Annotated in this window: 55 protein-coding genes and 1 riboswitch (1 of these 56 only partly in view); of the genes, 30 read left to right on the top strand and 25 right to left on the bottom strand. The window is 35.3% G+C overall.

The window, feature by feature from the left end:
- Positions 1-367 precede the first annotated feature (367 nt).
- Positions 368-1,060 carry a LexA family transcriptional regulator gene (locus J3U14_RS03305; protein WP_267349713.1) on the top strand — a complete coding sequence of 231 codons (693 nt, stop codon included), beginning with the start codon at positions 368-370 and terminating at the stop codon, positions 1,058-1,060.
- A gap of 239 nt (positions 1,061-1,299) precedes the next feature.
- The gene (locus J3U14_RS03300) at positions 1,300-3,135 is read left to right on the top strand and encodes an ABC transporter ATP-binding protein (protein ID WP_267349714.1); all 1,836 of its coding nucleotides are present in this window, start codon (positions 1,300-1,302) and stop codon (positions 3,133-3,135) included.
- A 47-nt stretch (positions 3,136-3,182) separates the two neighbouring features.
- Here the strand turns inward: J3U14_RS03300 and dacB are convergent, their stop codons facing one another.
- Entirely contained in the window at positions 3,183-4,625 is a 1,443-nt protein-coding gene (gene dacB, locus J3U14_RS03295) for a serine-type D-Ala-D-Ala carboxypeptidase (RefSeq protein WP_267349715.1), read from the bottom strand.
- 174 nt (positions 4,626-4,799) lie between these two features.
- Here dacB and J3U14_RS03290 point away from each other — a divergent pair, with 174 nt between their 5' ends.
- Entirely contained in the window at positions 4,800-5,831 is a 1,032-nt protein-coding gene (locus tag J3U14_RS03290; RefSeq protein WP_267349716.1) for a TerC/Alx family metal homeostasis membrane protein, read from the top strand.
- A 46-nt stretch (positions 5,832-5,877) separates the two neighbouring features.
- On the opposite strand, the gene cycA is transcribed toward J3U14_RS03290, so the two are convergent.
- Entirely contained in the window at positions 5,878-7,251 is a 1,374-nt protein-coding gene (gene cycA, locus J3U14_RS03285; protein ID WP_267349717.1) for a D-serine/D-alanine/glycine transporter, read from the bottom strand.
- Between the two features lie 191 nt (positions 7,252-7,442).
- Between cycA and mltA the strand changes: the two genes are divergently transcribed.
- From mltA to asmA, 3 genes are all read left to right on the top strand, one after another.
- The gene (mltA, locus tag J3U14_RS03280; protein WP_267349718.1) at positions 7,443-8,522 is read left to right on the top strand and encodes a murein transglycosylase A; all 1,080 of its coding nucleotides are present in this window, start codon (positions 7,443-7,445) and stop codon (positions 8,520-8,522) included.
- Between the two features lie 70 nt (positions 8,523-8,592).
- Positions 8,593-9,174 (top strand): dCTP deaminase, encoded by a 582-nt coding sequence (gene dcd / locus J3U14_RS03275; RefSeq protein WP_065558762.1) that lies wholly within the window; start codon positions 8,593-8,595, stop codon positions 9,172-9,174.
- A gap of 33 nt (positions 9,175-9,207) precedes the next feature.
- Positions 9,208-11,100: an outer membrane assembly protein AsmA gene (asmA, locus tag J3U14_RS03270; protein ID WP_267349719.1), complete on the top strand. Its 1,893-nt coding sequence runs from the start codon at positions 9,208-9,210 to the stop codon at positions 11,098-11,100.
- A gap of 100 nt (positions 11,101-11,200) precedes the next feature.
- Here the strand turns inward: asmA and hslU are convergent, their stop codons facing one another.
- The 11 genes from hslU to sucC form a co-directional block, all read right to left on the bottom strand.
- Positions 11,201-12,529 carry an HslU--HslV peptidase ATPase subunit gene (gene hslU, locus J3U14_RS03265; protein WP_267349720.1) on the bottom strand — a complete coding sequence of 443 codons (1,329 nt, stop codon included), beginning with the start codon at positions 12,527-12,529 and terminating at the stop codon, positions 11,201-11,203.
- Between the two features lie 26 nt (positions 12,530-12,555).
- The gene (gene hslV / locus J3U14_RS03260) at positions 12,556-13,083 is read right to left on the bottom strand and encodes an ATP-dependent protease subunit HslV (protein ID WP_025316169.1); all 528 of its coding nucleotides are present in this window, start codon (positions 13,081-13,083) and stop codon (positions 12,556-12,558) included.
- A 170-nt stretch (positions 13,084-13,253) separates the two neighbouring features.
- Positions 13,254-14,267: a cell envelope integrity protein TolA gene (tolA, locus tag J3U14_RS03255; protein ID WP_267349721.1), complete on the bottom strand. Its 1,014-nt coding sequence runs from the start codon at positions 14,265-14,267 to the stop codon at positions 13,254-13,256.
- A 30-nt stretch (positions 14,268-14,297) separates the two neighbouring features.
- Positions 14,298-14,717: a colicin uptake protein TolR gene (gene tolR, locus J3U14_RS03250; protein WP_267349722.1), complete on the bottom strand. Its 420-nt coding sequence runs from the start codon at positions 14,715-14,717 to the stop codon at positions 14,298-14,300.
- Between the two features lie 3 nt (positions 14,718-14,720).
- Positions 14,721-15,392, bottom strand: a complete 672-nt coding sequence (tolQ, locus tag J3U14_RS03245; protein WP_218837365.1) for a protein TolQ — start codon at positions 15,390-15,392, stop codon at positions 14,721-14,723.
- A 9-nt stretch (positions 15,393-15,401) separates the two neighbouring features.
- Positions 15,402-15,797 carry a tol-pal system-associated acyl-CoA thioesterase gene (ybgC, locus tag J3U14_RS03240; RefSeq protein ID WP_267349723.1) on the bottom strand — a complete coding sequence of 132 codons (396 nt, stop codon included), beginning with the start codon at positions 15,795-15,797 and terminating at the stop codon, positions 15,402-15,404.
- A gap of 180 nt (positions 15,798-15,977) precedes the next feature.
- Complete coding sequence (gene cydX, locus J3U14_RS03235; RefSeq protein WP_065558768.1) at positions 15,978-16,091, bottom strand: cytochrome bd-I oxidase subunit CydX; 114 nt, start codon at positions 16,089-16,091, stop codon at positions 15,978-15,980.
- A 9-nt stretch (positions 16,092-16,100) separates the two neighbouring features.
- Complete coding sequence (gene cydB, locus J3U14_RS03230) at positions 16,101-17,237, bottom strand: cytochrome d ubiquinol oxidase subunit II (RefSeq protein ID WP_267349724.1); 1,137 nt, start codon at positions 17,235-17,237, stop codon at positions 16,101-16,103.
- Positions 17,238-17,256: 19 nt separating this feature from the next.
- Complete coding sequence (locus tag J3U14_RS03225; protein ID WP_267349725.1) at positions 17,257-18,828, bottom strand: cytochrome ubiquinol oxidase subunit I; 1,572 nt, start codon at positions 18,826-18,828, stop codon at positions 17,257-17,259.
- 110 nt (positions 18,829-18,938) lie between these two features.
- The gene (gene sucD / locus J3U14_RS03220; RefSeq protein ID WP_267349726.1) at positions 18,939-19,805 is read right to left on the bottom strand and encodes a succinate--CoA ligase subunit alpha; all 867 of its coding nucleotides are present in this window, start codon (positions 19,803-19,805) and stop codon (positions 18,939-18,941) included.
- 27 nt (positions 19,806-19,832) lie between these two features.
- Positions 19,833-21,002 (bottom strand): ADP-forming succinate--CoA ligase subunit beta, encoded by a 1,170-nt coding sequence (sucC, locus tag J3U14_RS03215; protein WP_267349727.1) that lies wholly within the window; start codon positions 21,000-21,002, stop codon positions 19,833-19,835.
- Positions 21,003-21,181: 179 nt separating this feature from the next.
- On the opposite strand from sucC, the gene fldA reads away from it, so the two are divergent.
- The 5 genes from fldA (at position 21,182) to cls (ending at position 24,796) form a co-directional block, all read left to right on the top strand.
- The gene (gene fldA, locus J3U14_RS03210; protein WP_267349728.1) at positions 21,182-21,694 is read left to right on the top strand and encodes a flavodoxin FldA; all 513 of its coding nucleotides are present in this window, start codon (positions 21,182-21,184) and stop codon (positions 21,692-21,694) included.
- 80 nt (positions 21,695-21,774) lie between these two features.
- Positions 21,775-22,233 (top strand): ferric iron uptake transcriptional regulator, encoded by a 459-nt coding sequence (gene fur, locus J3U14_RS03205; RefSeq protein WP_065558774.1) that lies wholly within the window; start codon positions 21,775-21,777, stop codon positions 22,231-22,233.
- Positions 22,234-22,299: 66 nt separating this feature from the next.
- The gene (locus tag J3U14_RS03200; protein ID WP_267349729.1) at positions 22,300-22,845 is read left to right on the top strand and encodes a septation protein A; all 546 of its coding nucleotides are present in this window, start codon (positions 22,300-22,302) and stop codon (positions 22,843-22,845) included.
- A gap of 23 nt (positions 22,846-22,868) precedes the next feature.
- A complete protein-coding gene (yciA, locus tag J3U14_RS03195) occupies positions 22,869-23,327 on the top strand; it encodes an acyl-CoA thioester hydrolase YciA (RefSeq protein ID WP_267349730.1) in 459 nt (152 codons plus the stop codon).
- A gap of 5 nt (positions 23,328-23,332) precedes the next feature.
- A complete protein-coding gene (gene cls / locus J3U14_RS03190) occupies positions 23,333-24,796 on the top strand; it encodes a cardiolipin synthase (RefSeq protein WP_065558777.1) in 1,464 nt (487 codons plus the stop codon).
- 41 nt (positions 24,797-24,837) lie between these two features.
- Here cls and cpdA read toward each other — a convergent pair whose 3' ends face one another.
- On the bottom strand, positions 24,838-25,665 hold the full coding sequence (cpdA, locus tag J3U14_RS03185; protein ID WP_267349731.1) for a 3',5'-cyclic-AMP phosphodiesterase: 828 nt from the start codon (positions 25,663-25,665) through the stop codon (positions 24,838-24,840).
- Positions 25,666-25,841: 176 nt separating this feature from the next.
- Complete coding sequence (nudF, locus tag J3U14_RS03180) at positions 25,842-26,471, bottom strand: ADP-ribose diphosphatase (protein WP_267349732.1); 630 nt, start codon at positions 26,469-26,471, stop codon at positions 25,842-25,844.
- 138 nt (positions 26,472-26,609) lie between these two features.
- On the opposite strand from nudF, the gene tolC reads away from it, so the two are divergent.
- Complete coding sequence (tolC, locus tag J3U14_RS03175; protein WP_267349733.1) at positions 26,610-27,959, top strand: outer membrane channel protein TolC; 1,350 nt, start codon at positions 26,610-26,612, stop codon at positions 27,957-27,959.
- Between the two features lie 105 nt (positions 27,960-28,064).
- Here the strand turns inward: tolC and J3U14_RS03170 are convergent, their stop codons facing one another.
- Positions 28,065-28,937: a LysR family transcriptional regulator gene (locus J3U14_RS03170; protein WP_267349735.1), complete on the bottom strand. Its 873-nt coding sequence runs from the start codon at positions 28,935-28,937 to the stop codon at positions 28,065-28,067.
- A 471-nt stretch (positions 28,938-29,408) separates the two neighbouring features.
- On the opposite strand from J3U14_RS03170, the gene J3U14_RS03165 reads away from it, so the two are divergent.
- Positions 29,409-30,197, top strand: a complete 789-nt coding sequence (locus J3U14_RS03165; RefSeq protein WP_267349737.1) for an SDR family NAD(P)-dependent oxidoreductase — start codon at positions 29,409-29,411, stop codon at positions 30,195-30,197.
- Positions 30,198-30,282: 85 nt separating this feature from the next.
- Here J3U14_RS03165 and metG read toward each other — a convergent pair whose 3' ends face one another.
- Positions 30,283-32,310, bottom strand: coding sequence for a methionine--tRNA ligase (gene metG, locus J3U14_RS03160; protein ID WP_267349739.1), 2,028 nt, complete (start codon positions 32,308-32,310; stop codon positions 30,283-30,285).
- Positions 32,311-32,563: 253 nt separating this feature from the next.
- Here metG and apbC point away from each other — a divergent pair, with 253 nt between their 5' ends.
- Positions 32,564-33,631 (top strand): iron-sulfur cluster carrier protein ApbC, encoded by a 1,068-nt coding sequence (gene apbC / locus J3U14_RS03155; protein ID WP_267349741.1) that lies wholly within the window; start codon positions 32,564-32,566, stop codon positions 33,629-33,631.
- 101 nt (positions 33,632-33,732) lie between these two features.
- On the opposite strand, the gene J3U14_RS03150 is transcribed toward apbC, so the two are convergent.
- Both J3U14_RS03150 and J3U14_RS03145 read right to left on the bottom strand, forming a co-directional pair.
- On the bottom strand, positions 33,733-34,494 hold the full coding sequence (locus tag J3U14_RS03150) for an acid phosphatase (protein ID WP_267349743.1): 762 nt from the start codon (positions 34,492-34,494) through the stop codon (positions 33,733-33,735).
- A 297-nt stretch (positions 34,495-34,791) separates the two neighbouring features.
- Complete coding sequence (locus tag J3U14_RS03145; RefSeq protein WP_267349744.1) at positions 34,792-35,148, bottom strand: DMT family protein; 357 nt, start codon at positions 35,146-35,148, stop codon at positions 34,792-34,794.
- Between the two features lie 190 nt (positions 35,149-35,338).
- On the opposite strand from J3U14_RS03145, the gene J3U14_RS03140 reads away from it, so the two are divergent.
- Complete coding sequence (locus J3U14_RS03140) at positions 35,339-36,505, top strand: sugar transporter (protein ID WP_267349746.1); 1,167 nt, start codon at positions 35,339-35,341, stop codon at positions 36,503-36,505.
- Between the two features lie 39 nt (positions 36,506-36,544).
- Here the strand turns inward: J3U14_RS03140 and J3U14_RS03135 are convergent, their stop codons facing one another.
- Positions 36,545-38,464, bottom strand: coding sequence for an ABC transporter ATP-binding protein (locus tag J3U14_RS03135; RefSeq protein ID WP_267349747.1), 1,920 nt, complete (start codon positions 38,462-38,464; stop codon positions 36,545-36,547).
- A 195-nt stretch (positions 38,465-38,659) separates the two neighbouring features.
- On the opposite strand from J3U14_RS03135, the gene J3U14_RS03130 reads away from it, so the two are divergent.
- Complete coding sequence (locus J3U14_RS03130) at positions 38,660-40,828, top strand: hypothetical protein (protein WP_267349749.1); 2,169 nt, start codon at positions 38,660-38,662, stop codon at positions 40,826-40,828.
- Between the two features lie 49 nt (positions 40,829-40,877).
- Here the strand turns inward: J3U14_RS03130 and glyA are convergent, their stop codons facing one another.
- Positions 40,878-42,134, bottom strand: coding sequence for a serine hydroxymethyltransferase (gene glyA, locus J3U14_RS03125; RefSeq protein WP_267349750.1), 1,257 nt, complete (start codon positions 42,132-42,134; stop codon positions 40,878-40,880).
- Between the two features lie 382 nt (positions 42,135-42,516).
- Between glyA and J3U14_RS03120 the strand changes: the two genes are divergently transcribed.
- The 13 genes from J3U14_RS03120 to thiD all read left to right on the top strand — a co-directional run bounded on the left by J3U14_RS03120 (position 42,517) and on the right by thiD (position 54,588).
- The gene (locus J3U14_RS03120) at positions 42,517-43,959 is read left to right on the top strand and encodes an LTA synthase family protein (RefSeq protein ID WP_267349752.1); all 1,443 of its coding nucleotides are present in this window, start codon (positions 42,517-42,519) and stop codon (positions 43,957-43,959) included.
- 7 nt (positions 43,960-43,966) lie between these two features.
- Positions 43,967-44,590 (top strand): LysE family translocator, encoded by a 624-nt coding sequence (locus J3U14_RS03115; protein ID WP_267349754.1) that lies wholly within the window; start codon positions 43,967-43,969, stop codon positions 44,588-44,590.
- A 211-nt stretch (positions 44,591-44,801) separates the two neighbouring features.
- Entirely contained in the window at positions 44,802-45,764 is a 963-nt protein-coding gene (gutQ, locus tag J3U14_RS03110; RefSeq protein WP_267349756.1) for an arabinose-5-phosphate isomerase GutQ, read from the top strand.
- 184 nt (positions 45,765-45,948) lie between these two features.
- Complete coding sequence (gene aroK, locus J3U14_RS03105; RefSeq protein ID WP_065558794.1) at positions 45,949-46,470, top strand: shikimate kinase AroK; 522 nt, start codon at positions 45,949-45,951, stop codon at positions 46,468-46,470.
- 70 nt (positions 46,471-46,540) lie between these two features.
- The gene (locus J3U14_RS03100; RefSeq protein ID WP_267349759.1) at positions 46,541-47,350 is read left to right on the top strand and encodes an SPOR domain-containing protein; all 810 of its coding nucleotides are present in this window, start codon (positions 46,541-46,543) and stop codon (positions 47,348-47,350) included.
- A gap of 46 nt (positions 47,351-47,396) precedes the next feature.
- The gene (locus J3U14_RS03095; RefSeq protein WP_267349761.1) at positions 47,397-48,212 is read left to right on the top strand and encodes a Dam family site-specific DNA-(adenine-N6)-methyltransferase; all 816 of its coding nucleotides are present in this window, start codon (positions 47,397-47,399) and stop codon (positions 48,210-48,212) included.
- Between the two features lie 45 nt (positions 48,213-48,257).
- Positions 48,258-48,935: a ribulose-phosphate 3-epimerase gene (rpe, locus tag J3U14_RS03090; RefSeq protein ID WP_267349762.1), complete on the top strand. Its 678-nt coding sequence runs from the start codon at positions 48,258-48,260 to the stop codon at positions 48,933-48,935.
- The gene (locus J3U14_RS03085; RefSeq protein ID WP_267349763.1) at positions 48,928-49,623 is read left to right on the top strand and encodes a phosphoglycolate phosphatase; all 696 of its coding nucleotides are present in this window, start codon (positions 48,928-48,930) and stop codon (positions 49,621-49,623) included. Before rpe ends, J3U14_RS03085 begins: the two co-directional genes overlap by 8 nt.
- Positions 49,624-49,647: 24 nt before the next feature.
- Positions 49,648-50,643: a tryptophan--tRNA ligase gene (trpS, locus tag J3U14_RS03080; protein ID WP_267349765.1), complete on the top strand. Its 996-nt coding sequence runs from the start codon at positions 49,648-49,650 to the stop codon at positions 50,641-50,643.
- Positions 50,644-50,766: 123 nt separating this feature from the next.
- Positions 50,767-52,128, top strand: a complete 1,362-nt coding sequence (gene trkA, locus J3U14_RS03075) for a Trk system potassium transporter TrkA (RefSeq protein WP_220215588.1) — start codon at positions 50,767-50,769, stop codon at positions 52,126-52,128.
- A gap of 68 nt (positions 52,129-52,196) precedes the next feature.
- Positions 52,197-52,297, top strand: a riboswitch (TPP riboswitch).
- 45 nt (positions 52,298-52,342) lie between these two features.
- On the top strand, positions 52,343-53,128 hold the full coding sequence (thiM, locus tag J3U14_RS03070) for a hydroxyethylthiazole kinase (protein ID WP_267349767.1): 786 nt from the start codon (positions 52,343-52,345) through the stop codon (positions 53,126-53,128).
- 12 nt (positions 53,129-53,140) lie between these two features.
- Positions 53,141-53,782: a thiamine phosphate synthase gene (gene thiE / locus J3U14_RS03065; protein WP_267349768.1), complete on the top strand. Its 642-nt coding sequence runs from the start codon at positions 53,141-53,143 to the stop codon at positions 53,780-53,782.
- Positions 53,783-53,790: 8 nt separating this feature from the next.
- Positions 53,791-54,588 carry a bifunctional hydroxymethylpyrimidine kinase/phosphomethylpyrimidine kinase gene (thiD, locus tag J3U14_RS03060; protein WP_267349871.1) on the top strand — a complete coding sequence of 266 codons (798 nt, stop codon included), beginning with the start codon at positions 53,791-53,793 and terminating at the stop codon, positions 54,586-54,588.
- A 167-nt stretch (positions 54,589-54,755) separates the two neighbouring features.
- Here thiD and J3U14_RS03055 read toward each other — a convergent pair whose 3' ends face one another.
- Together J3U14_RS03055 and J3U14_RS03050 are read right to left on the bottom strand one after the other, a co-directional pair.
- On the bottom strand, positions 54,756-54,959 hold the full coding sequence (locus tag J3U14_RS03055; RefSeq protein ID WP_267349770.1) for a heavy-metal-associated domain-containing protein: 204 nt from the start codon (positions 54,957-54,959) through the stop codon (positions 54,756-54,758).
- A gap of 19 nt (positions 54,960-54,978) precedes the next feature.
- Positions 54,979-55,182 carry a hypothetical protein gene (locus J3U14_RS03050; protein WP_267369568.1) on the bottom strand — a complete coding sequence of 68 codons (204 nt, stop codon included), beginning with the start codon at positions 55,180-55,182 and terminating at the stop codon, positions 54,979-54,981.
- 622 nt (positions 55,183-55,804) lie between these two features.
- Here J3U14_RS03050 and J3U14_RS03045 point away from each other — a divergent pair.
- A complete protein-coding gene (locus J3U14_RS03045; RefSeq protein ID WP_267349771.1) occupies positions 55,805-56,248 on the top strand; it encodes a DUF3597 domain-containing protein in 444 nt (147 codons plus the stop codon).
- Positions 56,249-56,339: 91 nt separating this feature from the next.
- Here the strand turns inward: J3U14_RS03045 and pth are convergent, their stop codons facing one another.
- Together pth and J3U14_RS03035 are read right to left on the bottom strand one after the other, a co-directional pair.
- Positions 56,340-56,924, bottom strand: a complete 585-nt coding sequence (gene pth / locus J3U14_RS03040) for an aminoacyl-tRNA hydrolase (RefSeq protein WP_324100926.1) — start codon at positions 56,922-56,924, stop codon at positions 56,340-56,342.
- Between the two features lie 86 nt (positions 56,925-57,010).
- Positions 57,011-57,671: the 3' portion of a ribose-phosphate pyrophosphokinase gene (locus J3U14_RS03035; RefSeq protein WP_065558808.1), read on the bottom strand. The gene runs 287 nt beyond the window's last position; only the last 661 of its 948 coding nucleotides appear in the window; its start codon lies beyond the right edge, outside the window — the gene reads right to left on this strand; its stop codon occupies positions 57,011-57,013.

Below are 57,671 nucleotides of genomic sequence, written 5' to 3'. Positions count from 1 at the left end.
GAATTAAATCTTTTAAAATCAATAAATAAATAAATTTAACGTAAGTAACTCATGAAAATAAATTAATTTGACATATATCAAATATAAAATAAAAAACATTTAAAAAGCAGACAAAAATCTTTTTTTCTCGTGGAAATAAACAAAATTCCAACAGAAAAACAAAAATAAAATATTTTTTTAAAAACACTATATTTTGATTTTTTAATACGCAAATTGATATAATTAACTTGCTATAAAACGAACAATTCAGACAAAATTACAAAAAATTACTTTTTTATATTAGCTTTTCATTTAATGTTGTATGTAAAACTTATAAAATATCTACTATAATTTGAAAAACGGATGTAATAGGAGAAACAAATCAGAAATGAATATGATTAAAAATAAAAATGTAAAAACATTTAAAGAAAGATTACATAGCTCAATGCAAGGTTTATCTGTCTCCGCCTTCGCTAAAAAATGTGATATGTCTGAAACAGTGATCAGAGATTATTTATCAGGAAAAACTTATCCATCTTTGACACGTCTGGAAGTGATTGCTGAAAAATGCAATGTTTCATATAACTGGCTGGCAACAGGCTATAAATTAGAAGTTTTAGATCCTAAAGAAGATGAAGCAGATGTCTACAACGAGAATATATACCGTATTCCCGTCTATAAAAAACAGTTACCAACCAAAGAAGAAGCGCAATCACAACGATATATTCGAGAAACACCTCCTGTCATGAACTATCCCGTTGTTGAAGGTTGGGCTTCTCATCGAGGATTAGATATCAAAAAATTAATCATTTATTGGGCTAAAGGGGATCTCATGTCGCCTGAAATCAACAATAATAATGGTTTAATTATTAATACTGAAATCGTTGAAATTATTGATGGAGCAATCTATTTAGTTGAATATGAAGATATTACCTTTTTACGTAAAGTTCGATTAACGCAAAATGGATGGGTTTTAATTTGTAACAATAACCAATTCCCTACCATTGAAGTCTCTAAAGAAAATTTTGATAAGTACCATTTTGTGGGTCGAGTTGTACAAATTATTAAAGATATTTTTTAGTCAAAAAATAGGCAAATATCGTTATTCAAGATATAATTGAAAAGCAAGAAAGAATAAAAAATGAACTCTTTCTTGCTTTAGTTTTTAATATTTTTAGAATCTGCAATAATAGTTAGTAAAATGTTGTTAAATTTCATAACTATCCATCAGTTTTAGGATATCTAACTCTATTCATTCTACTCGCAATGTTAATATCAACGATTCAATTTAATGAAAAATAGCAAATAATTAGGTCAATTATGTATCGATTTTTTGAAAAATTGGTGTCACCTTATCCTAAAAGTGAACCGCAACCAGCAGCTAAAAATTTTCTAGGTTTTATATGGCAATCAACCCAAGGCACTCGAATATTCATGCTGCTTTTAATTATATTTAGTGCACTCAGTGGCGCATTTGAAGCTTTTCTATTCGCTGCCCTTGGCAAAGTGGTGGATTGGCTTGCGATTGTCGAACCTAATGAGCTTTGGCAAAAAGAAAAAACATCGCTATTAATCTTAACCTTAATCATTTTATCCAGCACTTTGATTATTGGATTACAAACAATCATCAAGCATCAATGTTTAGCGGGAAATTTTCCAATGCGAATGCGTTGGAATTTACATCGACTAGTGCTTAATCAAAGTATGCGTTTTTTTCAAGATGAGTTTGCCGGAAGAATATCGGCAAAAGTTATGCAAACTGCATTAGCCGTTAGAGATACCTGCTTTCTTGTTGCTGATATCTTAATATTTGTGTTGATTTCGTTTATAACTATGGCTGCGGTAATCGGTCAATTAGCCCCTTGGCTATTGCTGCCATTCTTTGGGTGGTGTGTCCTTTATGGCTTAGCCATGTACTATTTTATTCCTCGCTTAAGTAAAGTTGCAAGTATGCAAGCAGATGCTCGTTCTACCATGACTGGACGTGTAACGGATGCTTATACAAACATTATGACGGTTAAACTGTTTTCTCATGCCGGTAATGAAGCAAAGTATGCCCAAGAGTCTATGGATGAGTTTTTGATTACTGTCAATAAACAAATGCGACTAGTCAGCAGTTTTGAAATCGTGAATCATTTACTATCTATTCTACTTATTTTATCAACGACTGGTGTTGCCTTGCTGTTATGGACAAATCAATTAGTTGGAATCGGTGCTATTGCAACAACCACAGCATTAGCGCTTCGTTTAAACGGTTTATCACATTGGATTATGTGGGAGCTTGCAGCTTTATTTGAAAATATTGGGGTTGTGAAAGATGGTATGAATACATTTTCAACTGCAACAACCATTGTTGATAAACCCAATGCCAAAAATCTAAATGTGACTGATGGAAAAATCGAATTTAAAAATATTTATTTCACTTACGATGAAAAGATTCGAAATTCGGTAATTAACGATCTCAATTTAACTATTAAGCCCGGTCAAAAAATAGGGTTAGTTGGACGTTCTGGCGCCGGAAAATCCACATTAATTAATCTGTTATTACGTTTTTATGACTTACAACAAGGTAAAATTCTTATTGACGGACAAGACATTACCGAGATTAATCAAGAAAGCTTACGGGCGCAAATTGGTATGGTTACACAAGACACGTCCTTGTTACATCGAACTGTTCGGGAAAATTTACTTTATGGTAATAATCAAGCTACTGAACAAGAGATGATAGATGCGGCTAAAAAAGCCCATGCAGATAAATTTATTCAAACATTAATCGATGCTAATGGCAGAACCGGTTATGATGCTCATGTTGGTGAACGAGGTATAAAACTATCGGGTGGTCAAAGGCAACGCATTGCCATTGCTAGGGTGATCTTAAAAAATGCACCAATATTATTACTTGATGAAGCAACCAGTGCATTAGATTCAGAAATTGAACAAGCTATTCAAGAAAGTTTATATGCACTAATGGAAGGCAAAACTGTTATCGCTATAGCTCATCGTTTATCAACTATTGCCGCAATGGATAAACTGGTTGTTTTGGATGAAGGAAAAATTATCGAACAAGGTACACATCAAGAATTACTGAATAAAAATGGTTTATACGCTCAACTTTGGAAACATCAAAGCGGTGGTTTTTTACCAGATAGTCTATAAGTGCGTTTAACGGTTTGGCACCTTTGTCTAGGTGCCAATATCATTTTTTATTCACCAATCACAAATTTTTTATAAAATTCAGATTCGAAACGCATTATTGCACTATTTTTAGGCTCATCCCTTCTTTCAGGATGATACCCCGAAAGTAACTGAACAAAAGCGATAATTTTTCCATCTGACTTCTCAATAAATCCAGCTAAATTATAGCTGCCTTGTATATATCCCGTTTTTGCTCGTATGGTTTCTATAAAAGGCGGTTGATTAAAGCTTTTGCGATATTGTAATGTTCCATCCTTCCCTGCAACAGGAAGTTTTTCAATAATTTTGAGATCGCGATCATGAGCTGAAATATATTGCAGAATTTCCATCATTTTGTCTGCACTGACCAGATTCAATCTAGACAAACCTGAACCGTCAACAATCACCAAATTTTCGAGATCAATACCAGCTTTTTTAAGTAAAATTTGTTTAACCGCATCCCCACTATTTCGCCATGTACCTTGAATTTTAAAGTAATGAGCCCCAATTGTTCTAAAGATAGCATCAGCGTACAGATTGTTCGATTTTTTCAACATTACGGTTAACAATTCTGATAGCGGTGCAGACTGGCTTGAAACTAATAATGAAAGTTTGCTATTTATTGGCTCATTACGTGCTGAAATCGCACCATTAAACGAAATTTTCTGTTGTTTTAACTCATTTTTCAAAACACTTGAAAAATAATCCACCCCATTAAGTACAGCAAATTTTAATGCTATTTTATCTGAACCTGACGCAATACATCCGGATAATTGATAGCGATTTTTGTCAGTATAACTGGCATCAAGCTCACAGTATTTATCATTCAAATCTTTACTGTTTTTAGCTATAGTTTTAACATTACCTGTCACCGTGACAGGAATATTTGAGGAAACAGAAATAGAGGCTTTAGCACCGACCTTACCCGGTTTGATTGTCACATAAAAACAATTATCATCGATAATTGCAGCTGACGGCGGTGCATTGTAACAAGCGGTTAAATTATTCCAAGACCAACCTTCTGCTTTATCGTGACTGGTAAATATAGAAGTATCTAAAATGACTTTTCCTGTTATTTTTTCAACCCCTTTCCCACGTAAACTTGCCAGCATATTTTTTAACTGACCACGCGTAAAAGTTGGATCACCACTCAGTTGAATAATCAAATCACCATTTAATTGTTTATTGGCAATTGAACCATTAGTTAACATTTTAGTTTCAAATCTAAAATCCGCTCCTAATTCAAGTTCTGCTGCAAGTGCAGTGATCACTTTTTGGGTACTGGCTGGCTGTTTAAATTGATCGCTTTTATATTTAGCTAATGTTCTTGGTTTGTCATCAACAGATTGAACTAAAATTGATATATCACTACCTTTGGGTAACGAAGATACATAAGACTCAACTGACTGAGCTTGCAATATAGCGGAAAAAAAAGAAATAATAAAAAAACTTACTACTTTGAAATTTTTCATCAAAATCAGCTCAAAATTATTTTAATTAATGGGAAGGGATATTGAAAACAAATATATCTTTTTTTGTTATTGCTATCAATATATACTCAACTACTTTTATATATATGTTCTGTAAAAATAGTTAAATTTTGTTATTAAAAGATCATGACATAACTACATATTAGGCGATAAATTATGATTCACAACTCATTAGGCTTTCCAATTGAAACGGTCATCGTTTTTATTGTATTAGCATTAACAGCTATTGTTATTGATTTATATGCACATCATAACGATAAACCCATAAATTTAAAAAATGCTGTATTATGGTCACTATTTTGGATTGCTGTAGCTTTAGGATTTACTCTTTATCTATATATTCATCATGGTAGTGCAATAGCGAGCTTATTTATCACTGGTTATGTACTTGAAAAGGCTCTCTCTGTTGATAATTTATTTGTGATTATGGCTATCTTTTCATGGTTTTCTGTACCTGAAAATTATCGTCATCGCTTGCTTTATTGGGGAGTAATAGGCGCCATCATATTCCGTGCTATTTTTGTTATCATTGGGACGGGTTTATTAGCTTTAGGGCCTTGGATGGAACTCGTTTTTTCCGTTATTGTTGCTTTTACCGGTTTGATGATGTTAAAAAATCAAGGTGAAAATGAAGAAATAAAAGATTATTCAAACCATTTCGCTTATCGAATAGCAAAACGTATTTTTCCCGCTTATCCTAAAATTGTCGGGCATCATTTTTTATTAACCTCTAAACAGTTAGATCAAGAACTTGCAAAACCGGAAAACAGTAACTTAATTGGCAAATTACCTAAAAGAGCTTTATACGCAACCCCGCTTTTTTTATGTATTACTGTAATTGAACTTAGCGATGTGATGTTTGCCTTTGATTCTGTTCCTGCTGTCATCGCGGTTAGCCAAGAACCACTCATCGTTTATAGTGCCATGATTTTTGCAATTTTAGGTCTTAGAACCATGTATTTTGTTTTAGAAGCCATGAAACAATACTTAGTTCACTTAGGAAAAGCGGTTATTTGTTTACTGTTTTTTATAGCAATCAAATTAGCATTAAATGCAAGTAACCATTTATTTGGGCATGGTATTGATATTAGTCCTATAACAAGCCTTTATATCGTATTAGGCATTTTAGCTATCGGTATTATTGCCAGTATCATTTGGCCTGAAAAAGATCACTACAAAGCCGATTAATCTTCAGACAATGAGTAGGAATTCATCCTACTCATTATAGTAATAATTATTGACGTTTTAGCGAACGTATAAAATAGCTTATCCCTAAAATTACAAACCAAATTGGTGTTGCAATCAATGCTTGACGAGTATCTTTTTCAAAAGTAAGTAAGACAATAACAAATATAAAAAACATCAAGCTAACCAAGCACATCAAATTACCACCTGGCATCTTAAATTGAGATTGTTCGTGCAAATTCACTTTTTTACGTCGATAAGCCATATACGATATCAAAATCATCGACCAAATAAACATAAATAATATGGCGGAAATCGTCGTTACTATGGTGAAAGCTTCCATCACATTAGGAACTAAATAAATCAGAACTACACCACCGAATAAACAAGTACATGAAAAGAGCAAACCATTGGCAGGAACTGAACGACGTGATAATTTACCAAAAGGCTCTGGTGCATCTTGTTTTTTAGCCAAACCAAATAACATTCGGCTGGTAGAATAGATACCGCTATTAGCCGACGAAGCAGCCGATGTTAATACCACAAAATTAATAATGCTTGCTGCCGCTGGTAAACCAATTAGGGTGAATAACTCAACAAATGGACTCTTATTTGGTGAAATAAATGACCATGGTGTCACACTCATAATGATAATTAATGCAAACACGTAAAAGAAGATAATACGTGCAGGCACAGAATTAATGGCTCGAGGTAAATTTTTATTCGGATCGACTGTTTCAGCGGCGGTAGTACCAACCAGTTCAATTCCCACAAAAGCAAAAATAGCTATCTGAAAACCGGCAAAGAATCCCATAAAACCATGAGGAAAAAATCCGCCATAATCCCAAAGATTCGAAAATGCAGCTGTGGTATTCGTTTGATCTGAGTGGTATGCTGTGAAAATTAATCCTAATCCAATACCAATCAAAGCTAAAATCGCAATAATTTTAATCATTGAAAACCAAAATTCGGTTTCGCCAAACATTTTTACTGTTAATAAATTAAGTGTTAACAGTAAAACGACGGTTAATAACATCGGGATCCAAGATTGCAAATCAGGAAACCAATGCTGTGCATAACCGGCAATAGCAACCACATCAGCAATACCTGTTACCACCCAACAAAACCAATAAGTCCAACCAGTAAAAAACCCTGCCCAAGGGCCGAGTAGATCATTGGCAAAATCACTAAACGATTTATATTTCAAGTTGGAAAGCAAGATTTCACCCATTGCTCGCATAACAAAAAATAAGATAAAACCAATAATCATGTAAACAAAGATGATCGACGGTCCAGCAAGGCTAATTGTTTTTCCTGATCCCATAAATAAGCCTGTACCAATTGCACCACTGATTGCAATTAACTGAATATGCCGATTAGAAAGGTTTCGTTTTAGGTCATTGTTTGAGGATGTATTGCTCATCACTATTATTACCTTTTATTCCGTAATTTTCGATTTTTTAAGGAATATAGGACTATAAATTCAATATTGCTAAATCGCAAGCTGATTTTTTATGAAAACTTTTTATTGTCCGTTAATAATTATGAGTAGTTTCTTATAATATAATTGTGTAGCATATTCAATACTGTTTATTATTGATAATAACTAATTAGATGAAAAAAAAACTCAATCATTATCTTTTCATTGTTTTTATTGCCTTTTTTACACTTTCGCTGTTAACCAGCTGTCAAGATAACCCCATTAAACAGGGTCAACAATACTCGGACGGGCGATTACCCTTATCACTTAATATCAGCTATCCAAATTTAGATACCCCTGTAAACATAACAGACTACATTATGCAGGTGGAACAAATAAAAACCGCATCGCCCGCATTATACAAACAAAATGAACATATTTATAAAGCTGTTGATGATTGGATTAATGGCTTGCTTGCTTCTAATGAATTTCACAAAGTAGGATTAAATAGTTATGAAATGGCAGGTCAAGATGGATTTGGAAACGTGCACTTAACTGGTTATTATACCCCAATTATTAAAGCCAGACATAAACCTACTAAAGAATTTAAATATCCTATTTATAAAATGCCGGTTAACTACAAAGGTCAATTACCAAGTCGACAACAGATTTATAAAGGCGCTTTAGCTGGCAAAGGACTTGAAATTGCTTATAGTAATTCATTAATTGAAAACTTCATTATGGAAGTACAAGGTAGTGCCTATATCGATTTTGAAGACGGTGAACCTTTGGTCTTTTTCAGCTATGGCGGTAAAAATGGACATGGCTATTCCAGCATTGGAAGAATTTTAATTGAACAAGGTGAAATTGAAAAAGAAAAGATATCGTTACAAGCCATTAGAGATTGGGCAACAACTAAAACTGAAAAACAGCTCAAAGCCTTGCTAACCGAAAACCGTTCCTTTGTCTTTTTTAAGCCCCAATACAATGCTGATGTCAAAGGAGCAGCAACTGTACCTTTGGTTGCTAATGCATCGGTAGCATCAGATAAGTTACTTGTCCCTCTTGGTTCGGTGGTGTTAATGGATTTACCATTACTCGATGAGGATGGTCAATATAGTGGTAGACGAGAAACTCGTCTAATGGTTGCGCTCGATGTTGGAGGCGCCATAAAAGGCCATCATTTTGACCTTTATCTTGGCGTTGGAAATGACGCAGGTAAACTTGCTGGATACTACAATCATTATGGTCGGGCATGGGTAATTAAACCTTAATTTACGAACATCGACGGCATAACAAGAAACTGTTAAAATAGCAGGATAGAGGCTCAATTAAGGATAACTCATGAGATTATGCGATCGAGATATTGAAGCATATTTACAAAACGGTAAATTAAAAATAACACCTCAACCAGCACCAAGTTCAATAAATGGCGCAACAGTTGATGTCAGGTTAGGTAATCAATTTCGGACTTTCCGAGAACATACAACTCCCTATATCGATTTAAGTGGACCCAAAGAAGAAGTTTCCGCAGTATTAGAACGTGTAATGAGTGATGAAATAGTACTATCTGAAGGTCATGTTTTTTACCTTCATCCAGGAGAACTTGCATTAGCCGTTACACTTGAATCTGTGACGATTCCTGATGATTTAGTTGGCTGGCTTGATGGACGTTCTTCATTAGCCAGACTTGGTCTTATGGTGCATGTAACTGCACACCGTATTGATCCAGGTTGGCAAGGACAAATTGTCTTAGAGTTTTTCAATTCTGGAAAAATCCCATTAGCACTTAGACCTGGGATGACTATCGGAGCCCTAAGTTTTGAGACTTTAACAGGGCGAGCGGCGAGACCTTACAATCGTCGACAAGATGCAAAATATAAAGACCAACATGGCGCTGTAGCCAGTCGTATTGATAAAGACTAAATCAGCATATAACCTTACTATAGGAACACTAATATGATAAAAAAAATATTGGTTACTCTTTTTATTTTAATTCTGATTATAGCTATTGGGATCATTTCACTGATTGTTTTTGTCGATCCTAATAATTTCCGAGGATTTATTTCTGATAAAGTAAGAGATAAAACAGGTTATGAATTAACTATTGAGGGTGATTTACGTTGGCATATTTGGCCACAAGTCAGTATATTAACCGATTCGGTAAAACTGAATGATACCGGTGGACAAAAACCTATTTTGACCGCAGACAATACGCGACTAGATGTTGAACTGCTACCACTTTTTTCGAAAAAGTTGGTAGTAAAAAATGTTTTTGTTAAGTCGGCTGTCATCAATATTACCGATGATAGCAAAGGTGAAATGGCACATAAAAAAAACGCCAACAATATACCTCATAAACCTGATGAAGATAAGCAAAAGAATGAAGAGCAAAGCAAATCAAGTTGGCAATTCACATTGAACAAATTTGAAGTTGCAGATAGCACTTTAGTACTACAACAAAAAGATACGCTAATCAATTTTAGGAACATTAACTTAACGGTTGAACAAAAAGCGGATAAAAATCTCAATGTTGATTTCAAAGGAAATGTTGATAAAAATCAACAGGATTTATTTTATGTTGCAAATGCCAATATTGATTTAAGTCAATACCCTGAACAGGCGATAATCGATCTGAAAAATTTTGATTATACGTTAACAGGTATCGGCATCCCTAGTGGCGAAATAAAAGGTAATTTGAAAACTATTTTACATTATCAAAAAAATCCGCAAAGCGTGAACACGCAAGATCTTCTATTATCAGTTAATGGTAATACATTTACAGGCAACGTTAGTCTCAATTTAGCTAATAAGCCTTATTTAGCGTTAGATCTCAATGCTGATAAATTAAATTTAGATCCGTTTATTACAGCCAAAGAGAAGCCTAGCGATAATGAAAGTAGCCCATCACAGCAAACGACACCTGTTGTATCGACAGTTCAAAAAACTAATAATGAACTTGATTTCCTAAATAGTTTCAATGCGAAAGCTAAGTTAAATATTAGGCAAATCATTGCTAATCAAATAACACTTGATAATGTTCATGCTGATATCAGTAATAATGATGGTATTGCAACGTTTAATAACCTGAATTTTGATTTTGCCAAAGGGCATATTACGGCAAATGGTTATGCCAGCGGCAAACAAAAGAATGCATTAATTAAACTGAGCAGTAAAATCAGTAATATCGATTTAAATGAATTCTTTAATCAAATCAATACACCAAATGATTTAGTAGGCGTATTTAATGCAAACGGAGAATTAGAAGTAAGCACCATTTCCACGGCTAACTTGTTATCCAGTTTACGAGGAAACGTTGCTATCAACATAGCTAATGCTAGATTGGATAATATTAATATTCAAAATATCATTCAAAATGCGGCAGCGAAGTATAGTAAAGATGTGCTGACAACCGAAAATCAACAAAAATTCACCGAGTTTCATCAAATTTCTGCTAATGGTAATATAAATAATGGTAATTTGGATGTCACGACATTAACCGCTAATTCAGAAACATTAGATATTATAAATGGTTCGGGAAGAGTAGGACTAGTTCAAAAAGACCTCGATATCAATTTAAATGTCAAAATGCTAGGTGGTTGGAATGGAAAAAGTGAAACCATTGCCAAATTACAACAATTAACGATTCCACTACGAATTTATGGTGAATTTACAAAACTTCATTATCAAATTGATATTAGCCAAGTCTTTAAAGATGTTCTTAATGATAAACTACAACAAGGATTAGATAAACTTCGAGAAAAACTCGAAAATCGAAATTCAAAAGATGATTCTAAATCAAAATCGAAGCAAAAAGCGGCCGATATCTTAGGTCAGTTATTTAAAAAATAGTGCTTGATCTGCACGTTAAATTGATTGTTGTGACGATCAATGATGTTAATAAAAAAGGTGAGATTAACTCACCTTTTTTTATTCGATAAAGAACATTTATTTATAGAATAAATTTACTTAAATCTTCATCAGCAACCAGTTTATCTAAGTGATCGCCTACATATTTAGCATCAATAGTAATAGTTTGACCACCTAACTCACTTGCATCAAACGAAACTTCTTCCATTAATCGTTCTAACACAGTATGCAAACGACGAGCGCCTATATTTTCATTTTGTTCATTCACCTGCCAAGCAGATTCAGCTATTTTACGGATACCATCAGGCGTAAATTCGATATTGACACCTTCTGTTGCCATTAATGCTTTGTATTGTACTGTAAGCGAGGCATTTGGCTCAGTTAAAATTCGCTCAAAATCTTCAGTTGTTAACGCCTGTAATTCAACCCTTATAGGTAAACGCCCTTGAAGTTCAGGGATTAAATCAGATGGATTAGCTGTTTGGAAAGCCCCCGAAGCAATAAATAAAATATGGTCGGTTTTTACTGCACCATGTTTAGTAGAAACAGTACATCCTTCAACAAGTGGTAATAGATCACGCTGTACACCTTCACGTGAAACATCAGGACCTGACGAATTACCTCGTTTACAGACTTTATCAATTTCATCAATAAATACGATCCCATTTTGTTCCACCGCTTCGATAGCTTCATGTTTAAGATCGTCAGGGTTAACCAATTTAGCAGCTTCTTCTTCAATCAACTGTTTAAATGCATCTTTAATTTTCATCTTACGTGGTTTGGTTTTTTGTCCACCTAGATTTTGAAACATTGATTGTAATTGATTAGTCATCTCTTCCATACCCGGAGGAGCCATAATTTCGACACCAATATTAACGCCAGCAACTTCAATCTCTATCTCTTTCTCGTCAAGCGTACCTTCACGTAATTTTTTTCGAAATGCTTGTCTTGCTGTAGAATCATTATTGTTTTCAACTTGTCCCCAGCCATCTTTAGCCGGTGGGACAAGTACATCTAAAATCCGTTCTTCAGCTAGTTCTTCAGCACGATTACGATTTCTTTCCATCGCTTCTTGTCGAATCATTTTTACCGCTGAATCCGTCAAATCACGAATAATGGAATCGACTTCCTTACCAACGTAACCTACTTCAGTAAATTTCGTCGCTTCAACTTTGATAAAAGGTGCATGAGCTAATTTCGCTAAGCGCCTTGCAATTTCTGTTTTACCAACACCAGTTGGACCAATCATTAATATATTTTTTGGGGTGACTTCGTGACGGAGTGCTTCATCTAGTTGCATACGACGCCAACGATTACGTAACGCTATTGCAACGGAACGTTTAGCTTTATCTTGTCCAATAATATGTTGGTTTAGTTCGCTTACAATTTCGCGAGGAGTCATTTCAGACATAATATAATTCTCTTAAATCAGTTAAATTAATAATTAAGTTCTTCAATCGTTTGGAAATTATTGGTATACACACAAATATCGCCGGCAATCGATAATGATTTTTGTACAATATCATGTGCAGATAAAGAAGTATTATCCAGCAAAGCTCTTGCCGCAGCTTGAGCATAAGGTCCACCAGAACCAATTGCAATTAAATCATCTTCTGGTTGAATTACATCCCCTGTACCAGTAATAATTAGTGAAGCACTTTCATCAGCAACAGCAAGTAAAGCTTCTAATTTGCGTAACATTCTGTCTGTTCGCCAATCTTTAGCTAGTTCAACAGCGGCCTTCGTCAAATGACCTTGATGCATTTCTAATTTACGCTCAAATAATTCAAAAAGTGTAAAAGCATCAGCAGTACCACCAGCAAAACCTGCAATCACTTTGTTATTATAAAGACGACGAACTTTACGTGCATTTCCTTTCATAATAATACGTTCGCCTAGTGTGACTTGACCGTCTCCACCGATTACAACTTGCCCTTCTCGACGGACACTGACAATTGTTGTCATATTCTGCTCCTTCTCTTACATAAATATCTTAATTTGGAATGAATAGGTTATATATTGGGATGATAAATTGGTTTTCAACATCTTTTATACAAAGATGTTGTCAATTTATTGAATGAATGGATAATCGAGATTCACATCACATTGTAAAATCAATTGAAAATCCATATTTACTATGGTTCAAAGTTGATTATCATCTTTTTAACTTCAGGATAAAGTATTTGAGAAGGTTCCGGAATTACGGCTAACAATGTAGCAGCAACGGCTTCACGGCATAATGCATCATCGCCGCTCAACACTTTATGGTCCAACAATAGACCATCCGGTGCGATTTGAATTTGTAATTGGCAACGCTGTCCTACATAAAGTCGATTTGGATTAATAAATTTATTACTTATAGCGGTTTTAACTAAAAATTTATATTTATCTAATTCGCCGTTAGAAACACCCTTTCTTGTTGCTGGTGCGCTTGATCCACCTGTCGTAAGTTCACCTAATAGATCATTAACAGCTTTATCATTTGCTGCCTTTTGTTGCGCAGCTCGTTTAGCAGCTTCTTTTTTTTCGCGTGCCGCTTTTTCTTCAGCAGCTTTTTTTTCTGCTTCTTGCTTTTCTCGTGCTGCTTTTTCTGCAGCAGCTCTTTTTTCTGCTTCTAACTTTTCTCGTGCTGCTTTTTCTTCAGCTGCTCGCTTTTCAGCTTCTTGCTTTTCTCGTGCTGCTTTTTCTTCGGCGGCTCGCTTTTCAGCTTCTTGCTTTTCTCGTGCTGCTTTTTCCTCAGCGGCTCGCTTTTCAGCCTCTAGCTTTTCTTGTGCTGCTTTTTTCTCAGCTTCAAGCTGTTCTTGTTTAAGTTTTTCAGCAAGTTTTAAACGCTCTTTTTCTAAATCCTTTAAATACTGTTGCTGTTCCAGTTGCTTTTGCTGCAACAACTGATTCTGTTTTGTAATTTGCTCATCAACCTGTTGCCTTAATTGCTGTTGATTTTTTTGACTTTGTGATTGCCTTTTATATTGTTCAGATATAATAGATGGATCAACCATAATTGCATCAATCGATTGACCATTGACCGTACCGTAATTATCACTATCATCTTGTATAGCTTTATAACATAAAAAAATTATCAATAGCACATGAAACAGGATTGATAAAATTATGGCTAAACTGAATTTTGAATTTGATTTTTTAGACATTGCTGACATTTTAATGTGTTTTATTCTAGTTTACATTGGTTGTGTCATTAAACCAACAGATTTAACACCTGCAGATTGTAATAAGTTTAAAGCTTTTATAATTTCTTCATAAGGTACATTTTTAGCTCCACCGACTAAAAAAACCGCCTTTTCATTCAATGCTAATAACTGCTTAACTTCAGCAATGATCTGTTCTTGCTGTAAGCTTTCTTGTGGCACACCATCGATTCTGAGTGTATAAACCCCGACATCTGCCACTTCTAATATTATGGTTTTATTTTCAGAAGCTGAAACCGTCTTAGATTCGGTTGATTCAGGCAGATCGACTTCAACGCTTTGGCTAATAATGGGGGCTGTTGCCATAAAAATAAGTACCAATACTAACAGTACATCAAGCAATGGTACAATGTTAATCTCTGATTTAGTTGAAAAACGTGAACTTCTACGCATAGTTTATTTCCTGACAGCCACAGCTTGACGCTGTAAAATAGCTGAAAATTCATCAATAAAGTTGAGATAACTTTGCTCAATACGGCTGACTTTCAACGATAAACGATTAAATGCCATAACCGCTGGAATTGCAGCAAATAAACCAATTGCTGTTGCAATTAAAGCTTCAGCTATACCTGGCGCAACAAGTTTTAATGTCGCTTGTTTAGCTGCGCCAAGAGAAATGAAAGCATGCATGATTCCCCAAACGGTCCCAAATAACCCAATATAAGGACTAATAGAACCTACCGTACCTAAGAAAGGAATATGCTGTTCAAGATTATCAAGTTCTCGATTCATAGCAAGGCGCATAGAACGAGATGCACCGTCTAAAGCTGCCTCTGGCATATTTGGATTGATTTGATATAAACGGGTAAATTCTTTAAAACCTGAATAAAAAATATGTTCTGTACCTGTAATTTCATCTTTGTTGGATTTTGCTTTCTCAAATAAAACATTCAACTCGTCAGCTGCCCAAAAACGATTATCAAATTGTTCAATTTGCTTTTTGGCTTGCCTTAAAACCTTAGTTCTCTGAAAAATAATCGCCCATGACATAATTGAAAACATCAATAATAACAACATAACACATTGCACTAAAAGACCTGCTTGTAAGAACAGATTAACAATATTCAGATTTTCCACTTATATAAACTCCAAAACTAGTGACTTTGGAAGCCCACATGGCTTCATTTTAGTGATATCAACACAAGCAATAATAACATCAGCACTGCTAATCACTTGATTGTTCTCATTAATAATAGTTTGCTTAAAAATTATAGATGCCTTGCGAATTTGATCAACTTTACTATTAATAGTTAACAGGTCATCCAAACGAGCGGGGAAGTGATAGCTAATATCTATCTTTTTAACAACAAAAGCAATACTTTCTTGTAATAGCTTATGTTGACTGATTCCAAGTTGTCTTAGCAATTCTGTTCTCGCTCGCTCATAAAAAGCAAGATACCTGGCATGATATACGACACCACCAGCATCAGTATCTTCATAATAAACTCTGGCACTCCAATTAAATTCTTTCATATTTGTATTTACATATTTTAAAAGCAATATGTTTTATTATATCTAAATCTTAAATATGCTGCACTATGATATAGAATTACTCAAATGAAAACAATTATCATTTGTAACATATTAATGATTTAAATTATCGATGAATGAAAAAGGTGACGATTGTCACCTTTAAAAATATAGAGATGCTTATTAATTGTTATTTTTGGGTTCTTTTTCGCTGTTTGTTTGTTCAACCCAAAGTCCTGTAACAACGGCAAGCATACAAGCTGCAATAAGACCGATAAACCATAAAAAGTAATACATAATTATACCTTAATAAAGTGAATGTTTGTTATTTTCGATATGATTTTTATCAAGTCGTCCGAACATTTTAATATATGACCAAGTAGTATAGAAAAGGATAATGGGTAAAAATATCACTACTACAAAGAACATAATATTAAGTGTTAACTGGCTTGATGTTGAATCCCACATTGTTAAACTCGCATTAGGCATAATGCTTGATGGTATAATGAATGGGAACGTTGCTATGCCATAAGTTAATAACACACACGCAATAGTTAACGTTGATAAAATAAATGATAAAGCATTTTTATTTAACCCAGAACAAACAATGTTGAGTAAAGGTAAAACAACACCGAGTACAGGAACAATCCATAAAATTGGATAATTCATATAATTTCTAAGCCATGTTGATTCGGTGGATACCACTTTATTTAATGGCTGTGACGTGACACTATGATCTATCGTGCTGACCACTTCATAACCATGCATACCAAACATGACCCAAATACCCGCTAAAATAAATGTAATGACTAAAATTAAGCAAGATATTTGAGTTGCTTTTCGGGCTCTTAAATATAATTCACCAGAGGTCTTCATTTGCAACCAAGTGCCGCCATGAGCAACAAACAACATCAAACTCACCACACCGGTTAATAAAGCAAACGGATTAAGCAAACCAAAGAAGTTTCCATCATAGAAGACACGATAAGAATTATCAAATCTAAATGGAACGCCTTCTAATAAATTACCAAAAGCCACCCCAAAAACAAGAGCAGGAACAAAGCTACCAATAAAGATTGCAATATCCCATAAACCACGCCATTTTGAATTTTCAAGTTTACTGCGATAATCAAAGCCTATTGGTCTAAAAAATAATGCACATAGAACCAAAATCATTGCGATGTAAAAGCCCGAAAACGACACAGCATAAGCAAATGGCCATGCAGCAAAAATCCCAGCTCCAGCCGTAATTAGCCAAACCTGATTACCATCCCAATGAGGCGCAATAGCATTTATCATAATTCGGCGTTCAGTATCTGTTTTACCTATGAAAGGGAGTAAAATACCAACCCCCATATCAAAACCATCAGTGATAACAAAACCAATCAAGATAACACTAATTAGCAACCACCAAATAGCTCGTAGAATTTCGTAATCAATCATTGTGTTTACTCCCTTTGTCCTATTCTGTAGTTGGTTGCGTTTTTTCGTAATGATATTTGCCTGTCCCCAAAGAACTTGGTCCAAGACGTGCAAATTTAAACATTAAGAACATTTCAGCAACTAAGAACAGAGTATAAAGTCCACAAATTAGTATCATAGTAAATAATACTTCACCTGGAGTTAACGACGAATTAGCCACACCTGTTGGTAAAATATCTTGAATTGCCCATGGTTGTCGACCGTATTCAGCAACAAACCAACCACATTCACATGCTATCCATGGAAAAGGTAAGAACACTAATAATAAACGGTGAAGCCAACGTTTTTCACCAATTTTATTTTTATAAGTAGTCCATAATGCAAGACCAGTTCCTAAGATCATTAATACACCAAGACCAACCATGATTCTAAATGACCAGAATAGTGGCCAAACAGTAGGAATAGAATCTTCTGTGGCAGCTTTAATGTGCGCTTCCGTCGCTTCCGGAATCGTTAAATTATCTCGATCAGTAAAACGTTTGACTAAATAACCATAACCTAAATCAGCTTTGTTATTTTCAAACAATTTAAGCACCTCGGGATCTTGATTTCCTTGTTGGATTTTTTCAAGATTTGTATAAGCTAAAATACCGTTACGAATTCGCATTTCGTTAGTGGCTAAAATGTCTTTTAACCCTGTTACTTGCTTATCCAATGAACGTGTTGTCATAATGCCCATTGCATAAGGTATTTCAATCGCAAATAAATTTTCTTTATCTTTTTGAGAAGGAAAAGCAATAACATTAAATGATGCAGGGGCGGATTGAGTTTCCCATTCGGCTTCGATAGCAGCAAGTTTAGCTGGCTGAACGGTTGTCATTTCGTGACCGGCTTCATCCCCCATAATCGCGACAACAATAGATACAATGAAACCAAACATAGCTGCTACGGCAAAAGAGCGTTTAGCAAATTCGCTATCACGTTTTTTAAGTAAGTAATAAGAACTGATACTTAAGACAAAAATCGCACCTGTTAGATAACCCGCTGCGACAGTGTGCACAAATTTGTATTGTGCAACAGAGTTGGTGATCAGATCATAAAAACTCGCCATTTCCATGCGAGAGTTGATTGGATTGAAATCTGAACCGATTGGGAACTGCATCCAACCGTTAGCAACGAGAATCCATAGTGCAGAAAAATTCGACCCGAATGCAACGCACCATGTCACAAGAAGATGTTTACCGCGACTTAATCTATCCCAACCAAAAAAGAATAACCCTACCATTGTTGATTCTAGAAAAAAGGCCATTAACCCTTCTATTGCCAATGGTGCCCCAAAAATATCGCCGACGTAATGCGAATAATAAGACCAGTTAGTACCAAACTGAAATTCCATTGTTAAACCTGTTGCTACACCAACAGCGAAGTTAATAGCAAACAGTTTTCCCCAGAATTTAGTCATATCTTTCCAGACTTGCTTACCACTAACAACATATACCGTTTCCATAATTGCTAGCATAAACGCTAAACCTAGCGTTAATGGTACAAAAATAAAATGATACATTGCCGTGAGTGCAAACTGGAGACGCGATAGTTCTACTATATCTAACATAATTGCTCCCTGTTCCTTTAATATGCCCACAAAGTGTATAAAGATATATCGCAATATTGTACATCATTATTTAAAGAATAAAAATTGATTAATGTCAAAAAAAACACTGTTTAAACTGCTTTTTTTACCGCATTACCAATTTCAGCAAGACTACTAACTACAACTACACCAGCAGCAGTTAATGCTTTTACCTTTTCTTCAGCAGTGCCTTTATTACCCGAGATAATTGCTCCTGCATGCCCCATGCGTTTGCCGGCTGGTGCCGACATACCGGCAATATAGGCTATAACTGGTTTGCTAACATGTTTTTTAATGTATTCAGCAGCTTCTTCTTCCGCACTACCACCAATTTCGCCAATCATCACAATTGCTTTAGTCTTCGGATCTTGCTCAAGTAATGCTAAAATAGAAATAAAATCACTGCCTGGAATGGGATCACCACCAATACCAATACAAACAGATTGACCTAGTCCAATATCAGTAGTTTGTTTGACTGCTTCATAAGTCAAAGTCCCTGATCGAGACACAATACCGATATCACCAGCTAGATGAATATGCGCAGGCATAATGCCAATTTTACATTCATCAGGCACAATAATACCCGGACAATTAGGACCAATCATAATTGTATCACTCTGTTTTAGCTTTTCTTTGACAATAAGCATATCCAAAGTAGGAATACCTTCAGTGATACAAACAATTAATTTAATACCTGCTTCAATTGCTTCGAGTATCGAATCTTTACCAAATGCCGCAGGAACATAAATCACACTTGCCGTTGCCCCCGTCGCTTCAACAGCTTCTTTGACAGTATTAAAAACCGGCAATCCGAGATGAGTTGTTCCCCCTTTACCGGGTGTAACCCCACCAACCAATTGAGTTCCATATTCAATCGCTTGTTGTGAATGAAAGGTACCTTGGCTACCCGTAAATCCCTGACAAATGACTTTCGTTGCGTTATTGATTAAAATTGACATAATTATTGTTCCCCACTCTTCCTATTATTATGCGACCGCAACAATTTTTTGTGCAGCATCAGTCAAACTTTCGGCTGTAATAACATTTAATTGGCTTTCAATTAAAATTTCTCTGGCAAGCAGAGCATTATTACCTTCAAGACGAACAACAACAGGAACAGTTAGCCCAATTTCTTTAATAGCGCTGATAATACCATCGGCAATTAGATCACATCGAACAATACCACCAAAAATATTGACCAATATCGCTTTGACATTTTTATCTGATAAAATCAATTTGAACGCTTCAGCGACTCGCTCTTTGGTTGTACCGCCGCCTACATCGAGAAAATTGGCCGGTTTTCCACCATAAAGTTTGATCATATCCATGGTTGCCATTGCCAAACCTGCCCCATTAACCATACAACCGATATTGCCATCTAACGAAACATAACTAATCCCTTGTTTGGCGGCAATAGATTCACGTTTATCTTCTTGTGTGGTATCTCTTAAAATAGTTAAGTCAGGGTGTCTAAACATTGCGTTATCATCTAAAACGGCTTTAGCATCTAAGCAAACGAATTCATCGGCATCGGTAATAACCAAAGGATTGACTTCTGCTAATGACACATCATTTTTTAAGAAAAACTGCGCAAAATTAACAAATAGTTTGGCAAATTGGTTAATAAGTTTACCCGTTAACCCTAATTTAAAGGCAAGTTCTCTACCTTGAAAAGCACAAGGACCGGTTAAAGGATCAAGTGCAATTTTATGTATTAAATGTGGTGATTTTTCAGCGACACTTTCAATATCAACGCCGCCTTCAGTTGAAGCCATGATGACCACACGTTGAATACTACGATCTATTACTGCCCCTAAATAAAGTTCTTTCTGTATATTGGAAGCTTTTTCAATTAAGATTTGATTAACAAGTTGACCTTCTGATGTGGTTTGATAAGTGACAAGATGCTGACCTAGCCATTTTTCAGCAAAAAGTTTAATTTGATTAAGATCATTAGTACAAATTACACCACCAGCCTTTCCTCTGCCCCCTGCATGAACTTGACATTTAGCAACCCAAGCACCTGAATCAGACTTAGATGCTAATTCAGCTAAAGTATCTTGTACTTCATCCATTGAGTTACATACAAACCCTTCTGGTACGGGTAAGTTGTATTGCTTGAAAAGATATTTGGATTGATATTCATGCAAGTTCATAAACAAATTCCACAACTTAAGTTAATATTAAAAATAGCCTCAATTCTAATCCAAGATTAATCAATTGTGTAGTAAATAATATCTTATAGGTATTGTAATTGAGAATTATTGCTGATAATAAGTGACAATGATATACTCATTAGCTAAATTAATATCGTAATAATTGTAAAGGTAAAAAAATGAAACAAGTTGGTATTTTTTTTGGAAGTGATACAGGCAATACAGAAAATGTTGCCAAACAAATCCAACTCATTTTGGGTAACGATAAAGCCGATCTTTTAGATATTCGAGAAGCCACCAAAGAGCATATCGAACAATATGCTTACCTTATTTTCGGTATTCCAACTTGGTATTATGGTGATCCACAAGCAGATTGGGAAGACTTCTTTCCTAATTTAGAGCAAATCGATTTTAACGGAAAAACTGTTGCTATTTTTGGCTGCGGAGATCAAGAAGACTATTCAGAATTCTTCTGCAGTGCAATGGGAACAATACGCGATATTATCGAACCGAAAGGCGCCAAAATTGTTGGGCATTGGCCAACTGAAGGTTATAACTTTGAAGCATCTAAAGGTTTAGTTGATGATACACATTTTGTTGGTTTGGCAATTGACGAAGATCGTCAACCAGAATTAACAGAAGAACGCATTTCTACTTGGGTTGAACAAGTAAAAACAGAAATGAATATTTAATCTATTTTAATGATTTAATGTATTTTTCGTTCATCATATTTTATAATCATTAATTTATATCAACTATATTGGGATGTAATATGACAAATCATGATAGAGATAATAATGCAGCGCTGAAAAGTGCTGGTTTAAAAGTTACATTACCTCGTTTAAAAATTTTAGAGTTACTACGTGATCCTTCATGCCAACATATTACTGTAGAAGATCTCTATAAAAAACTTCTTGATATGGGAGAAGAAATTGGACTTGCAACAGTTTATCGAGTTTTAAACCAATTTGATGACGCAGGTATCGTAACCCGACACAATTTTGAGGGTGGTAAAGCCGTATTTGAACTTGCAACACAACAACATCATGATCATCTAATTTGTTTAGATTGTGGTGAAGTATTTGAATTTCGTGATGAAATTATTAATACCCGACAAAAAGAAATTGCAGAACAATATGGCGTAAAATTAACTTTCCATAGTTTGTATCTTTATGGTCATTGTGATTCCGGTAATTGCAAAAAACACCCAGAACTTCATACCAAAAAATGAGCCTATTTTATAGGCTTTTTTTACTTTTCAAATTATCGTAATTCTTCTGTTAGGTTAGTAATTATAATGAAACAGCTTTTAAACTTTGTCCCACTTGTTGTCTTTTTTGTCTTTTTGACAATGTATGATATTTTTGTTGGTGTTCAAGCATTAATGATTGCATCATGTGTATCACTTGTTATTGGAATGATTTTATACAAAAAAATTGATAAAGTAGAATTAATTTCCTTTTTGATGGTGATGATTTTTGGTGGTATTACGCTCGCCACAAAAGAAGCGATATTCATAAAATGGAAAGTAACAATTATTAATTTTTTATTTGCATCTGTTCTATTAATCAGTCAATCTATATTTAAGAAAAACTTAATTCAAAAAATGTTAGGCAAAGAGTTACAATTAGATGACATTATTTGGAATAAACTGAATTTAATATGGATAGTCTTTTTTATACTTTGTGGAACGTTCAGTTTGATTGCAACTTATTATATGTCTGATAACTTTTTTTGGAAATTTAAGGTTTTTATTTTACCCATTTTATCATTGTTATTATCTTTGATTTCAGGAATTTATATTTTCAAAAATATTGATAAAAAAGATCTAGAAAGTAAATAGCATATGCAGGAGCATCTTTAAATATGAGACAAAATATTGAAAGTCCTAAAGGACAATTAGTACTAAGAACACTTGCTATGCCTTCAGACACCAACCCACATGGACACATATTTGGTGGTTGGATCATGTCTCAAATGGATCTTGCAGGTGGTATTTTATCAAAAGAGATTGCTAAAAACAGAGTCGTAACTGTTAATGCCAGTAGCATTACTTTTCATAAACCCGCTATGGTTGGTGATGTAGTTTGCTGCTATGCTCGTTGTATAAAAACAGGAAGAACCTCAATGACAATTGCTATTGAAGTTTGGATCAAAAAATTAATTGATACTGATGATACAACACAGCGTTTTTGTATTACTGATGCGGTATTTACCTATGTGTCTGTCGATAAGCATAATAATCCAAAACCTTTACCAGAAATATTTCAAAACTTCGATTGCGACAAAGACCCGATTAGCAAATTAAATCTTAACAATAGTTGAGCAATATGCAATTATACTCATTCCATACTCTAATTAGTTCGTTGATCTTTCTAACTTATTGGTTGCTTATTGTAGCAACCTCATTGCGTATTGTTTTCAAACGCAGGCCGACAACCTACGTTATTGCATGGATGTTAATAATCTATATTTTACCAATTGTTGGAATCATACTCTACTTTGCCATAGGGGAAGCCCATTTAGGTCAACAACGTGTAAAACGTGCGCAACAAATGCGTCCTACAATTGCTAAATTTATTAATCGACTTGAAGATTTTCCTGATATTTTTACCCGTAATGTTAGTCAAGTCAGTAAACCGATTTTTCAACTTTGTAAGCACCAAACCGGCCTAGATGGTATTAATGGTAACCATATAGAGTTACTTAGCGAAACAGATGAGATATTCGATCGTTTAATCGATGATATCAATCATGCAACATCCAATATTGAAATGGTTTTTTATATCTGGAACGAAGGCGGTAGAGCGGATGATGTTGAGAATGCATTGATTGCCGCAACCAAACGAGGCGTAACCTGTCGTTTAATGGTTGATTCCGCAGGTAGTCGCCATTTTATCAGAACCAAAGCAAGTAAAAGAATGCGTGACGCAGGCATTACTATTATCGAAGCCTTAAAAGTAAATCTGTTACGTTTTATGTTCCGACGTCTTGACCTACGTCAACATCGCAAAGTTGCCATTATTGATAATTATATTTCTTATACTGGCAGTATGAATATCGTGGATCCTCGCTATTTTAAACAAAATAAACACATTGGCGAATGGGTAGATATCATGGTAAGAATGAATGGGCCAGTGACAACGTTAATGGGTGCAATTTATGCAAGTGATTGGGAGCTTGAAACGGGGAAATACTTAGCATTACCGCAAATTACTGAGTTTGCCGAACCGCCCGAAGAGAAAAAACACATAATGCAATTAATTGCTTCAGGGCCGGGTTATACTGAAAATATGATTCATCAAGTGCTGTTAACCGCAATATACTCAGCGCAAGAACAAATTATTTTTACTACCCCTTATTTAGTGCCTAGCGATGATATATTACACGCTGTTGTGACAGCTGCTCAGCGAGGTGTTGAAGTGATTATTATCGTTCCGAAAAAAAATGATTCACTTATGGTCAAATGGGCTAGTCGAGCATTTTTCTCTGAATTACTAGAAGGTGGTGTCAAACTTTATCAATTTAATGATAATTTATTACATACCAAAAGTGTGTTAATTGATAATCAACTTAGTTTAGTGGGTACCGTAAATTTAGACATGCGTAGTTTATGGCTCAATTTTGAAATCACTACAGTTATTGATGATGCTGAATTTGCTAAATCATTATCTCAGCTTTTACATAAATACTTATCTAACTCAGATATCGTAAATATCGATGAATGGAAAAAACGCCCAATTTGGCAACGTGTTATTGAACGACTTTTTTATTTTTTTGCGCCGTTGCTATAAAAAATTAATTTTTTAAAACTAATGTTATAATCGGATCTAATTCAATAGCCATTTTGTGACATATCTGGTTGAAAACAATTGTTAGCAATACGATGAACCTTGGATTGAATTGTTCCATCTATTGAAAGCTTGATTTCTCGCCATCCTGGTGCTTCATAGGATAATTTAAAATCATAAGATTTTGGCATAAATTGTACGCAAGTGGATGGTGTAGAAAACGCTTTGCAGCCGTGCCAAATATATTCCAGACTTTGATGAATATGTCCCCAAGCTACGCCTTTTATATTGGGTTGATGTTTAATAATTTCTTCTAATTCATGTTTGTTTTTTAATATGTGTTGATCTAACCAGTGACAACCTGACTCAATAGCATGATGATGCAAAAACACAAAAGCATAACGATCATCATGACTTGTTAATGTGCATTGCAAAAATTCAAGTTCTGACTGGGGTAAAAAACCATAAGCTTGATCCACAACCTGACTATTAAGCAACACTAAAAGCCATTTATCCCCTAGAAGAACAATTTTATTTTCAGCGAGTTGATAGTCAGCAAAAATTTCATGCATATCATGATAATTGTCATGGTTGCCTGCTAACCAAACACAAGGTAAATTAAATTTTTGTATTTGCTCGGCAAAAAGACGATAAGCTTGTTTTGATCCATCTTGAACAAAATCACCTGTTGCCACTATTAAGTCAAACGGGCTTTTTCTATTTTCTATTTCTCTTATCACTGTTCGAAAACTAGCATTTGAATCAATACCTAATAATTTACTCTGGTCATTAGCAAAAAGATGTGTATCGGTAATATGTAAAATATTACTGTAATTTCTATTTATGATTGGAAGCGTTAAAAATGACCCCAAAATTGACCTCAACATTTTATCAAAATACACGATTAGAGATAATCAAATCCCCAAAATAAGGATAGCAAAGCTGGCTAGACTAAATATTTTTTATTATAAATTCAAGTAGATTTATAAAGTGTAAAATGGATCACATTTTTATGAAAGAAAAACTTAAATGTGATCATTGCCATTGATTATATCCATTCATCTTTTAATGATTTATAGTTGAGCTGTAACCATTGAAGCGCAATAATTGATGCCGCATTATTAATCACACCTTCTTGAACCCACTGATAAGCTTGCTTGCGGCTAATTACATGCACTTTGATATCTTCGTTTTCTTCTGCCAATCCATGAATTCCCATAGCAGTTGAGGAATCTACTTCACCAACTAATATATGAAGTTTTTCCGTTAATCCGCCCGGTGATGCCAAATAACTTACAATCGGCTTACAACGTCCAACTGTTATACCAGCCTCTTCCATCGCTTCTCGCCTTGCAACCTCTTCATAAGATTCATTTTTATGATCCATCATGCCAGCAATAAGTTCTAATAACCACGGACTATCCTGAGTTTCGATAGCAGCAATACGAATCTGTTCTATCATGACTACGTTATCAAGTTTAACATCGTAAGCTAATAACACGACAGCATGTCCCCGCTCCAGAATTTCTCGCGTTACGACATCGCTTTTGGTGCCGTCAAATTTACGGTATTGAAAACGGTATTCAATTAAAGAAAAAAAGCCTTTATACAAAACGCGTTTAGTCAAATTAAACACATCTTTCTTGTTAAACACAACAGGATCATTATTAATTTTCATAGAAACTCTCAATTTTAGTCTTAATTTTAATAAAAAGTGCGAATAGTTAACAAACTATGCTTACTATATCCTATTTATCTGTTAAAATTATGCAAATTAAAAATACTATTATATTTGAATGTTTTAAAGAGAAAATTGATGAAAAAAACTTTAACCTTTCTAATCGGCTTAGCGCTAAGCCACTCTGTATTTGCCGAAAATTTGGTTCAGGTTTATGAACAAGCTAAGGAAACGAATCCTGATTTAAGCAGTTCATTAGCTGAAAAAGAAAAGGCATATTCAGCAATTTCTGGATCACGAGCAAGCTTATTACCACAAATTGGTTTAAGTGCTTCTTATGGTGTAACTCATGGGCGTCGTGATACCAGTGGTGTAAAATCCAAAAGTGGGAACCTTTATCAAGTAAGCTTATCACAAAGTATTTTTAATTATTCTAATTGGAAAGCTTTAGATATCACTAAAAAGCAAGCTAGTATTGCTGATATAGCTTATCAATATCAAGGACAAACGCTTATATTAAATACCTCAGTTGCGTATTTTAATGTACTTAAAGCACTTGAGGCATTAAACTTTATCGATGCACAGAAAAAAGCAATTGGTCGTCAATTACAACAAACCAAACAACAACATCAAGTTGGTTTGGTAGCAATTACCGATGTGCAAAATGCGCAAGCAAATTATGACCTTACGCTTGCTCAACAAGTTAATGCATTGAACGATTTGAATAACGCTATCGAAAACTTACGTCAGGTCAGTGGTCGATTCTATTCAAATTTAGCAACCATTAATACCAAAATGTTTAAAACCGAAGCGCCAATTTCAATTAATTCGTTGTTAAAACAATCTGAAGTGTCTAATCTTAATTTATTAACAATGAAATTAAACCAAGAAATAGCTCGTGATCAAATCAAATTATCACAAGCAGGACACCTACCGACAGCAAGTTTAGATGCATCAACAAATCTAAATAAAACCGATAGATATGGGGATAATTTTGCAACTAATGGGGGCCATAGAGGAAAATCTTATTCGGGTAATAACTATGTTGGATTAAGTTTAAATTTACCTATCTTCTCAGGTGGCGCTACGCAATCTAAAGTTGAGCAAGCTCAACACAACTACGTTAGTTCGAGTGAAAAGCTTGAAAGTACTAATCGCAGTGTAATCAATCAAGTCCGTTCTTCTTATAACAATATTTCTTCGTCAATTAGTGCGATTAAAGCTTATCAACAAGCGGTTGTTTCAGCAGAAAGCTCATTAGAAGCGACAAATTCAGGTTATCAAGTAGGGACTCGAACTATTGTCGATGTATTGAATGCGACTACTCAACTTTATAGCTCTAAACGAAATTTATCAGATGCTAAATATAACTATCTAATAAATTTACTACAACTTAAATATGCTGTTGGTACATTAACCGCAGACGATTTAGTCTATCTAAATAATATGCTTGGTAATGAAGTCAGTACCTTAGCAACAATACAATAATCTTTAAGTATAACTGTTTGACTTTAGGCGATTTTATCGCCTTTTTTTATTGCCTTATTGCAGTTATCTTAAATCAAGTCTGATCATAACATCATTTGATGATTTTCATGACATCGTATCAACCACGAATTCAATAAACATTTTCATTATAGCTAGCGGTTGCCTGTCAGCAGTATAAAGCATATGGACTTCCCGAGCGGGAGGTAAATAATTTTGTAATATCGGTAATAATTTATCTTGTTTTATCGCCTCATTCAGCATCGGTTCGGGTAACATCGTTATCCCCAAACCTTCAATAGCGGCAATCGCTAATGCTGAAGTATCATTTGATTGTAATGAACCAGAAATAGAAAGATTGACGGCTTTGCCATTCATCGTAAATGGCCAAACATAATCATTTTTATTTCGATTCACATATTGATAAATTAGACACTGATGATTTTTTAAATCGTCAGGAACAGCTGGTACACCATTTTGCATCAAATAACTCGGCGAAGCAGCAAATATAAGTTGAAAAGGTTTAAGTTTGCGTCCGATCAGACCAGAATCATTTAATTGACCGATACGAAACACAATATCATAATCCTCTTTTACTATATCAACATAGCGATCACTCAATTGAATATCAATGTTTAATTTAGGATAGCGTTTCATAAAACGGCTAATGACCGGAATTAAATTATAGTGTCCATAACTGACAGGTGCACTAATCCTTAATCGACCTTTTGGCTCTTCAATAAATTGTTGAGCTAATATCTTCGTCTCTTTTATTTCTGCAAGAATTAACAAACACCGTTGATAATACTGTTTGCCAAACACAGTAAGATGTTGCGAGCGTGTTGTTCGATTAAGTAATTTTAATCCTAAGTGTTTTTCTAAAAAAGCAATGTATTTAGTCACCATCTGCGGTGAAGTATTCAATGATACTGACGTAGACACAAACGATCCTGTTTTCACCGTCAATACAAATGCTTCCATACACTTTAATAGATCCAAATTATCAACTCCCAGTTGTTAATAAATCAATTTTTATAATATTTATTATCCCTTATTTTATAAAGATAATAAAACAAAATCATCTTGGGTGTGAAAACATAAAATTTACTACGAGATAAACAGGTATTGTCAATTAAACTTCTATTGAAGATAACGTTATAGATTAAAAACTGAATAATAAAACAAATTGAAGATCGCTTGTTATCCTAAATAATGACGTGAAAAGTAAACACCTTTATATTTTAATAATTTGCGCAAAGGGTATTTGGTTCTATCAAAACTAGCTTTATATCCTGAAGTTGGTGATTGGCGTGAACTTAACCAACATAAACTGTGTTTTATTCAAAATCAATTAGTTAAAGCATAGAAATCCAATAAACAGAAAATTACTCCATAGTCTATGGAAAAACCGACATAACAATTACTTTATTAAGAAATTAAAAGGAAAAAAAAATGAACAATCATGTTAAAAAATACACTGCAATTACCGGCGCAAGTTCAGGCATTGGTTATGCCACTGCAATTGAATTTGCTAAACGAAATAAAAACCTTATATTGATAGCAAGAAGAGAATCACAACTAGAAACATTGAAACAAAAAATTGCCGAATTAAATCCAAATTTGGAAGTCATCATTAAAATTTGTGATTTGTCGCAAGCCAATAATGTTTTTTCACTCTTCAAACAATTAGATAGCTATTATATTGAAACATGGATAAATAATGCAGGTTTTGGGCATTACGGAAGTGTTAAAGATCAAGATTTAGATAAAATACAATCTATGCTACATTTAAATATCGAAGCCTTAACAATTCTATCAACGCTGTATGTGCATAAATATCACCATCAATCTGGTACACAAATAATTAATATCTCTTCACGAGGTGGATACACAATTGTACCCAATGCTGTCACTTATTGTGCGACTAAATTCTATGTTAATGCTTTTACTGAAGGTTTAGCGCAAGAATTAAGACAAGCAAAAGCGAAATTAACGGCTAAAGTCTTAGCCCCTGCGGCAACCCAAACTGAATTCGGTCAAAAAGCGAATAATGTCAATGAATATGACTATAATAAAAGTTTCAGCCAATATCACACAGCAGAGCAAATGGCTGGTTTTTTAATGGCGCTATATGATAGCGACAACATCATCGGAGAAATTAGCACAAAAGATTTTTCTTTTACATTAAAAGATAGCATTTTACCTTATTCTGGCAATGCGGCTGAAAATCAAAAGTCTTAAAACTTTTACAACAAAACACGTTAAAAAATTAAACATCTTAACAAGCGTTTTAACTTGTTAAGATGTAAAAAAAGAAAACAATTAATTACGAAATTCGCATACCCGGTTTTGCTCCACTATCAGGTGACAATAAGTAAACGCCTTCACTATCATCTTTACCACTTGCACAAAGTACCATGCCTTCAGAGATACCAAAACGCATTTTACGAGGCGCTAAGTTAGCGATCATAATCGTTAATCTGCCCACTAAAACTTGCGGATCAGAATAAAACTCTTTAATACCTGAAAAGACATTACGAGTTTCGTCTCCAATATCAAGTGTAAGTTGCAATAATTTGTCTGATCCTTCAACAACACTTGCATTTTTAATTAATGCAACACGCATATCCACTTTTGCAAAATCATCAAAATTGATCGTGTCAGCAATCGGTTCAGCAACTTTTTCTTTAGCTGGCGTCGCTAATGCAGCTTGTTGTTTTGTTTCATCAATCATAGCAGTAATTTTATCCATATCTATACGGTTAAATAGGGCTTTAAATTTGTTAATATTGTGTCCGGTCAAAGGTTGATTAATCGAATCCCACGTTAATTGGCTATTTAAAAATGCTTCAGTTCGTTCCGCTAATGCTGGCACAATAGGTTTTAAATAGGTCATTAAAATACGGAATAGATGAATACCCATTGAACAAATATCTTGTAATGCTTGATCTTGCCCTTCTTGTTTTGCTACAACCCACGGCGCTTTTTCATCTATATAACGATTTGCTTCGTCAGCCAGTGCCATAATTTCACGTATTGCTTTACCGGATTCACGTTGTTCAAAATAATCAGCAATTACTTTTGATTTTTCAATGAACAAAGCATAAAGTTCTGGCTCAGCAAGATTATCAGACAATTTACCGTCAAAACGTTTGCTGATAAAGCCTGCCGAACGGGAAGCAATATTAACAACTTTATTGACTAAATCACTATTAACACGTTGGACAAAATCTTCCAAATTTAAATCGATATCATCAATATGTGGCGACAATTTCGCTGCATAATAGTAACGCAAGCAGTCTGGATCTAAATGTTTTAAGTAAGTACTTGCCTGAATGAAAGTTCCACGTGATTTTGACATTTTTGCACCATCAACCGTGACATAGCCATGAACAAAAATATTGGAAGGTTTACGATGTTCACTACCGTCTAACATTGCTGGCCAAAATAGACTATGGAAGTAGACAATATCTTTACCGATAAAATGATAAAGTTCAGTCGTTGAGTTTTTATTCCAAAACTCATCAAATATCGCTTTATTATTTTTATTACAGTAGTTAAGGAAAGATCCCATATAACCTATTGGCGCATCTAACCAAACATAAAAATATTTACCGGGTGCATCCGGAATTTCAAAACCAAAATAAGGAGCATCACGACTAATATCCCAAGGTTGTAATCCTGCTTCAAACCACTCTTGCATTTTATTCGCAACTTGATCTTGCAATGTGCCCGATCGGATCCATGCCTGTAACATTTCTGAAAAAGCGGGCAAATCAAAAAAGAAATGCTCTGAGTCTTTCATTATTGGGGTTGCGCCAGAAATAACCGATTGAGGATTAATGAGATCAATTGGATTATAAGTTGCACCACAAACTTCACAGTTATCACCATATTGATCGGGTGCTTTACAACGTGGGCACGTGCCTTTCACAAATCGATCAGGTAAAAACATCTGTTTTTCTGGGTCAAATAATTGTGATATTACTTTTGTTTTGATATAACCATTGGCTTTTAGCTTTTTATAAATCTGTTCAGATATCTCACGATTTTCTGGACTATGCGTTGAATGGTAATTGTCATAACTGATGTTAAATCCAGCAAAATCACGTTGATGCTCAGTTTTAACTTCTGCAATCATCTGTTCAGGCGTCATCCCTAATTGTTGAGCTTTAAGCATGATTGGCGTACCATGCGCATCATCTGCACAAATAAAGTAAATCTCATTGCCACGCATTCGTTGATAGCGTACCCATACATCAGCCTGAATATGTTCTAGCATATGTCCTAAGTGAATTGAACCATTTGCATAAGGAAGTGCACAAGTCACTAATATTTTGCGTTTTGTTGTCATGTCAATTTAATACCTTTTATTACATAATGTCGGGAATAGTACATCAAACATGGGATTATCGCTAGATTTATGCCATAATTTAATAAAAATTCTTTCCAGATTCAGAAAAATCAGCAAACTAATGACTCCCGATATTTTGGAAAGCATAAAATAATTTGGCTGTTCTCAATATTTTACTTAAATAAGCATGATAATTATACAAATCAGCATAAAAGCAGATAAAACCGTAGATAAAAAATGAAGGCTAATCACCATGGAACCCAAAAAGATTCTTGAAAATTTTGCTCATCCTACTTTGCGAAAAAATTTAATCAAATTAGGTGCAGTTAAAAAGTGTGAAATGGAAAATCAAACTTTGCATATTCATTTAACGATGCCCTTTGCATGGCAAATCACTTTTGAAGAGCTGGAAAAAACCATTACACCTCAATTACTCGAACTTGATGGTATAAAACAAGTGAATTGGCAAATTGATTTCAATATTGCCACCCTAAAACGAGCAAATCATCAACAAGCGATAAAAAACATTAAAAACATCATCGCCATTAGCTCTGGTAAAGGAGGAGTCGGTAAATCATCAACCGCGATTAACCTTGCGCTTGCACTGCAAAAACAAGGCGCCAAAGTTGGTATTTTAGACGCCGATATTTATGGCCCGTCTATACCTACCATGTTAGGAACCGAAAAACAACAACCACTTACTCCCGACAATAAACATATGACACCAATTATGGCCTATGAATTAGCCAGTAACTCGATTGGCTATTTAGTCGATTCAGATGGAGCTATGGTATGGCGAGGACCAATGGCAAGTAAAGCATTATTGCAAATTTTGCAAGACACACTTTGGCCTGAACTTGATTATTTAGTGATTGATATGCCACCAGGAACAGGAGATATTCAATTAACACTCGCGCAAAGTATTCCTGTTACTGCCGCGGTGATTGTTACCACGCCTCAAGACATTGCCTTAATTGACGCTAAAAAAGGCATCACAATGTTTAATAAGGTTAATATCCCGACGCTAGGTATTATCGAAAACATGAGCTACCATATCTGTGAAAATTGTGGGCATCATGAGGCAATTTTTGGTGAAGGTGGTGCGGCACAGCTTGCCGAAAAATATCAAACTCAATTACTTGGGCAAATACCGCTGCATAAAATGTTGCGACAAGACCTTGATACCGGAGCGCCAACAGTTATTAGTCATCCAGACAGTGAATTTACTGAAAATTATTGTCGAATTGCCGGGCTACTTGCCAGTGAATTATATTGGCAAGGTGAAGCGATTTTACCGGATATCTCATTTAAAGCGTTATGATTGTTAAGCTGGATATTGGTTGTTTAACGAAACAGCCAATATCAGCCTTAAATTGATAAACATTGGATTTACAATCCAGTCATAGCCGTTGTTAACTTTTATTACTTTTTACTTTGTTGATTGGTTTGTAAGCGGTTAAACTCCATTTTGGCTTTTGCCAGTTGTTGATTAAACCGGGCATTAGCATGCAGTTGTGCCACCACACTCGCCGCCATCACTCTAGCCGCATCAATATCACTTTGCCAATGGTATCCACAAATAACACGACTTTCACCCACTTCAAGACCTCGTTTTAAAATTTCATTTTGACGTTGTGGGTTGATTTCAGCTAACACCAGCGATATAGCAAAACCAATTGTTGTATGTCCTGAGGGATAAGATCCATTAGTAGACAGCGTTTTTTCGTCTTCTGGTCGGCAAGTGGGCTCATTGAAAAACGAAAATGGTCGAATACGATTGTAATAATTTTTCGCCGAACGAGTAGCCAGATCACCAGCATCTTCTTTCATTGTCGTAATCAATTTATAAATTTCGGGTGTTTTGATAGCAGATATATCAAAACCAAACGACGTTGAAAATTGCTGAGTGACATTTTCCTTGCTAGAGTCAGCATCAATATAAGCTTGTCTTCCTCGTTCGGTATGACGCATCGATTTACCCCAATCATACATGGCTTTATCTCTTAAAAATTCAACACTGGTAAATGAAGGAGGTGGTGGTAACAATTGTAAACTATCAGGAGCTTGATTTTCAGTAAGAAAATAGTCATTGGGATGTGTTGTCACATCTTTTATTTCTACGGCGAATGCTTGAGCAGATAATAAAGAATACAGCATAATACTTTTAACTAACATTTTTTGCATAGACGGCCCCTTTTCTTTCTCGATATGGATATTCCTATATCGTTGGTATTTAAAACGATTAAATTGCCTTGTTACAATGTCCATACAATAAAGTTTTCTAAATCTTATTGTCTAATCACATTGATTTATTTGATATTAATCAATCTTAAATTGAATTATTGGATTAATAAATGACATCATTTACATTATGTGACAACTATCACATTTTCATAATGTCACTTTTTATCAATAGTGATATAAAAGATCGAATCACTCTTCAAGCCGAAATGATATTTAAAATAGAGGTATCATAACTGTTTATGATGCAAAAATTTTATCTCGAAACATAAAAAATACTGCACCAAGCAAACAGCAACCAGCCCAAATATAATCAGTTTTAAAAGGTTCTTTTAAGATATAAATTGAGAAGGGTATAAAGAGAGACAAACTAATGACTTCTTGAATAATTTTTAATTGACCAGCGGTGGCAACTTGAAAGCCTATACGATTAGCAGGAACTTGCAATAAATACTCAAACAACGCAATCCCCCAACTAATAAAAACGGCAACAATCCAGACTTGATTATGCAAAAAACGTAAATGGCCATACCAAGCAAAAGTCATAAACATATTACTAAAAATTAATAGACATATCGTAATAAAAAGTTGATTCATGATTATCATCACTGCTAGTGGAAAGGTATGATTATTATATACCTGTTACGAATGAAGGTACAAAATCGATAAAGAATGCCGATTAGTTGTCATCGAAGATGACACCATTATCTTTACTGACTGTTTAATAACGAACATTATTCATGTTATAATGACACTCAATCTATTTATCCCTTCTTTAAAAAACAACATGATAAACAATGCTAATAAACGGTCTCGAATTTGGTCGTCAATTTTATGTTTGGCATTTGCAGCATTTATTTTTAATACCACCGAATTTGTTCCGGTAGGGTTGCTACCCAACATCGCTAAAAGTTTTTCAATGGATGAAGCGCATGCTGGATTATTATTAACTATTTATGCTTGGTCTGTTTCATTATTATCGTTACCCTTAACGGTATTAACTTCAAAAATGGATCGCCGAAAACTTCTTGTTTTCTTATTCTGTTTATTCATTGGTAGCCATATCTTAGCGGGTTTTGCTTGGGACTTTTATAGTTTAATGGTAGCCAGAATTGGAATCGCTTGTGCACACGCTGTATTTTGGGCTATTACTACGCCTTTAGCTGTTCGACTTGCACCCAATGGCAAAAAAGCTAAAGCAATGGGTTTTATTGTTGTCGGTGTTTCAATGGCAACAATTTTAGGTATTCCAATTGGCACGATAATTGGACAAGTTGTTGGTTGGCGGATTACTTTTTTATGTATCGGTTTTATTGCTTTTTGTGTCATGGTTTCATTACTCTATTTATTACCGCCTGTGCCAAGCACAGACACCTTATCTATCCGTGATATTCCGAAAGTGCTTAAACGACCAGTATTACTTAATATCTATCTGTTAACAGCAATTATTATTACTGGTCATTTTTGTGCTTATACCTATATCACCCCTTTTATGATAAATGTCGGTGGTTTTAACGAAAAAGTGGTGGTTAGCATTCTATTAGCTATTGGTTTTTCAGGTATGATCGGCAGTGTTGTCTTTGCTAAATATTCGGATAGACATCCAACAGCAATTCTAATCATTCCGTTGTTATTATTAATGATTTGTTTACTTTCGCTTTATGTTTGCTCATTCAATTTAATCACTGCAATCATACAAGGCATGTTATGGGGACTTGCGATCACCATTATCGGCATGGTTATGCAAAGTAAAGTCATCGATGTTGCTCCAGATGCAGCCGATATTGCAACCTCCGTTTATTCAGGTATTTATAATATCGGCATTGGAGCAGGTGCATTTGTAGGTAGCCAAGTCTTAGTTCGACTATCAACCGAGTATATCGGATTTATTGGTGCAATATTTGTTATTCTTGCATTAGCACTCTTTTTAATATTAACAAAAAGAACATGGTAAATTGCTAACAAGAGCTTGCCAAGCAAGCTCTTAACGCTATTATTGTTGACTTAACGACTCAAGCGCTTCCCAACGTGCAAAAACTGCTTCTAGTTCAGCTTCTTTATTGGCCAAATCAGTTAAAATCGGGTTTGTTGCCTCGTGGGGTTGATTAAAAAAGTCACTGTGCCCTATTTGCGCTTGTAAATCAGCTATTGCTAATTCCAATTGCTCTATTTGGCTTGGTAATTGTGCTAATTCACGTTGTTCATGATAACTTAACTTTACTTTCTTTTTCGCTTCAGGCATTTTGGTTTCTGCTGTTACCGCTTTTTCATCGGATTTAACCGGTGCAGTATTTTTATTCACCGACACGGGTTTTGCTTGCTGCTGTTGCTGTAAAGCATCAGTATATCCGCCTGCATAAATACCGATATGACCTTTTTCTTCAAAAAACCAACATTGAGTAACCACATTATCAACAAACTGTCGATCATGGCTAACCAATAAAACGGTGCCTTGATAATCATTGACTAGCTCTTCTAATAACTCTAATGTTTCAATATCCAGATCATTGGTGGGCTCATCGAGTACTAATAAATTACTTGGTTTTAAAAATAGTTTAGCTAACAATAAACGATTTCGCTCACCGCCAGATAATGCACGAACAGGAGTTCTGGCGCGTTTTGGTGGAAACAAAAAGTCCTGCAAATAGCCAAGCACGTGACGAGATCGACCATTAACCATCACCTCTTGCTTACCTTCAGCCAAATTATCCATCACAGTCTTTTCAGGATCCAACTCAAGTCGATACTGATCAAAATAAGCGACTTCCAATTTGGTACCACAATGTACGCTACCCGAGGTCGGCTGTAAGTTACCTAACATCAGCTTTAAAAGTGTTGTTTTACCTATACCATTAGGACCAATCAGCGCAATTTTATCGCCACGTAATACTTGTACCGTAAAATCATTAACCAGTAATTTACCTGCGACTTGATAGCTCACATTATCCAATTCAAAAACAATTTTGCCCGAACGCAACGCTTCTTCAATTTGCATTTTTGCACTACCCATGACTTGGCGACGCTGTGAATGTTCTTGTCTCATCGCCTTTAAAGCGCGTACTCTACCTTCGTTACGTGTACGGCGAGCTTTGATACCTTGACGTATCCACACTTCTTCTTGAGCTAATTTTTTATCAAATTCTGCATTTTGCAACTCTTCGACACGTAGTGCTTCCTCTTTTCCAACAAGATAACTATCATAATCACCACCCCATGAAGCCACTTTACCTCTATCGAGATCAATAATACGCGTTGCCATTTGCCGAATAAAAGAACGATCATGTGAAATAAACACAATGCTACCATTAAAACTTTTTAAAAATTCCTCTAACCATTTTATCGTTTCGATATCTAAATGGTTAGTTGGCTCATCCAGTAACAATACTGTTGGCTGACACACTAATGCTTTAGCCAATGCGGCTTTACGCAACCAACCTCCTGATAAGGATGACAGTAGCGCATCACCATCCAAGGAAAGTGAAGAGATAACATTACGAATACGATTATCAAGTTGCCAACCATTTTGCTGATCTAATTGCTCTTGTAATTTAGCTAATTTAGACAGATTACTTTCACTGGGATCTTGTTCAATGCGATGAGATAAATCATAATAATCCCTCAATAATTGAGCTTGTTCTTTTAAACCTTCTGCAACGAAATCGAACACATTTCCTTGAATATCTCTTGGGGGATCTTGTTGTAAACGTGACACAACAACATTATTCTCATAAATAATTTGACCTTCATCTAACGGTACTTCTTTATTTAATACTTTAAGTAACGTTGATTTACCTGCACCATTACGCCCAACAAGACAGACACGCTCATTAGCTTCAATCGACATATCAATATGGTCGAGTAGTGGCGCATCACTAAAGGAAAGATAAGCATTTGTAAGATTGATTAATGACATAGTTATTTTTTATTTGGATATTAAGTAATATGGCGTTATTCTATCATAAAGTTGTGGTCAGCAACTAAACTCAATTCTTCAAAATTTTTTAAAATTTCACAAGCTTAAAATCACTGTTCTCTTTCATTAAACGACTAATACTGTTATATTTATTTACATAAAGGAAATAAAATAAATTTCAGTATGGAGGTTATCATGAGTCATATGTGGACATTTCAGCGTGTAGGTGGATTAGATCAAGTTGTTTTTAAAAACGCCGACGATATTATTAATCTACCCAATCTTGACCCTAAATTATGGGTCGCACTCAGTTGCCCGACGACAGGGCTAGATTTTGACAAACGAACATTGGCACTTTTGGATGAAGATCAAGACGGTCGCATTCGCATTCCCGATATATTAGATGCTATCGCTTGGACAAGAGGTAAAATTCACTCTTTTGAAACGATCTTACATTCATCAGATATTTTACCTTTGTCACAAATTAATACAGAAACAGAACAAGGTAAAAAATTATTCATCACCGCTCGCAGCATTCTTGTCAATTTAAACAAAAGTGATTGTGATTATTTAACTCAAGATGATGTACAACAATCTATTAAAATTAATGCAGGCAAACTTTACAATGGTGATTTAATTTTTCCTGCATCCGCCGAGCTATCACCAGAAATGCAAACTTTTATCAAATCAGCAATAAAAATTGTTGGGGCTGAAAAAGATATGAGTGGAGAAAATGGAATTAACATAGATATTGCCAAAACATTTGTTCAAAACTTACAAATATGGCAACAATGGCAAAAGGATATAAGTAATACACAAACACCATTTGGCGAAAATAGTGCTGAAATATGGAACCTTGTTCAAACGCTAAAACCCAAAATAGATGACTTTTTTTTACGTGTGGAACTTGCACAATATGCACCACAAGCACAAACAGCATTGAACGTTGATGAGAAGTATATTGTCCCAACAGAAAATGGGTTATTATCAGACGAAGCGCTAGCCGAATTACCGTTATCAAAAATCGATACCCATAACTCTCTCGATTTGGTCAATGGGCTCAATCCATTATGGAAAGCAAAAATTACACAATTTAAAACACTCGTTTCGCCGTTATTAGCTAATTCTAATGTACTAACAGAAGAAGAATGGCAAAATATTCAAACCAGTCTGGATCCTTACGCCTCGCTGATTAATTCAAAACCTAGTATGGTTCAAACCAAAGTTTCAGTTCAACCAACCGATAGCATTGAAGATTTATCAAACAAAACGATTAAAAACATGGCAAATAGTGATTTATTGGCTCAATTTCAAGAAATGGTTGATCAAGACAATAAGACACCAATTTCAGCCTCAGATGTTTTAGTTTTAGAAAAACTCGTTCTATTTCACAAACATTTGTATCGACTACTCGTCAATTTTACCTCTTTTTCTGATTTCTTTTCACTTGAAAAAAGAGCGGCATTTCAACTTGGAAAACTCTATATTGATGGTCGCTGTGCAACGCTATGTGTTTCGGTAGATAATATTGCCAAACACATTACTATGTCTAACTACTCGGAACTGTGTTTACTTTACTGTGAATGTACCAGACAAGGTGAAAAAAAGGTGATTGCAGCGGCTATTACTGCAGGGCAAGGTGATTTACTTATCGAAGGTCGTAACGGTGTATTTATTGACAATGAAGGTAATGATTGGGATGCTAATGTAGTTAAGATTATTACAAAACCAATCAGTATCCAACAAGCTGTTTGGGCTCCTTATCAACGTATTGGTCGCCTAATTACTGAACAAATTAATAAATGGGCAACCAGCAAAGATGCCGATATCGAAAAAACCGGTACGCAAGTCTTACAAAATCCAGATACCAAATTTGATATTGGTAAAAGCGTGGGTATATTTGCCGCAATTGGCTTAGCACTTGGTGCAATTGGTACTGCTTTAGCGACCATTTTCCAAGCACTATTTTCATTAAGCTGGTGGCAACTTCCTTTGGTTATTATTGGATTATTTGTCATTATATCGGGGCCTTCTGTGATTTTAGCTTGGTTAAAATTAAGACACCGTACACTTGGACCACTTCTTGAAGCATCCGGTTGGGCAATTAATGGGCAAGTGAAAATAAACTTATTATTAGGTGGATTACTCACTAGTAAAGCAGAATTACCGAAGAATGCAAAACGTAATTTACGTGACCCAATGAGAAAACGTCGTAATAAATTTGCTATTGTATTTTGGATAGCTTTAGTATTAGGTATTGGTATAACAGGTGGGTGGTTATGGCATAAAGGTCATATAACACACTTTATAGAACAACAAAAGCAAGAACTTATACAAAAAACCACAGACACAGAAAAACAATAAAAACAAATCTATCATTATCGCCGATAGTGTCGGCGATAATGATGGTATCTTAATGTTGATAAACAGGGAATTGCCGACATATCGCTAATACTTTTTCTTTTACGACTTGGATCGTTTGTTCATCATCAATATTATCTAATACATCGCAAATCCAATTAGCCAATTCACGAGACTCCGACTCTTTAAATCCTCGCCTTGTAATCGCAGGTGAACCAATACGAATACCAGATGTGACAAAAGGACTTTGCGGATCTTTTGGCACACTATTTTTATTCACGGTGATATTTGCACTTCCTAATGCTGCGTCAGCTTCTTTACCTGTAATTTTTTTATCGACTAAATCAATCAAAAATAGATGATTGTGTGTTTCACCAGAAACGACTTTATAGCCCCGTTTTAAAATCACATCAACCATTGCTTGTGCATTTTTAACGACTTGTTGTTGGTATTGTTGATAAGCTGGTTCCATTGCTTCTTTCAATGCCACCGCTTTTGCTGCAATGACATGCATTAAAGGCCCACCTTGCGCACCAGGAAATACCGATGAATTTAATTTTTTATAAAGATCTTCACTACCACCTTTTGCCAAAATTAATCCGCCTCTTGGTCCACCAAGGGTTTTATGGGTTGTTGTGGTAACCACATGCGCATAAGGAACAGGATTTGGATAAACACCTGCTGCCACTAAACCTGCAACATGCGCCATATCCACAAATAAATAAGCACCCACACTATCAGCAATTTCACGCATACGCTTCCAGTCAACAATACCAGAATAAGCAGAAAAACCGCCAATAATCATTTTAGGTTTTGACTCATTAGCAATGGTCGCTAACTGTTCATAATCAATACGACCTGCCTCATCAACACCATAGGCAACAACATGATAAAGCTTGCCTGAAAAACTAACCGGTGCACCATGGGTTAAATGACCACCTTCAGATAAATTCATACCCAGTACTGTATCGCCAGGATTTAATAACGCGGTATAAACAGCAAAGTTAGCTTGCGAACCTGAATGGGGTTGTACATTGGCATAATCAGCACCAAATAACGTTTTTGCTCTTTCAATAGCCAATTTTTCAACAATATCGACATATTCACAACCACCGTAGTAACGTTTACCTGGATACCCTTCTGCATATTTATTGGTTAACTGGGAACCTTGTGCTTGCATTACTCTTGGGCTGGCATAATTCTCGGATGCAATTAATTCAAGATGATCTTCTTGACGTTGTTCTTCACCCTTAATGGCATCCCACAACTCCTTGTCATAATCGGCAATAGTCATTTCTTTACTAAACATTTTGACTCCTTATTTTCAATTACATTGGCTTTTAGGCTGTTGGTTAACTTTACGCTTAAAAATCACGATGAATTATCCTTACCTATCCAACATTTTATTTCAATCTTTTTTATGAGTTATAAATAATATTTATAGAAATAAGATTATAAAAATCTTGATAGGCTAAATATCCGATTAATTCACCAAACGGTTATAATTTAACCTTAACAAAAAAATGTGATTTTTTAATTTATTTGTTGATAAATAACAGATTAATTACACTCAAAATTGTCAGTTAACAGCATTCTATCTGGCTATTGAGATAAAAATACTCGCTGCTTTTTATTTTTCATAATATTAAGTATATACTTATGCAAAAGTTAATCATTGAGTATTTTGTTCTATGCCACTTTCGACATTAATTGTTTTACCTCTTTTAATTATTACCGTCGTGGTTGCCTCTTTTTTTAAACGCAAAAAGTGGCAACTGCTGGTGATCAGCCTGTTGACAGTTTTTGTAGTCATGGAGTTAACCTCAATCTATTTTAGTGGCGGCTTTATAGACTACCAGTTTTACGTCAATTTAAATATCAATGACATTATACAAGGGTTATTCATTTTTAAATTACAAGCACTCTTGGTGATTGTTGTTTTTTTGGGTTTTGTATTTTTACTGTTTAAGTTAGCGAGTTTATTTAAGCGAAAATGTCATCCATTACTTCGTTTGGTATTGGCTATGATTGCCATTATTAGCATCAGTTATCACAATGGACCGTTAAGCCGTTTATACGAAATTTATCAAGTGACAAACGCACCTCGTGAATCATTCGAACAAGCACTACAAACGCTCAATATGACAGATTACACTAATAAAAATCAGTTAATTAGTCATAAAGGAAAAAATATTGTCATCATTTCGTTAGAATCGTTTGAACAAGGTTTTTTAGATTTTGCGGATATCACACCGCATTTAAGACAATTACGTCAAACATATACTTTCTTCCCGAATATGCCAATGAGTGTTGGTAGTAGCTGGACAACTGCATCAATGTATACTTACATGACAGGCGTGCCTTTTTTAATTGGTGGGTACTCAACTTCGCCATTGATGAAAAGCAATCAAACCCAATTAATCAGTTTAGGGGATGTACTGAAACAGGCAGGCTACCAAACACGCTATGTTATGGCTGGCCCTGATTTTGCAGGTATTGGACATACCGCTGAATTACTTGGTTTGAAAGTGATTTCTGAAAAAAACTATATAGGTCAGTATCCCAATGCACCTTTTGGATTATATGACAAAGATATTTTTGATATCGCCAAAAAACAAATTAATGATATGAATGAAGCAAATCAACCTTTTGCGCTATTCATTTCAACTGTTTCAACCCATGCCCCTAACGGATTTTATGATGAACGAATGACATCGGTTATCACACCTAAAGAAGATAATATGTCATTTGTTGCTGCCTCACTGGATTATAACGTTGGACAATTTATCCAATATTTAGAGCATAATGGATTGCTCGAAGATACGGTCTTTTATATTTTTCCGGATCACTTAATGATGGGTTCGGGTACCCCTACTATTCATCGCCTATCTGAAAAAGAGCGTCAACTTTATTTATTAACCAATGCTAAACCTGAAAATTTACATAAATCACCCGATCAAACAATCTATCAAATTGATTTACCAAGATTGATTTTAAATGGTGCTCAAATTAAAAGTAATGCTAAATTTTTAACTGATTATTTAACCCAAACCGACATGGATAAAAAACAGTTTATTGAACAAAATAAATCTAAAATCGCAACGTTAAATCACTCAGCTGAATACGTTAAATAGGTCAAACATGACACTTGATACCATGATCATAGTCACTACCGTCAGTTTTTTGGGAATGATTTCGCCCGGACCTGATTTTTTTCTAGTGCTAAAAAATAGTTTAAGTTATAACCGAAAAATAGCACTACTCACGTGTTTGGGTGTCATTATCGCCATATTAATTCATATGAGTTATTGTGTTGCGGGAATCGCAGTGCTGATTACCGCAACACCCTTGCTTTATAATGCATTACGTTATGTTGGTGCTGTATACCTAATCTGGATAGGCATAAAAGCACTACTTGCCAAAAATAGTGGTACTCGTTATCTAAATTGTGAATCACATGGTAGGATGATCTCATCTGGCACAGCGTTTATTCAAGGCTTTTTATGTAATTTACTTAATCCTAAAGCTACTTTGTTTTTTCTCGCTATATTTACTCAGGTACTTAGTGCTGATTCAACGCTCATTGACAAATTATTAGTGGCACTGATAATTTGGGTAGAAGCGATTTTTTGGTGGCCATTTGTTGTCTTTATTTTTCAAACCCGATCGGTACAACGATGTTACAGTAAAATTCAGTTCATCATTGATAAAATTCTGGGTATCATTATAATCGCACTGGGAATAAAAGTAGCTTTAGGTGGTTAATGCCTCGTTATTTTCCAAATTCTAATACTTAATCGATCATAAATTTATAAGAAACATGATTGACGTAAAAATTAACTCGCTTTCTTTTTGAATATTTCTCTGTTACTTGCTACACTGTTAGCTATCTAATATATATTATTATTTTCAATTTTACTTATTGAAGATCATAAATGGCACAAATACCTTCTAAAAACTCCATAGGTTAATTGAAATGGATAAATTATTAAAATATGGTCGTGAACTTCTTGAATTGGAAATTCATGAAGCTCAAAAGTTACCTAATCGCCTAGGTGAAGACTTTATTACAGCTTGCCAGCTTATTTTAACTGCAAAAGGAAAAATTGTCGTATCGGGTATTGGAAAATCGGGACATATCGGAAAAAAGATTTCTGCTTCTTTAGCCAGTACTGGTAGCCCTTCTTTTTTTATGCATCCCTCCGAAGCGCTACATGGCGATTTAGGAATGGTAAGCGAAAATGATGTAGCAATACTAATTTCTTATTCGGGACGAGCAAAAGAGTTTAATTTTATACTCCCTATACTTGCTTCGATGAAAGTACCGGTGATTGCCATAACTGGCGGTTTAGACTCACCCTTAGCTAAAGCGGCTCAAGCCGTAATTGATATATCGATCGAAAAAGAAGCGTGTCCTATGGGGCTAGCACCTACTTCGAGTTCGACAAATACATTATTAATGGGTGATGCGCTGGTCATAGCCGTCATGCGAGCCCGAGGTTTTAATGAAGAAGATTTTGCTCGTTCACATCCGGCAGGCAGTTTGGGTGCGAAATTACTTAATCAAGTAAAAGATGTCATGAGAACGGGAGATTTAATTCCAAAAGTTCCCCATACTGCAACAGTACTTGAAGCTATGCTTGAACTCAGCCGTACAGGTGTGGGATTAGTTGCAATATGTCAGGATAATAATAAAATTATTGGCGTATTTACTGACGGGGATTTGCGTCGATTATTATTAAAAAATGGCACATTACAAGACAGTATTGAAGCTGTGATGACAAGTCCTGGTTATAGAATACCCGCAAGTTGGAAAGCAACAGAAGCTTTAAAATCATTTAATTATCACAATATTACTGCTGCACCAGTTGTGAATAACGAAGGTGAATTAGTCGGTGCATTAAATATTCACGATTTGCATCAAGCAGGAATTAGCTAAAACTATTAATAAATACCTATTGCAAAAAGGGGCTTTCTATTGAGATAATTACCAACCTAAATTTTTGTCGTTAGACGGAGATACAAGAAAAGTTACACAATTAACTGCTTGTGAAAAGAAAGATCACGGTCAGTTAATATTGTGTTGTAAATTTTAACCAAAATTAATAGATGATGAAACTACAATGGCAGAAAAGCGAAATATTTTTCTAATTGGCCCAATGGGGGCAGGAAAAAGCACAATAGGTCGACAAATTGCACAACAGTTAGGCATGGAGTTTTTTGACTCTGATCAAGAGATCGAAAAACGAACGGGTGCCGATATTGCTTGGATTTTTGACTTAGAGGGTGAAGACGGATTCCGCGCCAGAGAAGAAAAAGTCATTAATGAATTGACTGAAAAACAAGGTGTAGTACTCGCGACAGGCGGTGGATCGGTTCTATCAAAAGAGACACGTAATCGTTTATCTGCTCGTGGGATAGTGGTCTATCTTGAAACAACCATTGAAAAACAGATGGCAAGAACTCAAAAAGACAAACGGCGTCCATTATTACAAGGAGGAAATACCCCTCGAGAACTCTATGAAGAGCTTGCTGATGAACGTGAACCACTTTATCAAGAAATTGCTGATATCACTATTAAGACAGATGAACAAAGTGCTAAAGGTGTAGCTGGTTATATCATCGATAAAATAGAGCAAATTTAAGCTACTTATTATCAAGATAATGACTGATACTGAAATAGTAATAGTGTAGATGTCAAGTTAAGGAGTAAATATGCGTGTAGATAAAGATGACCGTTATATATCAGAAAAAGCGAATAAAGACTCTACAACTTCATTCAAATTACCAAGTTTTCTTAATTATTTTTCCAAGAAAAAATTAATTATTCTTGGTTCTGCTATGGTAATCTTTTTCTTAACGCTAAGTTTTGTGATATTAAGTTCTTCAACAGAAAATGAACCAACATCATTGACGTCGCCTGACGTCAATGGTTATTCATCAACAAATATTGAAAACAGCAACAACGCTCAATCTTTAACTGATGAGTTAAACGCATCAAGTAACACACAAACCACCGATTCAAGTTTATTACCCAACTCTACAACTGCTTCAAGATCGAATCAATCATTAGACAGTCAAGAGCCACTAACCAGTAATAGTAATATTGTGGATGAATCAAGGAAAGCTCGTAATCAATCAAATGATTCGACTATAAAAAAACCAACAACATCGTCCCTTTCTGAGAAAAATGGAGCGAATAGTCATAATACTATTTCAAGTCATAACGGAAACAGGAATAAAAACAATACTATTTATATTAAAGATGATGAATACACTATTCAACTTAGTGCTTCATCATCTATTGAAAACTTAAAAAAATTTGTTGAAAAAAATAATATTACTCATTACCAAATTTACGAAACTAAACGTAATAACAGTAAATGGTTTATTTTGATTAAAGGTATATATAAATCATCAGATGAAGCCAAAAAGGCTATAAAATCTTTACCTAGTGCTTTACAAAAGGATAATCCATGGGTCAAATCTGGTGCATCTGTGAATAAAGAAAAAGCTGAAAAATAAAGGATATGGTTCATTTATCCTACCAAAGACAAAATAGGAGTATCCTTTGAAAAAACAACGAGCCTTTTTAAAATGGGCTGGAGGAAAATATGAGCTTGTGGACACCATTAGGCAGTATCTACCAGAAGGAGATCAACTGATTGAACCTTTTGTTGGTGCAGGTTCGGTCTTCTTAAATACCAATTATAAAAGCTACCTTTTAGCTGATATTAACCATGATTTAATTGAATTATTCAATTTATTGAAATCAAAACCAAATGAGTTTATTAATGATCTAAAAATATTTTTCCAACCTCAGAACAATAAGCCTGAGGCATTTTATCAACTACGAGACGTATTTAATTATAGTAAAGATCAGTATTTACGATCGTTATTATTTATTTACTTAAATCGTCATTGCTATAACGGTCTATGTCGTTATAACAACAGTGGACTTTTTAATGTGCCTTTTGGTCGCTATAAAACAATCTATTTTCCTGAGAAAGAGCTAAACTTTTTTGCAAAAAAAGCACAAAATGCGGAATTTATCTGTGCCCCATACCAAGAGGTCATGAAAAAAGCAAAGAAAAATTCTGTGATATACTGTGATCCGCCCTATTTATCGCCAAATGATTCGGCTGGATTTACGGCATATTATTCAAATAATTTTGGCTATGAAGAACATAAAAAACTCTCTAAATTAGCCGAAAAAATGGCTTATAAAAACAATATTCCAGTGCTTGTATCCAATCATGATACTGATTATACAAGAACGTTATATAGTAAAGCTCGCCACCTTTATCGAGCTGAAATGCGACGCTCAATAAGCTGTGATGGTGAAGGTCGAAAAAAAATTGATGAAATATTAGCGCTATACAAATAATCCTAAAAACATTTGAGTATTGGCTTGTATGATTAGAGGTATGTTATGAAAGAGTTTATTATTGCACCGTCAATACTTTCAGCAAATTTTGCTTGTTTAGGTGAAGAAACCCAAAAAGTGATTGAAGCAGGGGCTGATGTAATTCATTTTGATGTCATGGACAATCACTTTGTGCCTAATTTGACAATGGGGTCAATGTTTTGCCAAGCACTACGTGACTACGGAATAAAAGCCCCAATCGATGTCCATTTAATGGCATCCCCTGTCGAAGAACTTATTGTCTCTTTTGCAAAAGCTGGAGCTAGCAATATCTCTATTCATCCCGAAGCAACGATTCATCTTGACCGAACGTTGCAACTTATCAAAGATCATGGTTGTACCGCTGGTTTAGTTTTTAATCCGGCTACTCCGTTAGATCATTTAGATTATGTAATGGATAAAATTGATATTGTGTTATTAATGGGAGTTAATCCTGGTTTTGGTGGGCAATCTTTTATCCCGTCAACATTAAAAAAATTACGACAAGTTAAACAACGTATTATTGAATCAGGGCAAAAAATCAGACTTGAAATTGATGGCGGCGTCAAAGTTGAAAATATTGCAGAAATAGCCCAAGCAGGCGCTGATATGTTTGTTGCAGGGTCTGCCATATTTGGTCAGCCTGATTATAAATCAGTTATTGATGCCATGCGAAAAGCATTAGCAGGAGTAAAATATGCCTAAACTGGATGACATTCAAGCAATAGCATTTGATCTGGATGGCACACTCGTTGATAGTGTACCCGGACTTGCATTAGCAATTCAGCAAATGCTTGCCGACTTACAATTACCTACTGTTAGCAAAGATCAAGTTAAAAATTGGGTAGGTAATGGCATCGATGTTATGTTAGAACGTACCTTTAAAGCAATCGATATTACCCCAACAGCAGAATTGTTTAGTCAAGCTAAAAATTGCTTTAATCAGCATTATGATAAAGTTATCGATGCAGAAACAAAACTCTTTCCACATGTTAAAGAGACCTTAAAAGTGCTTTATGATAATCATTATCCATTAGCACTTGTTACCAATAAACCTGCACAATTTTTACCTGCTTTATTAGAATCATTAGGCATTAAAGAATATTTCAAACTGGTGCTAGGTGGCGGTGATGTTATCAAGCTAAAACCTCATCCTGCCCCACTTTATCAGGTTATGGCAACGTTTGGGCTCTTTTGCGATCAATTACTATTTGTTGGTGACTCGAAAAATGATATCACCGCAGCAAAGAATGCTAACTGCCCTACTGTTGCGTTAAGTTACGGTTACAACTATGGTGTATCCATAGCGACCAGTGACCCCGATTTTTTGTTTGACGATTTCAAAGATATATTAACCTTGTTACCACTGCCTAAAGCTGAGGCAAAAAAATAAGAATGAATAGATTAGGAATAAAATATGAGTAAACCGATTGTATTTAGTGGCGCTCAGCCATCAGGGGAATTAACACTTGGCAACTATTTGGGAGCCTTAAAAAATTGGGTCGCTTTACAACAAGAATACGATTGCGTTTATTGTATTGTAAATCAACATGCCATCACAGTACGCCAAGATCCACAGAAGCTACGCAAAGCAACGCTCGATACCATGGCGCTTTATTTAGCATGTGGCATTGATCCTCAAAAAAGCACTATATTTGTACAATCTCATGTACCTGCTCATGCTGAATTAGGGTGGGCATTAAACTGTTACACTTATTTTGGTGAACTCAGTCGCATGACCCAATTCAAGGATAAATCATCACGACACGCTGAAAATATTAACGCAGGGCTTTTTGATTATCCTGTATTAATGGCAGCTGACATTTTATTATATCAAGCTAATTTAGTACCGGTGGGTGACGATCAAAAACAACATCTCGAACTATCACGTGATATTGCAATGCGCTTTAATGCCCTGTATGGTGACATTTTTACTGTTCCTGAACCCTTTATCCCTAAAGTTGGTGCAAGAGTAATGTCTTTACAAGACCCAACGAAAAAAATGTCTAAATCCGATGAAAATCGAAACAATGTGATTGGCTTACTTGAAAATCCTAAAGACATCGAGAAAAAAATCAAACGAGCGATGACCGATTCTGATGAACCGCCTGTTGTACGTTATGATTTAAAAAATAAAGCTGGTGTATCAAATTTATTAGATATATTAACTGGCGTAACAGGAAAACCAGTCACCGAACTTGAAAAAGAGTTTGAGGGTAAAATGTATGGACATCTTAAAACGGAAGTGGCGACACAAGTGATTGATATGATAAGTCACTTACAAGCACAATATCACCAATATCGTGATGATGAAGATTACCTCTATTCAATCATGAAAGAAGGCGCTGAAAAAGCTCGAGCTAAAGCGGATATCACATTGAAAAAGGTCTATGACGCTATCGGTTTTGTATAGTCTGAAATCAAAAAAACATGATTATTATTAACACTAAACAGTATTAATTAGCTTTGATATAGGCATTGATTATCCTAATGACAATCAATCCGATGAAAGCCATTTAATTAAAATAGGTTAGTTATGAAGATTATCATTCTTGGGGCAGGACAAACAGGCAGTGCGCTTGCAGAATATCTTGTTACTGAAAAACAAAACGATGTCACTGTTGTCGATGAAGATCATGATAAATTGCAATCTTTGCAAGAACGCTTTGATTTACAAGTTATTTGTGGAAAATCATCTTATCCACAAGTATTAGAGAGTGCTGGCGCGGAATCGGCTGATATGCTTGTTGCCGTTACCAACTCTGATGAAATCAACATGATGGCATGTCAAATAGGGCATGTCATGTTTAATATTCCGCAAAAAGTGGCGCGTATCCGCGCACCGGAATACAATGATGAAAGATATCCTTTTTTTAATAAAGAGTGTATCAATATCGACCATATCATTGCACCAGAAAACCTTATTACCAACCATATCAGTCATCTTGTTCAATATCCAGGCGCATTACAATTTGCCTCATTCAACGATACCCGTGTATGTCTAGTCGCTGTTATGGCATATTATGGTGGCGCGCTAGTTGGCAGTGAGCTATCAGAACTTAAAGAACATCTTCCGCATGTTGAAGCTAGAGTCGTTGCTATCTACCGTAAAAATCGCTTTATTCGTCCTCTAGGTTCCACCTTAATTGAAGCTGGTGATATGGTGTATTTTATTACTCCGCCAACCAATATCAAAGCCGTGACCAGTGAGCTACAACGTTTAGAAAAACCTTATAAACGAATTATCATTAGTGGCGGTGGCGGCATTGCGCTTGCACTGGCTAAGCGTTTAGAAAATGATTATCAAGTCAAACTAATTGAACGCAATGCCGAACGAGCAGAACTCATTGCTGAACAGTTACTTAATACCACGGTATTACATGGCGAATCATCAGACCAAGAATTGCTATCCCAAGAACAGATTGAACTGACAGATCTTTTTATTGCGGTAACCGGCGATGATGAATCCAATATTATGTCATCGATGTTAGCGAAAAGAATGGGCGCAAAAAAAGTCATCGTTTTAATCCAAAAACAAGCTTACCTAGAACTCATTAATGATAGTGTGATTGATATTGCTATTTCACCTCAACACGCCACTATTTCTGAACTTTTAAGTCATGTCAGACAAACAGGCATCGTCAAAGTTGTATCACTACGACAAGGCGAATCTGAAATTGTGGAAATCGTTGCGCATGGTGATAAAGAAAATTCAAAACTGGTCGGAAAAAACATCAATGGATTAAAGCTACCGTCTGGGGCAACAATCGGCGCAGTTGTACGTGATGAAGATGTTATTATTATCAACACGGATTTAACGATTGAAGAGAATGATCACCTAATTATTTTCTTGCCGGATAGAAGAGCGATTACCGATATCGAAAAATTGTTACAATAACATTTAAATCGAAATTTTCTATTATACAAACTTGTTAAAAGCCAATAGGCAGTTCATAATATAAGCATAATTTTGACTCGGGGTGTTTTTTATTCATTAAAAAACTGAGAGTTTACCCGTTGAACCTGATCTGGATAACACCAGCGTAGGGAAGTCTAGCCATTCAACTTTACAATAGGCAAATTCTTCCCGATAAATCAAATAAGGAATGAACATGTCAGTAACCACATCGCTTCAAATCACACAAGTTACACCTTTTATTAATCTTGTCAAAACGCAACGCCCATTAGTTCATTGTATAACAAATGATGTTGTACAAAATTTTACTGCTAATGTCCTACTTGCTATTGGAGCTTCACCAGCAATGATTATTGCTGAACAAGAAGTGGCTGAATTTGTTAAAATTGCTAATAGTTTACTGATTAACATCGGTACAATTAATCACAATACCGCCAAAAGTATGCTACTTGCAGCAAGCCAAGCTCAACAAAGCCAAACTCCATGGGTACTTGATCCTGTTGCCGTTGGTTCGGCACTTGTTTATCGTACCGAAATTGCGTATCAATTATTATCATTTAAACCCACCGTTATTCGTGGCAATGCTTCGGAAATCTTAGCGCTAAGCGGTCAATTTGCATCATCAAAAGGCCCGGACAGTCAAGACTCGACAAAATCCGCTTTACAATATGCAAAACAATTGGCACAAGACTACCAGACTATCATCGCCATGACTGGTGACATTGATTATATTACTGATGGTCATACGACTTACGCTATAGCAGGCGGTGATATTGCTTTAACCAAAATTACCGGAACAGGCTGTTCCTTATCTGCTATGGTTGCAGCGTTTATTGTAAATTCAACCGATCCACTTTTAGCCACAGCAGCCGCTTGCTTTATGATGAAAAAAGCTGGAGAAAAGGCAAATAAACAGCTTGGATTAGGCAGTTTTGCCGTATCGTTATTAGATCAATTATCACTATTTTATTCATCATACTAATAGGGACGTAGCATGCAGAAAAAGTTGGATCTTACTCTCTATTTAGTGCTCGATCCGACACTATGTGGAGGAATCAGTGGCATGGTAGATACCACCAAAATTGCCGTTGCCAACGGTGTAACCGCCGTACAATTACGATCAGAACAAGAATTGACAGGCAAAGATTGGTATAAAGCTGCTTTAGCCTTGAAAGAAGCACTCAGTCAGACATCGGTACCGCTATTGATTAATGATCATGTGGATATTGCTTTAGCTGTCGATGCAGATGGTGTGCATGTTGGTCAAAATGATTTGCCCGTTGATGTAGCTCGCCGATTGATCGGTAAAAATAAATGGTTAGGACTATCTGTTTCGAATCAGCAACAACTTGAAACCGTGCCTTGGCAAAACGTCGATTATATTGGAATTGGTCCTGTCTATCCGACCTCGACCAAGAAAGATGCTTCCTCGGCACTTGGTATTGAGCAGTTAACTCAATTAGTCAAAACCAAACATTGCCCTGCTGTTGCCATTGGTGGTATCGACGTAACAAAAGTTACAGAAATAATACAAACAGGAATTGAAGGCGTTGCAGTCGTATCGGCTATTTGTGGTCAATCCAATATTGAACAAGCAACCACCTTACTAATCAATAAAATAAATCAAGCTAGATAGGAAGCAACATCATGACAATTACAGCCCTAACTATTGCTGGTTCAGATCCCAGTGGGGGAGCTGGCATCCAAGCCGATCTCAAAACGTTTTCGGCACTTGGTGCGTATGGCATATCTGTCATTACCGCGTTAACCGCACAAAGTACCCAAGGTGTTGATGCGGTATTGGCAATTCCCACCGAATTTATCGAAGCAGAATTTAACACCTTATATCAAGATATCCACATTGATAGTGTCAAAATTGGTATGCTAATGAATAAAGAAATTGTCACAACTGTCTATCAGTTATTAAAAAATCATCCTATACCATCGATTGTACTTGATACAGTTATGATCGCTAAAGGGGGGCATGCACTTTTAAAACCCGATGCCATTACCGCCATTCGAGAACAATTATTGCCATTAGCAACAATTATTACACCTAACTTACCCGAAGCCGCAGCGCTTTTAGATTGTGATGAAGCGAAAAATGAAGATGAGATGCTAAAACAAGGGCAAGATTTACTTAAACTAGGTTGTAAAGCGGTTCTAATGAAGGGAGGGCACTTAGCCAGTCAAGAAAGTCCCGATTATTTAATTACCTCAGACCAAACAATCCGGATGACATCGCAAAGAATTCAAACGAAAAATACGCACGGTACAGGTTGTACCTTATCAGCCGCTATTGCGGCTTTATTACCTAAAAACAGCTTAGAACACGCGGTTAAACAGGCGAAAGAATATCTTCACGGAGCCATACGACATGCTGATGATTTAAATATTGGTAAAGGGATTGGACCAACACATCACTTTTATCGTTGGTGGTGATTCAAAAACACAATTGACGCATATTTGCGAACACTCTCTTCAAATTTTTCAAAATATGAGTGATTAAAAGAGGATGTAAAGTAGGTTTTGGACGTTTTAAACGTGTTAATGAAAACAGATAAATAAAAAAACTAACGTCCAAATTTGTTTGCTTTAATATAGGTTAATTAATATGAAATACCTACAAATTCATACCCAGCTTCATTGATAGCCGCTATAGCGGCTTCTTGTGAAATGGTCCCGCCTTCGATATCAACTTCATGTTTAGCCAAATCAATCGTTACTTTCGCTTTTGGATCAATATCGTTAATCGCTTTAGTAATCGTATTAACACAATGCTGACAACTCATATTATCGACAATTAATTTCATAGTTGACCTCTCTTTTCAATTAAATCTTATCAGAATTCGGATCGCCCAAATTAGCGTAGGCTTTATAATTGTGTTCGATCCATTGACCCGCATTATTACTCGTTTGATAATAATCAAGCCCAGTAATTTTCATCATACTTTGTGGGAAACAAAAAAGATTGCGTACAGTAAAAAATGAAGCTAAATTTTTTGAAACGTCCACAATATTGTTTGTAAAAAGCATGCTTCAGTTACAAAGCCACAATGACATTATTTCTTTTATCATACACAATTTTTTATTCTGATAAAACTGGCTCTGACATATTATCATTTTGCGTATAAGGTATTGGCTTTGACATATCAAATTATTGCGTGAATGTTGCGAATATTTTTTTGTTCAACGTTGTCATCGCAATACTTTTTAAAACTAGAATTTGTCAGGCATGACTTTTATCGTTTCGATTTACTCATTTACGTGATTCACTTTAGCTTCAAATAAACTGGAATTTATAGGACACAAATAAAAACATCTCAATCATCTTTTCATGTTCAACACTTGGAATCATTATCAGATAACAAACTGAACAATCTAGAATTAATAGCATCATTTTCACTAATAGTGAATGGTTAACAATCTAAGTTTATCCATGGTTATCATAATTTAAAACGCCAAGATAATTTTTTTATAGAAAAATTTATTCATGCATTTAATTTATTTACTCTCTGAATTAACAACAAAAAATGCTATAAATCCAGAACTTCTTTGACACTATTGCTTGTTAAACGTTATACTAAAGGCGATATTTTGTACATCTGAATAGTTAAGCACTTTTTTCAAAAGCAGTTTAAACATAGGGGGGTGTAATTTGGGTATCTTAAATAATATTTTTTCTAAAATCTTTCCAAGTGCTCAAGCGGCTGTCGGTAATGTCGCTGATGCCGTTAAAAATCAAGTCAACAGCATTACCGGTCATGATAAAGATGCCGCGTCAAATAATCAGAATCAAGACCAAAATCAAAATCAACAACATTCAGACAACCAAACGCCCATTTCGGACGTGGATGTGATGTCAATTCTTAATAATTTAGCGAGCAAATTTCCTGAAAAACTTAATTGGAAAACATCGATTGTTGATCTTTTAAAATTATTAGGAATAGACAATAGTCTAGATGCTCGTAAAAGATTGGCAAAAGAACTTAATTACACGGGTAGTACAGATGATACCGCTGCAATGAATACTTGGTTAATTAAAGAAGTATTTAAACGAATTGCCGAAAAAGGCGGTAATATTACCCATCTATTTTCTTAATCAAAGATTGTTACGTGATTTGTTATCCACCTGGTCTTCGGGTGGATTTTTTATATAGCATATTGTAATTCGTTCGACTCAATCAACGGCATTACGCTTTAAACGAGTGTAATCGATTCATTGCGGCTTCAAAGCTTTGTGATAATAAAATATCCGTGCAACGTGCAGATTCATCAATCGCTTTATCTATTAGTTCTTGCTCGGGCTTAGAAGGTTTATTTAACACAAAACCGACCACTTTATTTTTATCACCCGGATGCCCGATACCGATTCTTAATCGATAAAAATTTGGATTATTGCCTAATTTGCTAGCAATATCTTTCAAACCATTGTGACCACCATGACTTCCGCCAAATTTAAATTTCGCAATACCCGGATTTAAATCAAGTTCATCATGAGCAACTAAAATTTCTTCGGGTTTTATCTGATAAAATGAAGCCATCGCTTGAACAGCTTTACCACTTAAATTCATAAACGTGGTAGGCACTAATAAACGTATGTCATGTCCTGCGATATTGATACGTGAACTATAACCAAAAAATTTAGGATCATTTTTTAACGGTTGTTGATAACGTTGTGCAAGCAAATCAACATACCATGCCCCTGCATTATGTCGAGTTTGGGCATATTCATTTCCAGGATTGGCCAGTCCTACAATAAGTTTTATGGTTGTCATGATGTTTTAATTGTTAGCTGTTGTTACTTGAAGATGTTAAATTAAAAAGCCCCAAAAAACGGGGCATCTTTATCATTAAAAATCAATTATTGATGGAACATTGCAGAAATCGATTCTTCGTTGCTTATGCGACGAATTGCTTCTGCTAACATTCCTGATAATGTTAATTGACGTACATTTTTCAATGCTTTAACTTCCGCTGTTAATGGAATAGTATCACAAACGACTATTTCATCAATGGCTGAGTTTTTAATATTACTGACGGCTTTACCCGAGAAAATCGGATGCGTTGCGTAGGCAAATACTCTTTTAGCACCACGTGCTTTTAATGCATCAGCGGCTTTGCAAAGCGTTCCTGCTGTATCAATCATATCATCGACTAAAATACAATCTCTATCAGCAACATCACCAATAATATTCATCACTTCAGCTTCATTCGCTCGTTGACGTCGTTTATCGATGATCGCCATATCGGTGTCATTTAACAGTTTTGCAATAGCACGAGCTCGCACCACCCCACCAATATCCGGAGAGACAACAATTGGGCGTTCAAAATCACGTTGAAGCATATCTTCTAAAATCACAGGGCTACCAAATACATTATCCACTGGCACATCAAAAAAACCTTGGATCTGTTCAGCATGAAGATCAACCGTTAATACTCTATCAACACCGACAGTTGATAAAAAGTCAGCAACCACTTTAGCTGTGATCGGAACCCGTGCAGAACGCACTCGACGATCTTGT

The organism is Gilliamella sp. B3801, from assembly GCF_026536645.1.
In the GTDB taxonomy this organism is placed as follows: domain Bacteria; phylum Pseudomonadota; class Gammaproteobacteria; order Enterobacterales; family Orbaceae; genus Gilliamella; species Gilliamella apicola_I.
This window is presented reverse-complemented; position numbering and strand designations above follow the sequence as displayed.

Bases quoted from the DNA above. Each gene is read 5' to 3' on its own strand.
- J3U14_RS03305 (WP_267349713.1), top strand. From the start codon at position 368: ATGAATATGATTAAAAATAAAAATGTAAAAACATTTAAAGAAAGATTA.
- J3U14_RS03300 (WP_267349714.1), top strand. From the start codon at position 1,300: ATGTATCGATTTTTTGAAAAATTGGTGTCACCTTATCCTAAAAGTGAA.
- dacB (WP_267349715.1), bottom strand. From the start codon at position 4,625: ATGAAAAATTTCAAAGTAGTAAGTTTTTTTATTATTTCTTTTTTTTCC.
- J3U14_RS03290 (WP_267349716.1), top strand. From the start codon at position 4,800: ATGATTCACAACTCATTAGGCTTTCCAATTGAAACGGTCATCGTTTTT.
- cycA (WP_267349717.1), bottom strand. From the start codon at position 7,251: ATGAGCAATACATCCTCAAACAATGACCTAAAACGAAACCTTTCTAAT.
- mltA (WP_267349718.1), top strand. From the start codon at position 7,443: ATGAAAAAAAAACTCAATCATTATCTTTTCATTGTTTTTATTGCCTTT.
- dcd (WP_065558762.1), top strand. From the start codon at position 8,593: ATGAGATTATGCGATCGAGATATTGAAGCATATTTACAAAACGGTAAA.
- asmA (WP_267349719.1), top strand. From the start codon at position 9,208: ATGATAAAAAAAATATTGGTTACTCTTTTTATTTTAATTCTGATTATA.
- hslU (WP_267349720.1), bottom strand. From the start codon at position 12,529: ATGTCTGAAATGACTCCTCGCGAAATTGTAAGCGAACTAAACCAACAT.
- hslV (WP_025316169.1), bottom strand. From the start codon at position 13,083: ATGACAACAATTGTCAGTGTCCGTCGAGAAGGGCAAGTTGTAATCGGT.
- tolA (WP_267349721.1), bottom strand. From the start codon at position 14,267: ATGTCTAAAAAATCAAATTCAAAATTCAGTTTAGCCATAATTTTATCA.
- tolR (WP_267349722.1), bottom strand. From the start codon at position 14,717: ATGCGTAGAAGTTCACGTTTTTCAACTAAATCAGAGATTAACATTGTA.
- ybgC (WP_267349723.1), bottom strand. From the start codon at position 15,797: ATGAAAGAATTTAATTGGAGTGCCAGAGTTTATTATGAAGATACTGAT.
- cydX (WP_065558768.1), bottom strand. From the start codon at position 16,091: ATGTATTACTTTTTATGGTTTATCGGTCTTATTGCAGCTTGTATGCTT.
- cydB (WP_267349724.1), bottom strand. From the start codon at position 17,237: ATGATTGATTACGAAATTCTACGAGCTATTTGGTGGTTGCTAATTAGT.
- J3U14_RS03225 (WP_267349725.1), bottom strand. From the start codon at position 18,828: ATGTTAGATATAGTAGAACTATCGCGTCTCCAGTTTGCACTCACGGCA.
- sucD (WP_267349726.1), bottom strand. From the start codon at position 19,805: ATGTCAATTTTAATCAATAACGCAACGAAAGTCATTTGTCAGGGATTT.
- sucC (WP_267349727.1), bottom strand. From the start codon at position 21,002: ATGAACTTGCATGAATATCAATCCAAATATCTTTTCAAGCAATACAAC.
- fldA (WP_267349728.1), top strand. From the start codon at position 21,182: ATGAAACAAGTTGGTATTTTTTTTGGAAGTGATACAGGCAATACAGAA.
- fur (WP_065558774.1), top strand. From the start codon at position 21,775: ATGACAAATCATGATAGAGATAATAATGCAGCGCTGAAAAGTGCTGGT.
- J3U14_RS03200 (WP_267349729.1), top strand. From the start codon at position 22,300: ATGAAACAGCTTTTAAACTTTGTCCCACTTGTTGTCTTTTTTGTCTTT.
- yciA (WP_267349730.1), top strand. From the start codon at position 22,869: ATGAGACAAAATATTGAAAGTCCTAAAGGACAATTAGTACTAAGAACA.
- cls (WP_065558777.1), top strand. From the start codon at position 23,333: ATGCAATTATACTCATTCCATACTCTAATTAGTTCGTTGATCTTTCTA.
- nudF (WP_267349732.1), bottom strand. From the start codon at position 26,471: ATGAAAATTAATAATGATCCTGTTGTGTTTAACAAGAAAGATGTGTTT.
- tolC (WP_267349733.1), top strand. From the start codon at position 26,610: ATGAAAAAAACTTTAACCTTTCTAATCGGCTTAGCGCTAAGCCACTCT.
- J3U14_RS03170 (WP_267349735.1), bottom strand. From the start codon at position 28,937: ATGGAAGCATTTGTATTGACGGTGAAAACAGGATCGTTTGTGTCTACG.
- J3U14_RS03165 (WP_267349737.1), top strand. From the start codon at position 29,409: ATGAACAATCATGTTAAAAAATACACTGCAATTACCGGCGCAAGTTCA.
- metG (WP_267349739.1), bottom strand. From the start codon at position 32,310: ATGACAACAAAACGCAAAATATTAGTGACTTGTGCACTTCCTTATGCA.
- apbC (WP_267349741.1), top strand. From the start codon at position 32,564: ATGGAACCCAAAAAGATTCTTGAAAATTTTGCTCATCCTACTTTGCGA.
- J3U14_RS03150 (WP_267349743.1), bottom strand. From the start codon at position 34,494: ATGCAAAAAATGTTAGTTAAAAGTATTATGCTGTATTCTTTATTATCT.
- J3U14_RS03145 (WP_267349744.1), bottom strand. From the start codon at position 35,148: ATGAATCAACTTTTTATTACGATATGTCTATTAATTTTTAGTAATATG.
- J3U14_RS03140 (WP_267349746.1), top strand. From the start codon at position 35,339: ATGATAAACAATGCTAATAAACGGTCTCGAATTTGGTCGTCAATTTTA.
- J3U14_RS03135 (WP_267349747.1), bottom strand. From the start codon at position 38,464: ATGTCATTAATCAATCTTACAAATGCTTATCTTTCCTTTAGTGATGCG.
- J3U14_RS03130 (WP_267349749.1), top strand. From the start codon at position 38,660: ATGAGTCATATGTGGACATTTCAGCGTGTAGGTGGATTAGATCAAGTT.
- glyA (WP_267349750.1), bottom strand. From the start codon at position 42,134: ATGTTTAGTAAAGAAATGACTATTGCCGATTATGACAAGGAGTTGTGG.
- J3U14_RS03120 (WP_267349752.1), top strand. From the start codon at position 42,517: ATGCCACTTTCGACATTAATTGTTTTACCTCTTTTAATTATTACCGTC.
- J3U14_RS03115 (WP_267349754.1), top strand. From the start codon at position 43,967: ATGACACTTGATACCATGATCATAGTCACTACCGTCAGTTTTTTGGGA.
- gutQ (WP_267349756.1), top strand. From the start codon at position 44,802: ATGGATAAATTATTAAAATATGGTCGTGAACTTCTTGAATTGGAAATT.
- aroK (WP_065558794.1), top strand. From the start codon at position 45,949: ATGGCAGAAAAGCGAAATATTTTTCTAATTGGCCCAATGGGGGCAGGA.
- J3U14_RS03100 (WP_267349759.1), top strand. From the start codon at position 46,541: ATGCGTGTAGATAAAGATGACCGTTATATATCAGAAAAAGCGAATAAA.
- rpe (WP_267349762.1), top strand. From the start codon at position 48,258: ATGAAAGAGTTTATTATTGCACCGTCAATACTTTCAGCAAATTTTGCT.
- J3U14_RS03085 (WP_267349763.1), top strand. From the start codon at position 48,928: ATGCCTAAACTGGATGACATTCAAGCAATAGCATTTGATCTGGATGGC.
- trpS (WP_267349765.1), top strand. From the start codon at position 49,648: ATGAGTAAACCGATTGTATTTAGTGGCGCTCAGCCATCAGGGGAATTA.
- trkA (WP_220215588.1), top strand. From the start codon at position 50,767: ATGAAGATTATCATTCTTGGGGCAGGACAAACAGGCAGTGCGCTTGCA.
- thiM (WP_267349767.1), top strand. From the start codon at position 52,343: ATGTCAGTAACCACATCGCTTCAAATCACACAAGTTACACCTTTTATT.
- thiE (WP_267349768.1), top strand. From the start codon at position 53,141: ATGCAGAAAAAGTTGGATCTTACTCTCTATTTAGTGCTCGATCCGACA.
- J3U14_RS03055 (WP_267349770.1), bottom strand. From the start codon at position 54,959: ATGAAATTAATTGTCGATAATATGAGTTGTCAGCATTGTGTTAATACG.
- J3U14_RS03050 (WP_267369568.1), bottom strand. From the start codon at position 55,182: ATGCTTTTTACAAACAATATTGTGGACGTTTCAAAAAATTTAGCTTCA.
- pth (WP_324100926.1), bottom strand. From the start codon at position 56,924: ATGACAACCATAAAACTTATTGTAGGACTGGCCAATCCTGGAAATGAA.